Origin of the sequence: Okeania sp. SIO2B3, from assembly GCF_010672525.1 — a bacterium.
In the GTDB taxonomy this organism is placed as follows: Bacteria; Cyanobacteriota; Cyanobacteriia; order Cyanobacteriales; family Microcoleaceae; genus Okeania.
Map to the genome: position 1 here is coordinate 1 of NZ_JAAHGH010000040.1, position 57,671 is coordinate 57,671.

General features: G+C 37.3%; 50 protein-coding genes (1 of these 50 running past the window's edge). 24 read left to right on the forward strand and 26 right to left on the reverse strand.

Annotated features, from left to right (window positions below; translation table 11 throughout):
- The first annotated feature begins 1,409 nt into the window (after positions 1–1,409).
- Together F6K15_RS22125 and F6K15_RS22130 are read left to right on the forward strand one after the other, a co-directional pair.
- Positions 1,410–3,377 carry a hypothetical protein gene (locus F6K15_RS22125; RefSeq protein ID WP_293064385.1) on the forward strand — a complete coding sequence of 656 codons (1,968 nt, stop codon included), beginning with the start codon at positions 1,410–1,412 and terminating at the stop codon, positions 3,375–3,377.
- An 876-nt stretch (positions 3,378–4,253) separates the two neighbouring features.
- Positions 4,254–4,931, forward strand: coding sequence for a HEAT repeat domain-containing protein (locus F6K15_RS22130; protein ID WP_293064387.1), 678 nt, complete (start codon positions 4,254–4,256; stop codon positions 4,929–4,931).
- 69 nt (positions 4,932–5,000) lie between these two features.
- Here F6K15_RS22130 and F6K15_RS22135 read toward each other — a convergent pair whose 3' ends face one another.
- Complete coding sequence (locus F6K15_RS22135) at positions 5,001–5,285, reverse strand: hypothetical protein (RefSeq protein ID WP_293064390.1); 285 nt, start codon at positions 5,283–5,285, stop codon at positions 5,001–5,003.
- 280 nt (positions 5,286–5,565) lie between these two features.
- Positions 5,566–8,232, reverse strand: a complete 2,667-nt coding sequence (locus tag F6K15_RS22140; RefSeq protein WP_293064393.1) for an arylsulfatase — start codon at positions 8,230–8,232, stop codon at positions 5,566–5,568.
- Between the two features lie 572 nt (positions 8,233–8,804).
- Here F6K15_RS22140 and F6K15_RS22145 point away from each other — a divergent pair.
- The gene (locus F6K15_RS22145; protein ID WP_293064396.1) at positions 8,805–9,818 is read left to right on the forward strand and encodes a helix-turn-helix domain-containing protein; all 1,014 of its coding nucleotides are present in this window, start codon (positions 8,805–8,807) and stop codon (positions 9,816–9,818) included.
- A gap of 227 nt (positions 9,819–10,045) precedes the next feature.
- On the opposite strand, the gene F6K15_RS22150 is transcribed toward F6K15_RS22145, so the two are convergent.
- From F6K15_RS22150 to F6K15_RS22160, 3 genes are all read right to left on the reverse strand, one after another.
- Positions 10,046–11,047 carry a formylglycine-generating enzyme family protein gene (locus F6K15_RS22150; RefSeq protein WP_293064399.1) on the reverse strand — a complete coding sequence of 334 codons (1,002 nt, stop codon included), beginning with the start codon at positions 11,045–11,047 and terminating at the stop codon, positions 10,046–10,048.
- A gap of 191 nt (positions 11,048–11,238) precedes the next feature.
- Positions 11,239–12,255 (reverse strand): HAD family phosphatase, encoded by a 1,017-nt coding sequence (locus tag F6K15_RS22155; protein ID WP_293064402.1) that lies wholly within the window; start codon positions 12,253–12,255, stop codon positions 11,239–11,241.
- Positions 12,256–12,437: 182 nt separating this feature from the next.
- The gene (locus F6K15_RS22160) at positions 12,438–14,252 is read right to left on the reverse strand and encodes an arylsulfatase (protein WP_293064405.1); all 1,815 of its coding nucleotides are present in this window, start codon (positions 14,250–14,252) and stop codon (positions 12,438–12,440) included.
- A 323-nt stretch (positions 14,253–14,575) separates the two neighbouring features.
- Here F6K15_RS22160 and F6K15_RS22165 point away from each other — a divergent pair, with 323 nt between their 5' ends.
- From F6K15_RS22165 to larB, 3 genes are all read left to right on the forward strand, one after another.
- Positions 14,576–15,457, forward strand: coding sequence for a helix-turn-helix domain-containing protein (locus F6K15_RS22165; RefSeq protein ID WP_293064407.1), 882 nt, complete (start codon positions 14,576–14,578; stop codon positions 15,455–15,457).
- Between the two features lie 296 nt (positions 15,458–15,753).
- A complete protein-coding gene (locus F6K15_RS22170) occupies positions 15,754–17,529 on the forward strand; it encodes an ABC transporter substrate-binding protein (RefSeq protein WP_293064410.1) in 1,776 nt (591 codons plus the stop codon).
- A 627-nt stretch (positions 17,530–18,156) separates the two neighbouring features.
- Positions 18,157–18,978 carry a nickel pincer cofactor biosynthesis protein LarB gene (gene larB / locus F6K15_RS22175; protein ID WP_293064413.1) on the forward strand — a complete coding sequence of 274 codons (822 nt, stop codon included), beginning with the start codon at positions 18,157–18,159 and terminating at the stop codon, positions 18,976–18,978.
- Between the two features lie 511 nt (positions 18,979–19,489).
- On the opposite strand, the gene F6K15_RS22180 is transcribed toward larB, so the two are convergent.
- The gene (locus F6K15_RS22180; RefSeq protein ID WP_293064415.1) at positions 19,490–20,188 is read right to left on the reverse strand and encodes a pirin family protein; all 699 of its coding nucleotides are present in this window, start codon (positions 20,186–20,188) and stop codon (positions 19,490–19,492) included.
- A 1,160-nt stretch (positions 20,189–21,348) separates the two neighbouring features.
- Between F6K15_RS22180 and F6K15_RS22185 the strand changes: the two genes are divergently transcribed.
- Together F6K15_RS22185 and F6K15_RS22190 are read left to right on the forward strand one after the other, a co-directional pair.
- The gene (locus F6K15_RS22185) at positions 21,349–21,702 is read left to right on the forward strand and encodes a helix-turn-helix domain-containing protein (protein WP_293064418.1); all 354 of its coding nucleotides are present in this window, start codon (positions 21,349–21,351) and stop codon (positions 21,700–21,702) included.
- 635 nt (positions 21,703–22,337) lie between these two features.
- Entirely contained in the window at positions 22,338–22,523 is a 186-nt protein-coding gene (locus F6K15_RS22190; protein WP_293064421.1) for a hypothetical protein, read from the forward strand.
- On the opposite strand, the gene F6K15_RS22195 is transcribed toward F6K15_RS22190, so the two are convergent.
- Together F6K15_RS22195 and F6K15_RS22200 are read right to left on the reverse strand one after the other, a co-directional pair.
- Positions 22,509–24,425 (reverse strand): ATP-binding protein, encoded by a 1,917-nt coding sequence (locus F6K15_RS22195; protein WP_293064423.1) that lies wholly within the window; start codon positions 24,423–24,425, stop codon positions 22,509–22,511. The two genes, F6K15_RS22190 and F6K15_RS22195, sit on opposite strands and share 15 nt — an antisense overlap.
- Before the next feature lie 59 nt (positions 24,426–24,484).
- Positions 24,485–25,417, reverse strand: a complete 933-nt coding sequence (locus F6K15_RS22200; RefSeq protein ID WP_293064426.1) for a phosphate/phosphite/phosphonate ABC transporter substrate-binding protein — start codon at positions 25,415–25,417, stop codon at positions 24,485–24,487.
- A gap of 1,169 nt (positions 25,418–26,586) precedes the next feature.
- Here F6K15_RS22200 and F6K15_RS22205 point away from each other — a divergent pair.
- Complete coding sequence (locus tag F6K15_RS22205) at positions 26,587–28,299, forward strand: choice-of-anchor I family protein (RefSeq protein ID WP_293064427.1); 1,713 nt, start codon at positions 26,587–26,589, stop codon at positions 28,297–28,299.
- Positions 28,300–28,770: 471 nt separating this feature from the next.
- On the opposite strand, the gene F6K15_RS22210 is transcribed toward F6K15_RS22205, so the two are convergent.
- Both F6K15_RS22210 and F6K15_RS22215 read right to left on the reverse strand, forming a co-directional pair.
- Entirely contained in the window at positions 28,771–29,676 is a 906-nt protein-coding gene (locus tag F6K15_RS22210) for a vitamin K epoxide reductase family protein (protein WP_293064430.1), read from the reverse strand.
- A gap of 232 nt (positions 29,677–29,908) precedes the next feature.
- Positions 29,909–30,046, reverse strand: a complete 138-nt coding sequence (locus F6K15_RS22215; RefSeq protein WP_293064432.1) for a hypothetical protein — start codon at positions 30,044–30,046, stop codon at positions 29,909–29,911.
- A gap of 569 nt (positions 30,047–30,615) precedes the next feature.
- Here F6K15_RS22215 and F6K15_RS22220 point away from each other — a divergent pair.
- The 6 genes from F6K15_RS22220 to F6K15_RS22245 all read left to right on the forward strand — a co-directional run bounded on the left by F6K15_RS22220 (position 30,616) and on the right by F6K15_RS22245 (position 36,073).
- Positions 30,616–30,879 carry a hypothetical protein gene (locus F6K15_RS22220; RefSeq protein ID WP_293064434.1) on the forward strand — a complete coding sequence of 88 codons (264 nt, stop codon included), beginning with the start codon at positions 30,616–30,618 and terminating at the stop codon, positions 30,877–30,879.
- Between the two features lie 114 nt (positions 30,880–30,993).
- Positions 30,994–31,116, forward strand: a complete 123-nt coding sequence (locus F6K15_RS22225; RefSeq protein WP_293064436.1) for a hypothetical protein — start codon at positions 30,994–30,996, stop codon at positions 31,114–31,116.
- 514 nt (positions 31,117–31,630) lie between these two features.
- Positions 31,631–32,635, forward strand: coding sequence for a phosphorylase (locus F6K15_RS22230; RefSeq protein WP_293064438.1), 1,005 nt, complete (start codon positions 31,631–31,633; stop codon positions 32,633–32,635).
- Between the two features lie 104 nt (positions 32,636–32,739).
- Entirely contained in the window at positions 32,740–33,864 is a 1,125-nt protein-coding gene (locus tag F6K15_RS22235) for a hypothetical protein (RefSeq protein ID WP_293064440.1), read from the forward strand.
- Positions 33,865–34,414: 550 nt separating this feature from the next.
- The gene (locus F6K15_RS22240) at positions 34,415–35,305 is read left to right on the forward strand and encodes an ABC transporter permease (RefSeq protein WP_293064442.1); all 891 of its coding nucleotides are present in this window, start codon (positions 34,415–34,417) and stop codon (positions 35,303–35,305) included.
- A gap of 396 nt (positions 35,306–35,701) precedes the next feature.
- Positions 35,702–36,073 (forward strand): hypothetical protein, encoded by a 372-nt coding sequence (locus tag F6K15_RS22245; RefSeq protein WP_293064444.1) that lies wholly within the window; start codon positions 35,702–35,704, stop codon positions 36,071–36,073.
- A gap of 507 nt (positions 36,074–36,580) precedes the next feature.
- On the opposite strand, the gene F6K15_RS22250 is transcribed toward F6K15_RS22245, so the two are convergent.
- Positions 36,581–36,766: a DUF5837 family cyanobactin class RiPP gene (locus F6K15_RS22250; protein ID WP_293064446.1), complete on the reverse strand. Its 186-nt coding sequence runs from the start codon at positions 36,764–36,766 to the stop codon at positions 36,581–36,583.
- Positions 36,767–36,869: 103 nt separating this feature from the next.
- On the opposite strand from F6K15_RS22250, the gene F6K15_RS22255 reads away from it, so the two are divergent.
- The gene (locus F6K15_RS22255; RefSeq protein WP_293064448.1) at positions 36,870–37,022 is read left to right on the forward strand and encodes a hypothetical protein; all 153 of its coding nucleotides are present in this window, start codon (positions 36,870–36,872) and stop codon (positions 37,020–37,022) included.
- A gap of 189 nt (positions 37,023–37,211) precedes the next feature.
- On the opposite strand, the gene F6K15_RS22260 is transcribed toward F6K15_RS22255, so the two are convergent.
- The 8 genes from F6K15_RS22260 to F6K15_RS22295 form a co-directional block, all read right to left on the reverse strand.
- Positions 37,212–39,530: a TOMM precursor leader peptide-binding protein gene (locus tag F6K15_RS22260; protein WP_293064450.1), complete on the reverse strand. Its 2,319-nt coding sequence runs from the start codon at positions 39,528–39,530 to the stop codon at positions 37,212–37,214.
- 503 nt (positions 39,531–40,033) lie between these two features.
- Positions 40,034–40,360 (reverse strand): hypothetical protein, encoded by a 327-nt coding sequence (locus F6K15_RS22265; protein ID WP_293064453.1) that lies wholly within the window; start codon positions 40,358–40,360, stop codon positions 40,034–40,036.
- Entirely contained in the window at positions 40,318–40,599 is a 282-nt protein-coding gene (locus F6K15_RS22270; RefSeq protein WP_293064455.1) for a hypothetical protein, read from the reverse strand. Before F6K15_RS22270 ends, F6K15_RS22265 begins: the two co-directional genes overlap by 43 nt.
- Position 40,600: 1 nt before the next feature.
- Positions 40,601–41,041 (reverse strand): hypothetical protein, encoded by a 441-nt coding sequence (locus F6K15_RS22275; RefSeq protein ID WP_293064458.1) that lies wholly within the window; start codon positions 41,039–41,041, stop codon positions 40,601–40,603.
- Complete coding sequence (locus tag F6K15_RS22280) at positions 40,993–41,634, reverse strand: hypothetical protein (protein WP_293064461.1); 642 nt, start codon at positions 41,632–41,634, stop codon at positions 40,993–40,995. Before F6K15_RS22280 ends, F6K15_RS22275 begins: the two co-directional genes overlap by 49 nt.
- Position 41,635: 1 nt before the next feature.
- Positions 41,636–41,767, reverse strand: a complete 132-nt coding sequence (locus tag F6K15_RS22285; protein WP_293064464.1) for a hypothetical protein — start codon at positions 41,765–41,767, stop codon at positions 41,636–41,638.
- A 694-nt stretch (positions 41,768–42,461) separates the two neighbouring features.
- The gene (locus F6K15_RS22290; protein WP_293064466.1) at positions 42,462–42,866 is read right to left on the reverse strand and encodes a hypothetical protein; all 405 of its coding nucleotides are present in this window, start codon (positions 42,864–42,866) and stop codon (positions 42,462–42,464) included.
- Positions 42,867–43,895 (reverse strand): ATP-binding protein, encoded by a 1,029-nt coding sequence (locus F6K15_RS22295; RefSeq protein WP_293064468.1) that lies wholly within the window; start codon positions 43,893–43,895, stop codon positions 42,867–42,869. It abuts the gene before it with no gap.
- A gap of 242 nt (positions 43,896–44,137) precedes the next feature.
- Between F6K15_RS22295 and F6K15_RS22300 the strand changes: the two genes are divergently transcribed.
- Together F6K15_RS22300 and F6K15_RS22305 are read left to right on the forward strand one after the other, a co-directional pair.
- Entirely contained in the window at positions 44,138–44,560 is a 423-nt protein-coding gene (locus F6K15_RS22300) for a hypothetical protein (RefSeq protein ID WP_293064470.1), read from the forward strand.
- Positions 44,561–44,641: 81 nt separating this feature from the next.
- Entirely contained in the window at positions 44,642–45,058 is a 417-nt protein-coding gene (locus F6K15_RS22305; RefSeq protein WP_293064472.1) for a hypothetical protein, read from the forward strand.
- 385 nt (positions 45,059–45,443) lie between these two features.
- Here F6K15_RS22305 and F6K15_RS22310 read toward each other — a convergent pair whose 3' ends face one another.
- The 3 genes from F6K15_RS22310 to F6K15_RS22320 all read right to left on the reverse strand — a co-directional run bounded on the left by F6K15_RS22310 (position 45,444) and on the right by F6K15_RS22320 (position 48,217).
- Positions 45,444–45,872 (reverse strand): hypothetical protein, encoded by a 429-nt coding sequence (locus F6K15_RS22310; RefSeq protein WP_363268486.1) that lies wholly within the window; start codon positions 45,870–45,872, stop codon positions 45,444–45,446.
- 208 nt (positions 45,873–46,080) lie between these two features.
- Entirely contained in the window at positions 46,081–47,307 is a 1,227-nt protein-coding gene (locus F6K15_RS22315; RefSeq protein WP_293064474.1) for an SGNH/GDSL hydrolase family protein, read from the reverse strand.
- A gap of 328 nt (positions 47,308–47,635) precedes the next feature.
- Entirely contained in the window at positions 47,636–48,217 is a 582-nt protein-coding gene (locus F6K15_RS22320; protein WP_293064476.1) for a hypothetical protein, read from the reverse strand.
- Positions 48,218–49,315: 1,098 nt separating this feature from the next.
- Between F6K15_RS22320 and yhdJ the strand changes: the two genes are divergently transcribed.
- Positions 49,316–50,134 (forward strand): adenine-specific DNA-methyltransferase, encoded by an 819-nt coding sequence (gene yhdJ, locus F6K15_RS22325; protein ID WP_293064478.1) that lies wholly within the window; start codon positions 49,316–49,318, stop codon positions 50,132–50,134.
- A gap of 128 nt (positions 50,135–50,262) precedes the next feature.
- On the opposite strand, the gene F6K15_RS22330 is transcribed toward yhdJ, so the two are convergent.
- Together F6K15_RS22330 and F6K15_RS22335 are read right to left on the reverse strand one after the other, a co-directional pair.
- Positions 50,263–51,054, reverse strand: a complete 792-nt coding sequence (locus F6K15_RS22330) for a hypothetical protein (protein ID WP_293064480.1) — start codon at positions 51,052–51,054, stop codon at positions 50,263–50,265.
- A 337-nt stretch (positions 51,055–51,391) separates the two neighbouring features.
- On the reverse strand, positions 51,392–52,612 hold the full coding sequence (locus tag F6K15_RS22335) for a DUF790 family protein (protein ID WP_293064482.1): 1,221 nt from the start codon (positions 52,610–52,612) through the stop codon (positions 51,392–51,394).
- A 660-nt stretch (positions 52,613–53,272) separates the two neighbouring features.
- Between F6K15_RS22335 and F6K15_RS22340 the strand changes: the two genes are divergently transcribed.
- Complete coding sequence (locus F6K15_RS22340; protein WP_293064484.1) at positions 53,273–53,437, forward strand: hypothetical protein; 165 nt, start codon at positions 53,273–53,275, stop codon at positions 53,435–53,437.
- Positions 53,438–53,690: 253 nt separating this feature from the next.
- Here F6K15_RS22340 and F6K15_RS22345 read toward each other — a convergent pair whose 3' ends face one another.
- Positions 53,691–54,164: a DMT family transporter gene (locus tag F6K15_RS22345; protein WP_293064486.1), complete on the reverse strand. Its 474-nt coding sequence runs from the start codon at positions 54,162–54,164 to the stop codon at positions 53,691–53,693.
- A gap of 85 nt (positions 54,165–54,249) precedes the next feature.
- Entirely contained in the window at positions 54,250–55,872 is a 1,623-nt protein-coding gene (locus F6K15_RS22350) for a DEAD/DEAH box helicase (protein ID WP_293064489.1), read from the reverse strand.
- 157 nt (positions 55,873–56,029) lie between these two features.
- On the opposite strand from F6K15_RS22350, the gene F6K15_RS22355 reads away from it, so the two are divergent.
- From F6K15_RS22355 to F6K15_RS22370, 4 genes are all read left to right on the forward strand, one after another.
- On the forward strand, positions 56,030–56,152 hold the full coding sequence (locus F6K15_RS22355; protein ID WP_293064492.1) for a hypothetical protein: 123 nt from the start codon (positions 56,030–56,032) through the stop codon (positions 56,150–56,152).
- A 248-nt stretch (positions 56,153–56,400) separates the two neighbouring features.
- The gene (locus F6K15_RS22360) at positions 56,401–56,517 is read left to right on the forward strand and encodes an element excision factor XisI family protein (RefSeq protein WP_293064495.1); all 117 of its coding nucleotides are present in this window, start codon (positions 56,401–56,403) and stop codon (positions 56,515–56,517) included.
- Entirely contained in the window at positions 56,504–56,683 is a 180-nt protein-coding gene (locus F6K15_RS22365) for a hypothetical protein (protein ID WP_293064498.1), read from the forward strand. The genes F6K15_RS22360 and F6K15_RS22365 overlap by 14 nt, the downstream gene beginning before the upstream one ends.
- A gap of 22 nt (positions 56,684–56,705) precedes the next feature.
- On the forward strand, positions 56,706–57,671 hold the 5' portion of the coding sequence (locus F6K15_RS22370) for a Clp protease N-terminal domain-containing protein (RefSeq protein ID WP_293064501.1). The gene runs 534 nt beyond the window's last position; the window shows 966 of its 1,500 coding nt (coding positions 1–966); it begins with the start codon at positions 56,706–56,708; its stop codon lies beyond the right edge, outside the window.

The following is a 57,671-nucleotide window of genomic DNA, read 5'->3' on the forward strand; positions in this document are numbered from 1 at the left end:
GCTCCTACCTCCTCTACATTCCCATTTCTCCTGTCTTCCCCTCCTGGGAGGGGTTAGGGGTGGGTTGTCTCCAGTATAGCTGTCTCCTACAAAGAGCAAAAAGACTTTTGAGCGCAAACCCTAATTACCTCTGGTTAAAAACGTTACGGAATTGAATATAAGGAAATATTATTTCTTCTCTTGGTCGATGGTCGGCCAGCGAGGAGACCCGCTCTGATCAGAGCCGCTCCGAAGATCGCCATCCTTCGACCGCTTTTTTTCCCTTAAAAGGGGAGGTTTCAAGGCGCGAATTATTTAATTATTAATTATTCGGTAACATTATTTAATCATGTTTGCTTTTATAGCAACTCCCATACTTCAATGCTTAACTTAGTTCATTAATGGATAATGGATAATTGATAATTACCTCGGGTTTTAACCGTTACGGAATTGGATATCAGGAGATATTATTTCTTTTCTTGGTCTCATGGATATGGCGCAGGTTTCGGAGCCATCCGGAGACCGCTTTTTTTCCCCTTAAAAGGGTCGGCTTCAAGGCGCGAATTATTTAATTATTAATAATTAATAGAGTTGTCGCTAAATAGAGGGAAAAAATCGCTCCAACCTAGACAGAGCAATAATTCCAAGGCTTTTTAGCTGCCAATAGCTACAATCCTTATAGAAAAAGGTTTTTGGGGATTTTTGAAGTTATAAAGCGACAAGTCTAATAATTAATAATTCGGTAACACTTCAGTTATTAAGTAATTAAAAAGAACCGAAGATTTTTTTGCTAATTTGAGCAAAGTTAATGTTAATTATTCTTATGTTTACTTCCCCTCCTGGGAGGTAAGCATTCAGCCGTCAGCCATCAGCTAATAGCTGAATGTTTACCCTGGGAGAGGTTAGAGGTAAGCCCCCTGCAATGCGAAAATGTAGAAAAATTTTTGAGAAATGGTATTACTTCTTTTGGAGGAGATGTCTATTTATTTATCAGGTAAGCATTTCCTGCGGAATGCTCCGCAAACAGCTATTAGCATTTCCTATGGAATGCTCCGCAAACAGCATTTCCTGCGGAATGCTCCGCAAACATATGCATGAATGTAATAACTTACTAAAGTTAGCTGATGACTTTTTTCTTAATAATTTTTAATTCTCCTTGGAGACTAATTCTTCCTTCCAAAATAATGAGTGAATAGCTGATAGCTGATAGCTGACTGCTGAATGCTTACTTTATAAGTATTCAACCGAAGATAATCTTAACAAATAGTTAAGTACCCGTGTTGATTTTTATTGCTTAGTTGCAGAACTTCCTATTTTTTTTAACATAACATACATTCATTCATTGTATAATCATCCATGAATGAATAAATTTTTGTTGATCCATATTCAACCACAGGCAAAATAGTTATATTAATTTGAAGAAAAAATCTATGTCTGCTCAAAGTAAATTTTCCTGGCAAGAACGCTTTCAATATAAATTTGACAACTTTATGTCAAGAGGTGGATTTTCTGTATTTCTAGCATTGGTATCTGCTTTTTTTGGTGCCTTTTTATTAATGACTGTTCTACGTTATATTTCTGAGTGGCTATTCCCAAATACAGATTTAGAAAGCGATTTACTTTGGGATGTATTTGTTCAACTGATAGGTCTCAGAGACACCGGAGATGAAGCAAATTTCTCCACTAAAACTGTAGGGGTATTAACTATTTTTGTAGGTTTGGTACTCTTTTCTAGTTTAGTAGCTTTTATTACTCAAGAATTTGAATCGCGACTAACTTTACTGAAAAAAGGTAAAAGTTTAGTAGTAGAAAAAAACCATACTTTAATTTTAGGTTTTAATGACAGAATTGTAGATATTATTAGTGAATTAGTAATAGCAAATGAATCTGAATATGATGCAGTAATTGTGATTTTATCAGCACAAGATAAAGAAAAAATGGATGATTTTCTCCGCGATAAATTAGGAGATTTAAAAACTACTAGAGTAGTTACTCGTAGTGGAACAGTAACAAATATAAATAATCTGAATAAAGTAGGAGTCAAAGTTGCTAGATCGGTAGTTATTTTAAATGATGCTAAAGGTTCAGATTCAAAAGAGTTGAAAAAATTATCTGATTCCAGAGTTGTCAAAACAATTTTAGCCACTGTAGCAGCTAATGAAGAACAGAAATCATCTTTACCACCAATAGTAGCTGAAATTCACTCAGAACAATATAGAATTTTAGCTCAAAGCATTGCTCCTGAAGCTGTAACAACTTTGAATGAAGCTGATATTTTAGGTAGAATTTTAGTCCAAACTTCACGCTCTGTAGGGCTAGCAACAGTATACTTAAATGTAGTAGGTTTTGCTGGAAATGAAATTTATTTTTATCGTCCTGAATCTGATTGGCAAAACTTCCACTTTAGTGAATTACAATTTCACTTTTATCAAAGTATTCCTTTAGGTGTACAAGATAAAAATGGCAATGTAATTATCAAACCAGATAACAATTACAACTTAATAGATGCTGAATCAATAATTATTTTGGCTGAAGATGACTCTCAAATTAAATTTTATCAGGAACCTTCAGTGAAACCTCAAGTTTTAGGTTATGTTGACTTCCGAAAAACTCTTGGAAGAGAAACAGAAAAACATTTAATTATTGGTTGGAACTCAAAAACTCCAATCTGTCTCCAAGAATATGCTAAATATGTACTTGAAGGTTCAGAAATTAATCTAGTTACTCACCAATTAACATCAGAAATTGAAGCTAAGTTTGACGAAATTCGCGACGCTTATCCTGAAGTTTTAATGCAAATTTGGCAAATAGATGTAGATGTTGTTGAGGAACTTAAAACACTCCTACCATATCAATATGACAGCATCTCAATTTTAGCTAGTAAAGGTAAAAACTCTGAAGAAGTAGATGCTAAAACTCTGACAATATTATTAGAAATTAGGCAAATATTTTTGCAATATACAGAGCAAACTGGAAACCCAGTTACAACTGAATTAGTAGTAGAATTAGCTGACTCTGAAGAAACCGATCTGGTAATTAAAGCTGGAGTTCAAGACTTCCTACTGTCTAATCAATTTGTGTCGAAAATTTTAGCCCAGGTATCTCAAGAACCAGGGGTAATGTTAGTCTATCGTTATTTATTTTCGGCAGAAGGTAGCGAAATGTATATTAAACCTATAGAGCTTTTCTTCCCTCCTGAAAAACTTGGTAAATTATCTTTTGCTGACTGTGTATTTGCTGCTCAATCTCGTAATGAAATTTGTATTGGAGTGAAAATAACTTCTCAATCTCAAGATAAAGAAAAGAATTTTGGTATCTATATAGCACCAAGTTTGAAAACTGAATTTGACTTAACTATTGAAGATGAACTAATTACAATTGCTGAAGATGAAATTTGAAAAGGGGAGATGGGGAAATGGGGGGATGGGGAGATGGGGAGATGGAGAAATATTTGGTAATGGTTGAAGATGGAATATTTTTTTATACCGAATTAAACCGATTTGAGATAATTTCTATCCACTAAAAATATTGGTAGTCCTGCATAGTAACTATATAAAGAAAAAAAGAATGCTATGAATAATTTATCAAAATAATTAGGTCGCGCAACCCCGACTTTTAAGGCGAAATATTTTTGGAGCAAAGCTCAAATTCCCTACTTCCCCTCCCCTCCTGGGAGGGGGAGGGGCGAGGGGTGGGTTAACTTCTGACTTCTGACTTCGTTAACTAATGTGGCGTGTCGAAGACTATACATAAGTAGGAGTTGCTGAAAAAGTCTTTTAGTAGGGGTAGGAGACAACCCACCCGCGGGCCCCTCTCAGGAGGGGAATACAGGAGACAGGAGACAGGAGGAACGGGGAATTTAGAGTAGGTAGGAGTAACAATTGTAAGAGTGATTTTTCTGCCCAACTATGCGCCTAAAATAGGCTCCTTTTTGAGCATGAAGAGCTGAAAACCAGGCACTTTTTAAAGGCCATAAAAAGGCTAAAGCCTTTATGTGTCAATGCTTTTAGAATTAATCAGCAAACCCTAAGTAATTATATCATGTTCCCCTTCCAGGGGAGCTGCGCTAACGGATAATCAGTTATCAAAAACTCTCTGTCTTCTAACCTTGCTCTTTCCCTTCTGCCTTCTGCCCTCAGCTCCCGCTGCCTTCTGTCCACAGATATTATAAGTATTCAACCGAACATGATATTAGACCTTCTGCCTTCTTCCCTCTTGCTTCTTCCCTGTTAACTATAATAACAAATGTAAAGTTTTACAAATAAAGGCCAAATATGCAAAATATGAGTTTAGAGCAAATATCTGTCCAACTAGATAGTGAAAATTCTCGCGATCGCCTCCTTGCCCTGGCCCATCTAAGAGAAGTATCTGCTACTAAGGCAGTACCTTTGATTAAAAAAGTATTGAATGACCCAAATTTACCAGTACGCTCCATGGCAGTATTTGCCCTGGGTGTAAAACATACAGAAGAATCCTACCCAATTTTAGTAGAATTGTTAGAAAAAGATGCAGATTATGGCATTCGCGCTGATGCTGCGGGGGCGTTAGGTTATCTAGAGGATATTAGAGCTTTTGAACCCTTAGCAAAAGCATTTTATGAAGATACAAGTTGGTTAGTACGCTTCAGTGCTGCAGTTTCTCTGGGAAACCTAAAAGATCCACGCGCCCATAATTTATTGATAGAAGCTTTAGATAATCAGGAGATGGTGATACAACAAGCAGCGATCGCCGCTTTAGGAGAAATTGGAGACTTAGAAGCAGTGGAGCATATTCTCAAATTTGCCCTTTCAGAAGATTGGTTAATTCGCCAACGTTTAGCAGAAGCTTTAGGAAATATGCCTACTCCTAAGAGTATATCTGCCTTGAAATATTTAGAAAAAGATAGCCATTCTCAAGTATCTCAAGCAGCAAGCATATCTCTGCAACGTTTATCTACAACAGAGAACAGTTAGCAGATAGTAGACAACAGTGAGAAAAACATTTCTGGCGTTGGTGAAGCGCGTGTATGATATTAATCTTAATTACTGAGGTTTTTCAGACCATAGAGTTCCATCGTTATCGAAGACAGCAATGCGATCTTTTGGTTCAACATAGTCACTGCCTTCAGTGGTGACTTTTTCCACAAAATCTACGATCGCTTGTTTGTTGTCAGTCTGATTCCAGGAATTTAAGTAATTTTCACCAGCAGCATGAGCAGGAAGACAACCTAAAGTACCGCCTAAACAAAAAATTGAGAACAAAACCGAAAGAAAAAATGTGATAGTTTTTCTGTTGATGTTGGGAAAATTAATAATTGATTTACACACTTTTAAAGTAGCTCTTAAAGTAGATCAAATTATTGTTGAGAGAAAGAAGAGGATTTATTTTCAACAATCTTCTTGGAAACAGTCCTCTCAAATTATGCTGGCGCATACACTGTAGTGTCGTCGCGATCGCTAATCAATATAGTCTTGGGATAGGCTATGGAGTGTCAATATCTCAACACCCCACAGCTTTGCATAAAGGGAAAAAAGGAAAGTTAGCGTGCAATATAGAATCAAGGATGTGCTTCATTCTATCTTAGATTTGCATCATCTAGTCCTAGAATTATTTTTCCAGCCTTTCAACGATCTCCTGAATAATGCGATCGGTTAGCTCTCCATGACTCAGCTTATCCTCAGATTTTGTTTGCTCTGAAGACGTAAATTCCTCCTCATATGGAGCGATCTCCAATCCACCACAGTATTGAGCGGACGCGAGTGCATATTCGTATTTAGATGGATCGATATTAATCGTCACATTTTTAATCTCACCGCCTGTAAACTCGAACGGTGGTTCATAGTGCTTGCTCACCGGAAACCGCATATCCATTCCTACATCTTGGCTATCCATCATAAAGTTACCGTCAAGGATTGCGGGAATATCACCGGAAGCCACCTGCTTACCATTGACACAGAGATCGCCACTACCAGTAGGCTTGAGGTTTATTTTGGATTGAATGGGTCCCTCATCGTCGAACTTAAAGGAAAATGAAACCTGATTCAGACCATTCTTTAGTTTTTCTTTGGAACGGATCTTGGTTCGCTTCCTATTGAGATACTTGTACTCGAAGACCAACTTCTGGTTTTTGTTAACATAGAGGCTATAGCCTCCAGTATCTCCTCCTCCACTGGCTAAGATAACCCCTTTAACCTGGCGCGGTTCAGTAATATTCAGGTCTGCAGTAATGATATAGCCATTGTTTTCGGCAATGTTGGGAGCAATATCTCCAGGCAGAAAGACTGCCCCAGGATAAAACGTGAATTTGGTACGATCTTCCCAAACAGTCGGGCGATCGAGATTGACGCGTCCGCCAAAGCGATCGTCAATAGGATACACATCGTATTTTTCAGCTTCGCGATCAAACAGCGCCTTCATTTCCTGTAATTTTTCTGGGAAGGCTGCCGCTAAATTATTATTCTGACTAAAGTCTTTATCCAGATTGAACAGTTCCCACTCATCCTCTAGCTCTGGATTTTCTTTCAGGGTACTCTTTGCAAAAATATCCCAGGGTAGCTGCCCATGGAACGACGATGCCATCCAACCATCGTGGTAAATGCCGCGATTGGCAAACATCTCGAAATACTGAGTATCCCGAAGTGGGATTGCATCTGCTCCATCAGAACCGAAGGTGTTGACAAAGCTAGCCCCTTCTATTGGCTTTTGCTCAATGCCATTGACATACTCGGGAGGCTCAATACCAACTATATCCAAAATTGTTGGGGCAACATCAATAACATGGAGAAACTGATCCCGTAGATTCGCTATCCGAGCTTCCTTAACCGAGCGATCGTCTTTGGAGTTGGACATCTGGACTTTAATATGCTTAGGCCAAGAAACCACCATTGGATTCCGAGTGCCACCAAAGTAAGAGGCTATCTGTTTGGTCCAGCGGAAGGGAGCATCTAGAGCCCAAGCCCAACCCACTGCATAGTGAGGAGTTGTTCCGGGATTACCCCATTCATCTTTACAGGCCAGGTTCTCGTCCGTGGTGAAGTCAAGGCCAACATAGGTCGCGCTCATATTACAGCCACCGATTAAGCCACCTTCGGCACTGGCTCCATTATCACCAACAATGTAGATAACTAGGGTATTCTCTTTTTCACCCAAGTCATCTATGGCCTCAAGCACTCGGCCAACTTGTTCATCTGTGTATTCCAGAAAGCCTGCATAGGTTTGCATTTGCTTGGTCATCAATTCCCTATATTCATGGTTAACTCGGATTCCTTGATGGAGTGCATGAAGTGGATGATCTGGATCATCGGTAAATTTAGGGCTTCTCCAGGCTGGAATCTCCTCGGGTCGAGCCGTACATTCGGTATCTTCAGGGATGATTCCCATATCTTTCTGATTCGTACAAATTTCATCATGTAGCTTGTCCCAGCCTTCTGCAAACATCCCTCTGTGCTTTACTCCTGCTGCAATAGCATGTTCTCCCCCGGCTTCGTACTTCTGGGTATAAGAAGGAGGGGGCTGGTGGGGAGCATGGGTAGCTCCTGGAGCAAAATAGAGAAAGAAAGGGGTTTCTGGAGACAAGGAGTGGTTATAGTTCACCCAGTTAATGGCCTTATCCGCTAGATCGCGGGTGAGGTTGTAGCTATTGTCAAGGTCATTTTTGTCAGGGTAGGAAGGCTGATTTATGGGATTGCGGTTTTCATAAAGAGCGGGATACCATTGGTCAGTCTCCCCACCGCCACCGAGGAAGCCGTAGAAGTAGTCAAAGCCAAGGTCATTAGGCCAGCGGGTGAATGGACCCGCGTTACTGCTTTGCTCGGCAGGTAAGTTGTGGTTTTTGCCTAACCAAGCTGTATTATAGCCGTGGTCTTGCAAAATTTTAGCAACAGTAGCAGTGCTCTGGGGGATGAGTCCGGTATAACCGGGGAACCCAGTTGACACATCTGTAATAGCCCCAGTAGCAGCAGAGTGATGGTTGCGACCCGTTAACAAGCCGGCGCGGGTAGGAGAACACAAGGCCGTGGTATGGAAGCGGTTGTAGCTTAAGCCATGTTCTGCCAGCTCGTTGAGGGTGGGGGTATGGACTGGGCCACCAAAGGTTTCCGAGGCACCAAAACCCACGTCATCCAACATTATCAGCACAACGTTAGGTGCACCTATAGGGAGGGCAGTAGGCGAGCTGAGAATTTCTGGATCTGGCTCTGAGTTGACGTAGGTTTTGTTAATTTTGTCGATGTAGCCTTGAAAATCAGGTTCTTCAAGGGGCAGGTCTTGGGCCATCCCAGGGGGGACAGCCGTACCTAGCAGGAGAGAGAGTGCGATGGTAAACACCACAACCAACCTCCCAATACGGATCAAAGTATGGTTGAAAAACATTAATTTACTTAAAAAAAGGGTTAACAGAACTCAGACCACATTCCAAAGCGGAATTGGGGTGAGTTATGAGTACATCATTTGGATTTGAGCAAAAATCAGGCCCACTATAACGGCGTAGTTAGTAAAGCAAATTACCCTGATTCATTCAATCCCAATGAAGAAAATAGGTTGTCCGGCGTAAGTCCTAAAAAAGTTAAATTTTAGCTGGAATCTTTGGGACACAACGCCAATATAAACGATACAATTCTTCAAACCGATCTAAAAAACGCAAGTTTTTTTTCTTAACAAAAGTTAACCTTGATGGTAGCTTAAGCCTATGATTTTCTAAGTTAGTTTGAATGTCGCAATATGTTTGAGTTTGAACAAAAATCAGAGTTGTTTTTAGAACAAAAAAACTTAACTTTTAGACATACTCATTTTCTGGATTTATCAGAATTTAGAAGTATAGTTTTCTAAGTTAGTTTGAATATCGCAATATGTTTGAATTTGAACAAAAATCAGAGTTGCTTTTAGAACAAAAAAACCTAACTTTTAGACATACTCATTTTCTGGATTTATCAGAACTTAGAAGTTTTGAGAAAACCTTTACTGGTGAAATATTCCACTTAGGAGATCGAAGTTTTGAGTGCTATGTATCGGAGGTTTTAACTGATAATATAAAATTAGGTTTATTCCAGCAAAATTCTCAGTTTTTATATAGGGGAGTTTGCCTAAATCGCTTTACTTTTGCTTTTTCTGCTTTTCATTACGGTAATTTATTCTCCCATAAATACAAGACAGATAGAAACATGATTACCATTGTTTATCCAGAACAAAAAATAGCTGATTTACGACAGAAATTCCACGGTAATTATTTCCTCTTTTTTCAGGATAAATTTTTCAATAATATCTGTGAAACATTAGAATTATTTGAATTTCAAAAACAACTGAATCAACAAAGTATTCCCCCAGTCATCAAAGCTGATCGCCAAAAGATTAACTATATACGGCGATTGTGTTATCAACTTTATCAATTATTATTTCAAATCAATGCTCAACCCTATTCTTCTGTTAACCCCTTATTCATTAACCATTACCTTAAACAAAAATTAGAAGAAGAAATAGCTCAGACTCTGATAGTTGCGGTCGCAGAAGCAACAGAAATTAGACTGAAAAAACCACAAATAAACCGAAGTCGTATTTTAAAAAAAGCGGAAGACTTTTACCTTAGTAATCTCAAATCATATATTACAACTCAGGATATATGTGAGGAATTAAAAATTAGTCAAAGAACCTTAGAATATATCTTTAAAGACTATTATCAAATGTCACCCCAAAAATATTTTAAACATCTACGTCTTCATGCTCTGCATGAAGAACTTCAACAAAAAGATAAACAGGATAATCTCAGAGAAATTACTCAGGAATTTGGCTTTTATCATCGAGGACAATTAGCAAAGGATTATTATAAGCTATTTGGTGAGGTTCCTTCAAAAACCTTCAGAAAATAACTATAGCTCTTTGCTGTGCATTACCTACCCTACTGGCGTGACACACCTTAAATGGTGCATTAGATGGGGGGATGGGGATATCAAGACACCTAGAAACAAAAATCTATTGCACAGTTTTAGCTGTGTCAGTCCACTACGGATTAAAATTTAGAACAGACTAGAAGCAATGATAGCACAGATTAGCGCCCTCTAATGCACCCTAAGAGACTACGGTTTGTATCTGTTAGCTATGAGAAAGACTTAATTAAGCGAAACCCAATGTGTGTTGTTCCGGTATCAGGAGCTTGAGACTCTCTGGCAGCAGGTCGATAGCGACTACAATAATTTTTAGCACAGAGGTAAGAACCACCTTTGATAACGTGCAAAGCTCCTTCCTGGGGTTTGACGGGATCGAAACTGGCGATTTCGTCAGGTCCGACGGGGTTGAAACTATGGTCTTTGCCAGGATGTCCTACTTGATACCAGTCTGAGGTTAATTCCCAAACATTTCCTGTCATGTCATAAAGTCCATAGTCATTGGGAGGAAAAGATTCTACTGGAGCTGTACCTAAATAATTATCGTCTTTAGTATTGAAAAATGGAAACATCCCTTGCCAGGTGTTCGCTTTCTTTGCAGAATATTGATTTCCCCAAGTGAATTCTTGCTCTTGAAGACCTCCCCGCGCTGCATATTCCCATTGAGCTTCTGTGGGAAGAGATTTACCCACCCAATTAGCATAAGCAACCGCATCCTCATAAGCGATGTGAACCACAGGATAATTATCTTTCCCTCTGATGTTGCTCTTTTGACCGTAGGGATGTTGCCAATTAGCACCCACTGTCCAATGCCACCAACTTAAGTAAGCAACTTGTTGAATACCTTCTGAGGGAGGTTGAAAGACGAGGGAACCGGGTTGTCGTTGGTCGTCGGTTAGATTGGGAAATAGTGATTTCGGTAGGGGGCGTTCGGCAATGGTTTTATAGCCTGTTGCCTTGACAAATTTGCGAAATTCGGCGTTGGTGATTTCGTGGCGATCGATGCAAAAACTATCTACTGTGACGTCTTCAGCAGAAATTTCTGATGGATAATGATTATCCGATCCCATTGTAAAAGTTCCTCCAGGAATAAATACCATTCCCTCTAGACAACTATTATCTGTAGAGGATGCTTGTGCTGGTGTGGAGAAAGGGAAAATCAGGGATATTGTTAGGAAACAGATAATAAGTGATTTATGCCAAAAAGTTTTCATAAAATGGTTGATATTTCGATAGTACAAAGTCTTACAGTGCTTTTCAGATTGATGAACCAGATGGTAACAAACAAAATTCTCTAGGGACGTTCTATGGAACGTCCCTATTTTGGTTTACCGAAATGAAAACCGCTGTGATTTAATTTGGTATCAGGTGAGCATTGCTCACCCTACCGACTACTGATTAAAATTTAGTTACACACTGGTGCAGGTGTTCTTGATAGATCTGACTCAAAAATAGTATTGAAATCGTTTTTCATACTGACTACGATCCAATTTTCACGATTTTGGGCTTCATCAAGAGATTCATTATCAGGTACTAATTTGTACTCGTACTCATTTGGTTGACATTCTGGATGTGTGCTTCCAGGTACGTCATTGTATTTATATTCTCTCTCACAATCATCGTGATTAATGAGCACGATCAAGGATTTATCAACCCCAGCATCAGTGTATTGAAACATTTCAAAATCACCACCAGAGTTACCCACTGCAATAATAGGTCGTTTGCCAATATGATTTTGAATCCCTACTGGTTTACCCTCTTGATCGTTATAGTGAGCTAGCTCCTGATGACCCTGTATTGCTTCTAAAAAAGCGGTATCACGTTTGACGTTTCCTCCAAACTCTAGATCGAAGCTTGTTTTGACGGCAGTACCAATCACTTGTTCAGGGGGAATACCATAAACTTTATCAGAAAAGGAACGAACAAAATCAATATCACCTCCAGAACAAATATAGACTTTGAAGCCATTAGCTTTGAGGTACTTAACTAAGCCAATTACAGGTTTATAGACAAGTTCTCTATATGGAACACCAAAATTTACCTGATTTTCTTTATAGACAAATTGACGAGCTTTCTCTATATACTCGTCTGTTGTTAAGCCAACAAAACCATCATTTTCCAGTTCAAACTGAATTGGGAAATACACAGGCTTTTCAGACCACAAAGTTCCATCGTTATCGAATACAGCAATGCGATCTTTTCGTTTAACATAATAGTCATTGCCCTTAGTAGTTACTCTTTCCACAAAGTCTATGATATCTTGTATTTTGCCATTCTCATCCCAAGAATTTAAGTGATATTCACCAGCAGCATGAGCAGGAAGACAACCTAAAGTACCACCTAAACAAAAGATTGAGAGCAGAACCGAAAGAAAAAATGAGATAGTTTTTCTGTTGGGAAACTTCATAATTGATTTACACACCTTTAAATAAAGTAGGTCGAATTGTTGTTAGGAAAAATAGGAGGATCTATCTTCAACAATAGTCTTTAAAAGATCCTCCTAAATTCTACTTTTGTGTACACCGTAGTGTAGTCATGGAATTAATATCGCAGTCAATTTTAATTGCCTGGAAAATCACTGATGGGCAAAATTCCCACAACAGACTAATCAATAGCAATCTGATTGAACCGAGTATCGGCTGCTCCTTCCTCTTTAGGGATGTTATCGATTATTTCTTCAACAATTATGTTGGGATTAGCCTTGAAAGGAGCCTGACTGGGGGGATAGTCTTTAAAAGTACCCAGGAATTTCTCTACCACTCCGCCCGCAGGTGCGAGTAAGTAGCTGCGCTGAACCCACCATCGGTTATAGTTGTTTGAATCCGTATCTCCCCGCTCGTAGGGGTCTCGACGTAGGTTAAACAGCTTTGGAATCCGCAGGGGTATAAACTCTTCCCGCCAAACATCGAAATAGTGGGCTCGTTGCTCCATATAGACCACTTTCCAGTCACCAAGCCGAACCCCCGGCAATTGACCCTCATCATTGAAGTAGATGAACTCCGAACGCGCCCCCTTAGCATCTTCTTTATCTGCCTTTTCCAGATAGGGAAGTTGATTATATCCATCCAGGTGGGTACCGCAGAATTTCGTACAGTCATTCTCAAGGCAATCCCGAAGGAGGATTTTCTTGATATCGTCTTTACCTACAGCTGCCATCAGCGTCGGCACCCAATCCAAGTGGGAGAAAATCTCGTGGGAAACCACCCCTGCTGGAATATGACCAGGCCAGCGCACCAAAGCTGGAACGCGGTAGCCGCCTTCCCAGTTGGTGTTCTTCTCACCCCGGAACGGGCTTAGAGCACCATCGGGCCATTCATTGTAATGGGGGCCGTTGTCGGTGGTATAGATCACAATCGTGTTGTCAGCGATCGGAACGCCGTTTTCATCTTTCAGGGTATCGAGCAGAGTCAGCAGTTTGCCCACATGACTATCGTGCTCTAACATACCATCACCGTAGAAATCCTGACCACTTTTGCCTTCCCAATCCTCGCCGATGTGGGTGTAGAAGTGCATACGGGTAGAGTTGAACCAGGTGAAGAAAGGCTGCTTGTTGTTGACAGCGTTGGTGATGAACTCTGTGGAGCGATCGAGGAATTCGCTATCCACGTCTTTCATACGCTCGATATTAAGCGGGCCTGTGTCTTCGCAGTATTGATAGCCCAATTTACCGAAGCGATCGAGATTTATGTCCTTGAGTGTTTTTTCGTCATAAGCCGGATTTCCATCTTTGTCGAAAATCGGCTCTTTATAAATGACTGTTGTGTCATCAATCGGATTTCCATCTGTGTCGAAAATCGGCTCTTCATAGTAAACATCCGATGCTTTGCAATTTAGCACGCCACGAGGGCCGAATTTTTTGGCGAACTTGCCATCGGGACCCCCCGGATAGTCCACATTCTCTGGTTCTTCTTCCGCATTCAAGTGGTAGAGGTTACCAAAAAATTCATCAAAGCCATGAACCGTAGGTAGAAACTGGTTTTGATCGCCTAGGTGGTTTTTGCCAAACTGGCCAGTCGCGTAGCCCAAGGGCTTCAGTATTTCCGCCAGGGTGGGGTCTTCGTCTTGGATGCCGTAGGGTGCACCAGGGAAACCCACTTTCAGCAGGCCGGTACGCAGGCCACTTTGCCCGGTGATAAATGCTGCTCGACCAGCGGTACAGCTTTGCTCGGCGTAGTAGTCGGTGAACAGCACGCCTTCGTTGGCAATACGGTCGATATGAGGGGTGTCGTAACCCACAATACCTTTTCCGTAGGCGCTGACATTTGTCAAACCAATATCATCTCCCATAATCACCAAAATGTTAGGAAGCTGAGTTGTTTCGGCAAATGCAGCAGATGTAGGGAGCCAAGGTAGCATCCCTGACACCCAAAGTATTAAGGACATCGCTATAGCGATCGCCATTTTTATGGCTCGTTGCATGAAAATAAACTCCTTAACTTTCAGATAAATTCAAAAACTAATTTTCATAAGCAAAAATCAAATTTGTGACTTTGGTATTCAACTCTAGTAGTCATCTGATTCTTCAAACATTCAAAAATTCCAACTTTTTGAGTTATAATTTTGAAAAAACTAATTCGAGTCAAACATGAATTTTATTTATCAAAACTTTTGTTCAGGTGATGAGTGTAAAAAAGAATAAAATTAACCAGGATAAATCTGGGACAGATAATCAGCAGATTATTTCCCTTTCCTTTACTGATGTGGATCATTTCACTGAGTTTTTCTCCTATAGCAGAATGCAAATGATACAACTCACTGCTGAGTTTTTCCAAAGTGAATTTTTGTCGATCCAGATTGGTAACTTATATTTCATACGCCATCATGGAAATCAAGGAATTCAAGTTTGCGGTGAGAACTTGAATAAATACCGAAATTTTGTGATTATCTGCTCTGAGAATGAAGAAGAATTTTACTCCCACCGTCGCCCTATCGATCCTCAAAGGACTATTTTTGGTTTCCACAGAGGAGAAGTAGACTTTATAGTTCCTCAAGGTGGGACGATCGCAAACATTTTAATCCCTGTGGAAATTTTTCATGCTTATGCAGACCAATTACAACGCCACGATCTCGACGATAATTTCCTGAATAAAAATCATGTGAATTTATTACCTACTGGAATGAGGGAAATTAAAGATTACTTGCAGGAAATATTTTGGTTAGCAGAACATAAACCAAGTTGGTTACAACAAGATCATGTTGTGGATATTGTTAATAATGATTTTCTGCCTTTGTTAATTAGTAAGATTCCTACTAAGTGGAATTCTCAGGGTTCCCTCAAACCTTCCCGACGAGCTAAATTGATTGTCCAAGCAGAGCAGGAAATGTTAGCCAGGTTTGAAGAACCTCTCACCTTAAAACAACTAGCTCAAAAATTAGAGTCTAGTAGTTCCGCTTTATCCTATGGTTTTAAGGAGTTATTTTGCATGAGTCCAATGCGCTATCTCAAGGTGCGAAGACTCAATGCATTGCGACAACGCCTGAAGGCAAGCGATCCGGAGAACTCTACTATAACTAAGCTTGCGAGTCAATTTGGGTTCTGGAGTGCAGGTCATTTTGCTAGAGATTACAAAGCCATGTTTGGAGAGTTGCCTTCAGAGACATTGCGAAAGACTGCAAAAGTTTAGTTTGGGTGTGGATGGATAAAATATCTCTGGAAGTTATATCATGCCTAGTTAAATACTTATACAGGACTTACGCAAAATATCAAATAATACACCATCTGTAGGGGCGTTACGAAGTATGCTTGTTATGCGTAAGTCCTGACTTATAAATAAACGGGGTCTATGTATACAAACCTCTTTTCAAACCGAAGTTTTGTAGTTTTGTTATCCATCAAGAAATAAATTTCTTGGCTCACAACAGAAATATTTTTGTTGAATTTGGTATTATCTAGTTACAGATATATATCAATTACCTGAAGATGACTAACTTTAATACCCAAAAAAATAACTACCGTAAATTAGCAATTTTATTCACTGTTATTTTAATATTTTTCCTCAGTGCTTGTAGACCAGCGCCATCAAATTATCAATCTCGTATTGTTGTACCTACACCTAGTGATGCCTCTACTTTTAACTATCCATTAAATCAGTCAGCATATAATGTTTTTGGCTATCTATATGAGGGTTTAATTATTGAAAATGGTATTACAGGAGAATTGGAGCCAGGGTTAGCTGAATCCTGGAAAGTTTCTGATGATGGACAAATAATAATTATTACTTTAAAAGAAGGGTTGAAGTGGTCAGATGGAGAACCTTTAACTGCTGATGATGTAGTTTTTTCTTATAATGAAATATACCTCAGCGATAAAATTCCTACTAGCTTTAAAGACATTCTCAGAATCGGTCAAAGTGGTGCTTTACCAACAGTAAAAAAAATCGATAATCTCCGTGTAGAATTTTCTACACCTGAACCTTTTGCTCCTTTTGTCAGATATGCTGGAGGATTACCTATTTTACCTGCTCATGCTTTAAAAGAATCAGTTCGTACTACTAACTCTAAAGGAGAATTAAACTATCTCACAAAATGGGGAACTGATACCCCTGTGAAAGAAATTCTGAGTAATGGTATGTATCGCCTCAAAAGTTATACACCAAATCAGCGAATTATTTTAGAAAAAAATCCATTTTACTGGCGAAAAGATGAGCAAGGAAATAATTTACCTTATATTGAAAATATTGCCTGGCAAGTCATCGAAAATACAGATAATCAACTCTTAAATTTTCGTTCTGGCGAACTAGATACAATTAAGGTAGAACCAGAAATGTTTCCTCTATTAAAACGAGAAGAAAATCGCGGTCAATATACTATTTATAATGGTGGTCCGACATCTGCTTCTAGCTTTATTTCTTTTAATTTGAATGAGGCAAAGAATGCTCAAGGTCAACCATTTGTCAAACCCTTTAAATCTCGATGGTTTAATAATAAAACTTTTCGGCAAGCGATCGCCTATGCAATTAATAGGGAAGCAATGACTAATAATATATACCGTGGATTAGGTGCGCCCCAATATTCACCAATTCCGGTCACCAGTCCTTTTTATTTCTCTCCTGAAGAAGGCTTAAAAGTTTACAATTATAACCCAGAAAAAGCCAAAGAACTGTTACTGAGTGCTGGCTTTAAATATAATCAAAATGGTGAATTATTAGACAGTGAAGGTAATCGAGTAGAATTTAATTTATTATCAAGTGCGGGTCGGAAAGTTAGAGAACAAATGGCAACACAAATTAATCAAGATTTAGACAAAATAGGTATTAAGGTAAATATGCAGTTTCTCAGTTTTAATACTTATGTAGAAAGACTATCTTTATCCAGAGATTGGGAAGCTTATCTAGGAGGTTTTCTCGGAGGAGGTATTGAACCTCATGGTGGTTATAATATTTGGTCTGTTAATGGTAGATTACACACTTTTAATCAAGGACCTCAACCCGGAGAAGAGAAAATAGAAGGTTGGAAAATTAATGATTGGGAACAAGAAATAGACGACCTTTATATTAGAGCTTCTCAAGTGTTAGATGAAGAAAAACGAAAAGAAATTTATGGTCAAGCACAGCAAATTATTGCTGAAGAATTACCTTTTATATATATGGTTAATCCTTTAGAATTTGAAGCGATAAGAAATCGAATTAAAGGAATTCAATATACTGAACTTTCCGGAGGTTTCTGGAATTTATATGAACTCCAAATTTCTGAATAAAGAAGGAAGAAGGCATCCTCCCTTACCCCCCTTTGAAAGGGGGGAAGAAGAAGGAAAAATCTTACGTTGTCTTATTTTTAAACTTTTGATTTCTCCTAACCTTTCCTTCGACTTATAACTAAAAATAAAAAGTATACCTCTGTGAAATAGAAAGTCAAACAAATTATCTCAAGAAAAGAGGGAACAGGGATAAATAATTGACCTTTGATTTTTGATTTTTGGAGATGTCTAATATCAGGACTTACACATAACCACCTTATGTAGTAGGGGCGAATGCCATTCGCCCTTACAGATGGTGTATAATTCCATTTTTTGCGTAAGTCCTGATATATCAATTATTAATTTACAGAACTTTGCAGGCGATTAGCTACAATACTCAAAGCAATAAGTCAGTCTAGTAGTAGATTGACACAGCTAAAACTGTGCAATAGATTTTTCGGCATTGCATAATTGCGGGATAATTTTGTCAAAGAGCAGAAACCATAATCCCCGTGTCTCCGTGTCCCCGTGTCAGACGAAATCATCCCAGTATTCAGCAACGCCGATTTTTCTTTATAGGTGTCTATCTCCCCTACTCCCTACTCCCTACTCCCTACTCCCTACTCCCTACTCCCTAATTTAATTCTAATGAAATCAGAAGATTTAAAGCAGTTATTAACAGCAATTTCTACAGGAGATATAACTCCAGAGTCAGCTTTAGAAAAGCTCAAGAATTTTGATTTTGAAAATGTCGAAAATTTTGCCAAAATTGACCACCATAGAAATATCAGAACAGGTTTTCCTGAAGTTATCTGGGGACCAGGAAAAACACCAGAACAAATTGTCAAAATCATGGAGGTAATGAGGAAAAATAATCCTGTAGTAATGGCAACAAGAATTGAACCAGAAATTTATGAACAGTTGCAGGATAAAATTGCTGGTCTCTATTACTATCGAGATGCAAAAATATGTGCAATTATCTCTGATTTTCCTACTCCAAAACATCAAGGTGTAATTACAATTGTAAGTGCGGGTACTGCTGATTTAAAAGTAGGAGAAGAAGCAGCAGTTACAGCTACTCTTTGTGGTTTTTCTGTAAAGCGGCTTTGGGATGTAGGAGTAGCAGGAATACATCGTTTATTAAGCAATAAACATTTAATTGCAGAAGCTGATGTACTAATTGTAGTAGCAGGTATGGAAGGTGCTTTACCTAGTGTAGTTGCAGGTTTAGCAGATTGTCCTGTTATTGCAGTACCTACAAGTGTAGGTTATGGAGCTAATTTTGATGGTTTAGCTCCACTATTAACAATGTTAAATTCTTGTGCGCCAGGAATAGGTGTTGTGAATATTGATAATGGTTTTGGAGCAGCTATTTTAGCAGGGCAAATTATTAGGATAGGAGAGAAATTAGCTATTGAAGAAGGAAGAAGAAAGAAGGAAGAAGTGGATGGGGACTCAAACTCTAAGTGATTGTAAACACCCTGTAGAAGGCGGGGTGTTAAACCTAAAATAAAATGATCAAAAATTTAGGTAATTAGTAATTGCTGAAACGACTTAAAAATTTATCTTTTAGGAGTCCTCAGGAGTCAGGAGAGAAGAAGAAGGAGTTGGAAGGTATAAGGAGGAGAAAGTTTTTTTGTCACGCTCTTATCCGGACATGATATTACACCATTTTGAAAAAAGAATGTTACAAATAATAAGCGCCATTAAAAGACTTTATCTGAAATGTCTATTAGACATCTCCAAAAATCAAAAATAAAATCAATTATCCCACACAAATTATCAATTCTTCCCCTCCTGGGAGGGGGAGGGGCGAGGGGTGGGTTCTCTACTCCCGACTCCCGACTCCCTCTTTTCTGGAGATGTCTATTTGACAAAAAAGATAATTTACGACATCAAAACTGGCATTAAACCTATTCCTTCTGACAACTGACAACTGATAACTGATAACTGATAACTGATAACTGATAACTGAAATGAACTATGCTAAATCAAATAAAAGAATTTCTGCATCCTCCTTAGCTGTAATATAAACATCATTAATTTCGCTTAAAGCAGCACCATCACCTGCTTTTAAAGATAAATCATTAAGGTCTATTTCCCCACGAGCAACTTGAACCCATCCGTAACGTTCAGAATCAAAAGAATAAGAAAAGTGATCGCCCTCTTTCAAAACACCTGCAAATAAATCTACATCCTGATTAATTTTTAGTGCACCATTTCTACCATCTTTCGCAACTACTAAATTTAATTTGCCAGAGTTTTTTTCTATATCAAAAGAACGTTGATTATATGTTGGTTTTAAACCTCTAGAATTTGGTAGTAACCAAATTTGTAAAAAGTGAACCTCCTCAGATTTTGAGTAGTTATATTCGCTATGCATAATTCCTGTACCCGTACTCATGTGTTGTACTTCTCCAGGATAAAGTACAGCAGTATTTCCTGTACTATCTTTATGTTCTAATGCTCCTTCTAAAACATAAGTAATAATTTCCATATCTCGATGTCCATGAGTTCCGAAGCCATTACTAGGAGAAACCCTATCTTCATTAATTACTCTGAGAGAACGAAACCCCATATATTCACGGTCAAAATAGTTGGCAAAAGAAAATGTATGATAACTATCGAGCCAACCATGATTTGCGTGTCCTCTTGCTTCAGCTTTTCGTATAGAAATCATTATTACTACCTCCGATAAAATTTGATTTTTTTGTGAAAATTAAACTTTCATTACTAACATTAATTTAATCTAAAAAATTAATAACTACGTCGAGTAGCTAAAATTATTTGATGGTTCATATTTTATTACTCCCAACTAATGTTACATAATTATGATTTTATAGACATTAGTTTTTAGTCAAAATAATTGGTTCACTCATGGTCTTTTTCTCTATTGAATTAATCTCTGGATACAAAATCTATAGAAGTTAATAACTGAGATTTTGTTTTGACATTTATAATCTAGCTTAAGTTAGGTTAATATGTGTAGTATGCACTTTAAAGTTAGATAGTACCTAAAAAGATACTATGAGTGGAGGTAGTAGACAAAAAAGTAAAAATATTGCTTCTTATACAGCAGTTTCCGTGCGTTATGAAGTACAGAGATTAACAATTGAATGTTTGTAGTGCGGACATCTTCCCCGCCATGGGTATACTTCACCCTTAGTGTTCTGCTGTATCGGTCGAATGGCTGTCATAAAAACTGGTAGCTTTAATATAGAACACCCGAGTCATATCTTCATAAATATGCGCGTTTTTTTTAGCTAGTCCTCAGGAGACAGGAGACAGGAGTTCATTAATTAATAATTGATCATGGATAATTGATAATTACCTCGGGTTTTAACCATTCTTGATTGAATATAAGCAAATATCCTAGCACTTTTTTTCCCTTTAAAAGGGGAGGCTTTTTACCTGAATTATTTAATTAGGGCTTGCTGATTAAATCTAAAAGTCTTTATAGATAAAGGTAAGTGCCTTTTTAAGTATCAAAAAGTGCGAGGTTTTAAGTGGTAATGGTTCAATTTAGGAGCGGATTTTGCTCAAGATTTGGGCATAAAAATCATTCTTACAAAACGCCCGCTCCTACTTCCTCGCTCTTTCCAATTTCTCCTGTGTCCTCCCCCTACTAAAAGACTTTTGAGCGCAAACCCTAATTATTAATTATTAATTATTCGGTAAGAGGGAAGATGTGGGGAGAGATAATACAAAAAAATCAACACTCCTTATTCAAATTTTTCCTAAAAATTGATGCGCTAAAATACTTTACTACCATAATTATATAGCTATCAAATTGGCTCTATAAAACTTTAATATAAAAATTCAGCCAACCAACAATTTGAGATGAAAATTAAAAGTACAAATAAGAAGAAAAATTGTCCAGCAGAGATGGCTATCAAAGTCATTGGTGGACGTTGGAAACTTTTGATTCTCAAGGAATTATTTGATGGGGTTAAACGTTTCAATGAACTGCATCGTTCTTTACAAGGTGTGACTCATAAGATGCTTACCCAACAATTGCGGGAAATGGAAGCAGATGGTATTGTTCATCGGGAAGTTTATTTGCAGGTTCCTCCAAAAGTCGAATATTCTTTAACTTTTCTTGGAAAAAGTCTTAAACCGATGATTAATGAAATGCACGAATGGGGAATTGAACATCTGAATTCTCATAAGGAAAATGAAAATATAGATGAATAATATCATGTCCGGTTGAACAGTTATAAATAAATGATGGAGTAGTCAGGAGTCAACCCACCCCTAATATCATGTCCGGTTAAACACTGATAAATAAATAGCTACGGAGGAGTCAGTCCTCAGGAGGAAAGAGGGAAGAAAGAAGCAAGAAGAAGAGGAGGAAAAGGAGAAAGTTTTTTTATAACTAATTATCCGGACATGATATAACCCCTCCCAGGAGGGGAAAGACCGAGGACCGAGTCATATCATGTCCGGTAGCATCGGTATTGTATAGCAAAGGTAGGCAACAGGCAACAGCTCATCTGGCAACAGGCAGGAAGGCTTAAGACAAGAAAAAAACTTAAATTCCCTGTAGATATCCACACTAACTTTTACACAAACGATACCAACGGACATGATATCAGGAGGGAAGAGGGAAGAAAGAAGAAGAGGAGGAAAAGGAGAAAGTTTTTTTGATCGCTAGACATCTCCTCCATGCATAGGGAGTAGGAAACCCACCCCTCGCCCCTCCCCCGACCAGGAGGGGAAGAATTGATAATTTCTGTACGATAGTTGATTTTATTTTTTATTATTGGAGATGTCTACTAATTATCCGGATTTAGTATAATATCAAATCCGTTTAATTCGGCACGTAAAAAATGTTCCATCTTCAACCATTACCAAATATTTCCCCATCTCCCCATCTCCCCATCACCCCATCCCCCCATCACCCCATCACCCCATCACCCCATCACCCCATCACCCCATCACCCCATCACTCCATCACTCCATCACCCCATCTAATTACACCGATGCTACCGGACATAATATTACGACCGCTCTGAACTTAAAATATGGTCAGTTTTTAATGTTACAACAGTTGGTAAATTTATGCTAAAAGTAGAGCCAACACCAACAGAGCTTTCTACCGTAATTTTTCCACCCATCATTTCACAAAATTTTTGACAGATAGACAACCCCAAACCAGTCCCACCGTACTTACGAGTCGTAGAATTATCAGCTTGTACAAAAGGCTGAAACACTTTTTGAATTTGCTCTGGAGTCATACCTATACCAGTATCAGTGACACTAAAAATTATCTGATTTAATGTCTGATTATCTGAAATATTAGCTGACCCTATTTCCAATGTGCTACTACCATTTCCATTTTGCTGTATTTTGTGCTCCCGAACTACTTTTAAAGTGATGATACCTTCGTGAGTAAACTTGCTAGCATTACTCAATAGATTAATCACAACTTGCTTAATTTTTGTTCGGTCAGCAAACATAGTCCCTATTTCACTACTACAATGCATCTCAAAAGAATTACCATTTTTCAGAATCAGTGGTTGTACAATGCTCTGAACTTCTTTTACTAATGTCAAGATATCAAATTCTTCTTCATATATAGTCATCTCGCCTGATTCTACCTTAGAAATATCTAGGATATCTTGAATAATTGTGAGCAGATGTAAACCAGAGCTTTTAATTTGCTCCAAATCTGGAACAAAATCTTCATAGCCTAAATCTTCAGCATCTTCTCGCAGCAGATCGCTATACCCAATAATCGCGTTAAGAGGTGTTCTCAGCTCATGACTCATACTAGCAAGAAACATACTTTTGGCTTTGTTCGCACCTTCTGCAGCTTCTTTTGCTTGCTTCAACTCTATATTAGCTAACTTACTTTCTGTAATATCTCGAACAATAGCTAAAACTTCATTTTGACCACTTGCCAATATTCTCGCTTCAAAATGATGACGTCGCCCATGAACAAACCACTCATATTCAAATATTTTAATATCTCCTGTTTGAAGTGCCTCCTCAAAATATTGTAAATATTGTTTTGCAGCATTTTCTGGCAAAACTTCGGAAACTTTTTTACCTATTAATTCATCACTAGACCAGGGTAAATCATTTTTTCTAGAAGGTTTATAGTAGAGAAAAATCCCATTATTGCTGAATCGCAAAATTACATCTGGAATAGCATCAAGCAGCGCTCTATTTTTAGCCTCACTTTGACGTAAATCTTCTGCTCTTTGTTTTAAACTACGAATTAGCTCCTCCTTGCTATGAATTAGTTCTCTAAGTTGATAAGTCATACTATTAAAAGACTTTGCCAATACAGCTAATTCATCTCCAGTACAAATCTCCATCTTCTGAGTTAGGTCTCCAGAAGCAAAACGTTTAGTAACTACAGTCATTTCCTGTAAAGGTTCAGTAATAGAGCGACTAATTAACAATGCCAGAAAAGTTCCAGCAGTAGCAGCCATAGCTGCTACTATCAGACCTTGATTACGCACATCAGCAATCTTTTGATTTAAGGGAGTTGTAGACAAACCTACACTCACAGCTCCCAGTCTTTTCCGTCCAACAACTACTGCCTTACCAGCAAGCAATTGAGTAGACTTCCACTCAAAAATTGTTTCATCGCTCTCCAGTAAACGCTGGCCAAATTCATCGGGTTTAATATTGTAAACCAAAACATCTTCACCATAAGCATCAGCAACTATTCTTCCCTCTTTCTCGTAAATACGGCCTGCCGCTAGTACTTGATCTTCTCCAAGCTGCTCCATGATTTCTTCCATAAAATCAGCATCTAGCCTGTAGAGAGAATCTCTAACTGTTATTGATATAGTATTGAGTAAAATTTCCGCCTGTTTTTCCAATTCAGTACGAAAATTTTGTTGCTGACGGTGAACAGATAGCCAAGTGACACCAGCCACTACCACGACAACCAAACCTGTCATAGCTAGCGTTAACTTGGTGGCTAGTGACCCTTGTCCAATCCTGAATAAGCCCATCTAACTCACCTGTTTTCAACAAGTTCATACAATTCTCGCATTCTTTCTATACTTGACTCTGGGGGAAAATCATCGAATTTGGCTGTCTTTTCAAACTTCTCCAATACTTCTCGTCCCTCTGCCGTTTGATCCATTTTAATTAAAATAGCTTTGATGGCCTCAAGCATTTCCGGTTTCATATCAGGTCTAACTAAAACTACATGACGAGCTACTTTTTCACTTTTTGCTAAAACTTTCATGGCTTGTCGATTTACTTCCGGAATTTCCATAAAAGTACCGATGTCAACTGCACCAGCAGCAACTTTTCCACTAATTACCCATTGGATAGTATTTTCATCATCATCAGTAAAAACATATCCTACTTCATTAGCGGATACTGTGGAACTAGCAGATTTTTTCTCTTGAGGATTTAAACCACTTTCTATTAGCAAAGAAGTAGGCAACATATAGCCTGAGGTAGAGCTAATTTCATCAAAACCAACTATCTTACCTTTTAAATTTTCTAAGGATTGAATCCCACGATCCTTCATGGTAAAAATGACAGTATAATAATCTGGTACACCACCTTTCCAGCGACGTAGAATTGGTTTAGCACCAGACTCATCGCCAATAATCATTGCTGGGTAGGGACTATCAAAGTAAATATCTACTTCTCCTGATTTGAGTGAATTGGCCATTTCTTGCAAATCAGAAGCTATTTCGACATCCCCTACTTTTACTCCAAATTGGCCTAGTCTTTCTGCCAAGTAGTCTGCTAAGGGCTGGTAGCGTTTAATCTTTTTTGAAGGATTATTAGAAATATCAGCAATAACTACTGTACTTGGGTCTTGAGTGCTAGCTAACAGCTTTGAGTTTAATGCTGATGATTTTAAACTAGAGCTGACCAAGGCGATGACCATGCCAAAGAGTGCTAGTTTCACAAAAAGCTTGCGTAACATTTTTTACACTTCTCCATTCTTGATAGTTTTAACTTTAAGGATATTACTGATATGACTCAAATAAATTCACGAACAAAAGCTTTAATCAGGTAATTTTTCCACAAGTCTATGGCTATTTGGCCAGCGATGTCTACATTCGGCATGGTATTTAGCTCTATAATTGCCAATATATAGTCTAGTTACTAAACTTGAACACTTGACTGATTTTGTTTAGTATTTGGCCATCGATCTTAGTTCGGTATTTTTATGGTCACTTTTTTGACAGCACCACAGATATTTATACTATCCTAACAAGATTCTTGGAGGGCTGTAGGCAAGATATAGTCGCTCATTATATTGACCTAATGCAACTATTCTTTGTAAATAGCCACTCAGGATGACTACTTTAATGAATCAATAATATATGAAGATTTGATGAAGTTGGCTCATAGCTATTGCATATTTATAACTAATAATGCAATTATTTATTAAAGTCTTAATCAGAATTGTTTTTTGTATTCATACCAAATTCATAATGAAGTTGCATAGAATAATACTTTAATCAGAGTTGACTGTAGATTAAGACAGACGAGTTAATAAATTTCATCATTCTGTGCAGCCTCACATAAAATTTGTATAAAACATAAAACCTAATTCTGTGCAACATCGCATAAAACTTGTATCACAATATGGGTAACTCAGTGAAAATGTTCAGAGAGATTATTCTATCATTGCAATTCCATATTATAGTTTAACTGTTTTGACCTGGTAGTAAGCTTGTTTAGCATTTAAATTGAGTATCTGAATATTAACTTATTAAGTAGGGTTGATAGTTGAAAAGCTTCTCCCTACTAAGTATTGTCTTTGACAGCTTTCTCTCGTATTACTAAAATACATCTTAAGCTGATTAGACTTGAGTAATATTGAGAAAATTGCTAGTAATTTAAGACAGGAAAATGTATATATCAGGACTTACGCAATGACACTAAATCAAGTGAGGGCGAATGCCATTCGCCCCTACATATTGCGTTTTAAAGGGAGTTGTATGTGTAAGTCCTGTATATAAAATTTTTACACATTTTCTTTGCTCTAAAAATACTACCCGAATCCATAGCATGATTGAAAAAAATTTATCTAGAATAAATCTGAAATAATTGCAAAAATCTATTGAGTTAGGAGATACATAATTCATGAGAAACTATCAGGATAAAAGTAAATATACTAATACTAATGTACTAGGAAAAATCATTAGAGTAACTTTACAATCAAGTATGGCGATCGCCTTGATGGCAGCACCAAGTAAAGCTATTGGTTTGAGTTTCACACCAGTGGGTACTTATGCTACAGGCGTATTTGATGAGAGTGCGGCCAGAATCACAGCCTTCGATCCAAACAGTGACAGGCTTTTTGTTGTTAACGACGACTCACTGGCAATAGATGTTTTGGATATCAGTAACCCCAGCGCTCCAAACCGGGATTTTAGTATAGATTTAAGTCAATTTGGAAATTTTGGTGGTGTCAATAGTGTTGCCTATAGTAATGGTATTTTTGCAGTTGCTGTTGAAAGTGCAATAATCACAGATCCAGGAGAAGTTTTATTCTTTAATTCTAGTGGCAATAAATTAAATCAAATAACAGTGGGTGCTTTACCCGATATGCTGACTTTTACACAAGATGGCACTAAACTACTGGTGGCCAATGAAGCTGAACCAGATGGTTATCTTGCAGGAGATATAGATCCAGAAGGCTCTGTTAGTATCATCGATATGTCTAATGGCGTAGGAAATCTTACTCAGGATGATGTAACTGTTGCAGGTTTTCAGGCTTTTAACGATCAAGTAGCTCAACTACTAGCAGAAGATGTGAGAATATTTGGCCCTGGTTCAACAGTAGCCCAAGATTTGGAGCCAGAGGCGATCGCTATTTCTGAAGATGGAACAACAGCTTGGGTAACATTACAGGAAAATAATGCTATAGGTATACTCGATATAGAAACAGCTACATTTACAGATATTGTTGCTCTTGGTTTTAAAGATCATAGCCTACTTGGTAATGGAATAGATGGTAGCGATCAAGACGGTGAAATTAATATTGATAATTATCCTGTATTTGGGATGTACCAGCCAGATGAAATTGCTAGCTATACAGTGGGGGGAAAAACTTACTTGGTGACAGCCAATGAGGGTGATAGCCGTGACTATGATGGGTTTAATGAAGAAACAGAAGTGGCAGATGAGGTACTAGACCCACAGGCTTTCCCAAATGCTGCCATACTCCAGCAAGATGAAACTATAGGGCGTTTGGAAATTACAAATACCCTTGGTGATACAGATGGTGATGGTGATTTTGATGAACTATATGCTTTCGGCGGTCGTTCCTTCTCTATTTTGGATGAAAAGGGAGCTTTAGTTTTTGACAGTGAAGATGATTTTGAACAAATAACTGCTGAGTTATTTCCTGAATTCTTCAACTCCAATAATGATGAGAATGATTCCTTTGATAATCGGAGCGATAATAAAGGTCCTGAACCTGAAGGTGTAGCTATTGGTATGGTAGGCAATAGCACCTTAGCCTTTATTGGTTTAGAAAGGATTGGTGGTTTTATGACCTACGATGTTAGTAATCCATTAGCTCCTAAGTTTATTAGTTACACAAATAATCGTGATTTCTTTGGAGATCCTGAAGCTGGTACTGCTGGCGATCTAGGGCCAGAAGGGTTAACATTTATTAGTGCAGAAGATAGTCCCAATGGTATAGCTTTGTTAGTAGTGGCTAATGAAGTTAGTGGTACAACTACTATTTATGAAATTAATTCTGTACCTGAACCTGGTACAATTTTTGGTTTGTTGGTATTCGGAGCAGCAGGAAAGTTATTGTTGAAGGGTAAGAGTAAGACTACTTAAGAAAATTCGGCTTTATTTTGATATTTGGATAATCAATAGACATCTCCTCCATGCATAGGGAGTAGGGAGTAGCGGTGCGACCCGGCGATGACGACAGTCGCAAGCTGTCAGATCCCACGTCGGCGTCAGACGCAAGGGAACGCGTACCAAGCAGGTAGAAAAATGCTTCCATCTCCCCCACTCCCCCACAGCTTATATTATATCATGTGCCCCCGGAGGGGGAGCTACGAATTGCGGACGGGTCAGTTATAAATAAAATTTAAGGACTCTGGGTACCGACAGTACCAAAGAAATACTGAAATTATCAATACCCCATCTCCAATATTTCATAAGCATTCCTCCTTTGTTCCCTCCTGACTCGGTCGTTCCCCTCCCAGGAGGGGCCTGCGGGTGGGTTGGGAGGAGTCCGCGGGTGGGTTGACTCCTGACTCCTCACAACAGTTATTTATAAGTAGTCAACCGAACATGATATTAGAGATTGTTAAAATCAGCTGGACCTTTATAACCGGAATATTTTGCTAAATCCTCCAAAGAAACTGTACCTTCGTAAGACTGACCATTAATTTTCCAAGTTGGATATGCGGTAATGTTGGCTGCGATACATGAGCTTTGTTGAGGGTCTTTGCCTTTAGGATCGCACTCAATATAATTAAGTTTACTAACAGCTTCTTGACCAAACAACTGCTTTTGGTCTTTACAGTGACCGCACCAATAAGCACCATACATTTTTGCTCCCACTTCTGTCAGATGTTCTGCTAAAGCAATTTTTGCTGGAGTCGAAGTAGTTGTAACTCCATAAATATCTGGTGTCTCAGCAATAGGACTATGAATTGGAGCATAAACCGCAAATGTTCCTACAAGAGTAACCATCCCAACAATAATAGCGGTAAAGATTAATTGCCCAATATCTTCCCAGTCACGACCGATTAATGCTAAAACAAATAAAGCTACAGAACAAATAGCCGAACCGATGCAATAAATACACAGAGATTTAATCTCAAATGCCATGATGTACATCAAATAGCTACTGAAGATAGTCATGGATACGCCACCCACAAACATTAATAACCAACTCCAGTTTTCTAGTTTTGAGCGTAACTCCTTCTGAGAATCTGGGTTAATTACCCAAGGACCGATCGCCATTGTTCCCATGCCAGCATAAGCTATAAAGCCAAATAGAGCTAGAGGTAAGCCAAAAATCATAGCATAAGGACTTTCAAGTACGTTATCACAACCACCTACAGGACAAGTCACAGCTCCTCCCATGAATTTTTCTATAGCGAGATATGCTGTAATTACTGCTCCTACTGTGGAAATACCAGCAATAATAAAACGTGAGTTATTATGAATCCAGGGTTTAGAGCGTTTACTACGCATTTATGCCTCCTTGTTTATTACAGTTTCTTTTCATATTACAGGACTTACGCAGAGACTCTACTTATGGTGAGGGTGAATGGTATTCGCCTCTACAAATGGTGCCTTAAAAGTCAATTTGCGTAAGTCCTGTTCATATTATTGACTTTCCGAACAACTAGACAGTCAAATATAAAGTTTCATAGTAAATAATTTTATCTGACTTTTCAAAATGTGCTTATGGCCAGAAGAAAGTTCAGAATTCACCAACGCCAGAATTTGTTGTAGCTACTTGTCTCGTGATGGCGATCGCATTCCATACATAACCTTTGCCTGAAAAGTTTTTATCAATTGCTGTGAAGATTCTTGTGTTTGGCAAAGATTGAAAAACCACATATTCAATTATACCCGATAGACTTAATTTTGTAAATTTTTGCTGGCAGCACTTTTGATTTTTGCTTTTTCTCGTTTTTAAAATTACCGCTAAAAGCTCATATCAAGTCATATAGTAATAGTTTTCCTCCATTTATTCCTTTGTTGAAACATAATTAATATTTATTTACTTTCGTCCCCAATAGCAATTTAAATGTTTGTTGACTGTGCATATTTGCAGATATAATTTTTTGGGAGAATAATCATATTATTACCTTGACAATTTTAGTAGATAACTGTAAAATTTTACTCACATAATCGCTCCAATAAACCAAGAGTAATTTTATCATAAAGATTGATTTTTTTTATTAATTTTTATTGAGATTAAAACAGTAAAAACTAATATTAATTATGTCGATATTTGGATTGAGAATTTATACTTAAAAAATCATTAATCGCTCATAAAATGAGAAAAAAGATAGTAAAAAGTATAGTAGTTAACAATAAATGATCTAAACTTAGAGATATAAAAAGAATATAGATAGTAATTCACTATCCAAAAAGTAAACCGATTACAGGAGATTATTTATAATGAAAAGGTACTTAATCCTATCTGCACTAGCTTCTCTCGGTATTTTCTTACAAGCAGGATCGGCAAACGATCAGTATAGATGTAATTTCAGATATAAAGTTGGCGCAAATGATTGGGTTAATGAAAGTGCCAGTGCAACAACTCGTTCTCTTGCTAAAGGTTCAGTTGCCAGCATCCTAGAAAGTAAAGAAGCTAAAGCAAATAGAGAAGGTCAAAGTTTTGATTCAAATAACTTATTTTGTAGGGAAGTACTTGGGGATTAATATGAGGGATAAAGTTCGTGAATTTCCCAACAGAAACGAACGTTTTAGTGAAATCAAGCTCTAAGAGTAGTTGCTATTTATAGGGGTTCCCTGTTTCTAGAGGGGACTTTTTTTTTGACTAATAGCAGAAGGAAGAAGAAGGAAGAAGGAAGAAGGAAGAAGGAAGAAGGAAGAAGGAAGAAGGCGGAAGGAAGAAGGAAGAAGGCGGAAGGCAGAAGGCAGAAGGTTTTATACTAATTACCTTACAGCGGTTTTCATTTCAGTAGACTACAGTAGGGGCGAATGGCCATTTGTTAACGCAAAGCTCCGAATGGCGCCCTTACAGGGTTTTGGTTATAACTAATGTGGTTCATCAATCAGCAAAAGCACTGTAACTATAGGTAGTACTTCAATTATTAACTTGAGGACTTACGCGTCAACAGTATTGGTAGCTATTGGTAGCATTAGATTATCAAAATAATTGGGTCGCGCAACCCCGCCTTTTAAGGCCAAATATTTTTGGAGCGAAGCTCAAATCCACTACTTCCCCTCCCCTCCTGGGAGGGGCGAGGGGTGGGTTAACTTCTGACTTCTGACTTCGTTAATGGGGCGGGGGCGGGTTGATCCAGTCGTGGGTTACACCATTAACTTAACGCGGAACCCGCCCCTACTACCCATTTTTTTGGGTCTCAAATTTTGAAATATCGATCGCCTCCTCATATCAATATCGGTAGTATGATAATCGATGACTACTGACTCTAATATCCAAACTATGTCCCAAAATCAATTGTTATTTACACCTGGCACTCTCTGGGAAAGGCTGAAACAACAAACAGAATATGCTCTAGAATGTGGCGCACTTCAACCTATACCTACTGAATACGAGTTTGTGCAACAGGATAATATTCGCTTCCTAGTACGCATTTTGTCTAATTTATCCCGGAAAGATGATGCCAAAAAACAGCAGAAAAAAAAGAAAACTGAGACTGGCAAAGATTTTAACCCTTTTCTGCCTTATGAGCAGGATCTATTTGTTGCTGATATCTCTAAAACTCATTTGTGTTTGTTGAATAAGTATAACGTTGTAGATAATCATCTACTCATTGTGACTAGAGAGTTTGAGGAACAAGAAAATTTGCTGAACTTGCAAGACTTTCAGGCTTTGGGTTGCTGTATGGGAGAATTTGATGGTTTGGCATTTTACAACGCTGGGAAAGTGGCAGGTGCCAGTCAACGTCATAAACATTTACAAATGATACCTCTGCCAATGGCTTTGGACGGAGAGAGAATACCTATAGAAAGAGCGATCGCTACTGCTACCTTTGATAATGGTATAGGTGTTACGTCTGAGTTTTCTTTTCGACACGCTTTGGTTAAATTAGATTCTGGTTGGATAAATTCTCCTGTTGACTGTGCTGGTGAGATTTTGGCATCTTATTTTGCTTTACTCAAAGCTGTGGGGATAGAAGATAGTGATGAGAAGACTGGGAAACAGTCTGGTAATTATACAGGACTTACGGATATCCACCTTAAAAACAACATATGTAGGGGCGAATGGCATTCGCCCTCACTGGAAGTGTCCGTGCCTAAGTCCTGTTATAATCTTTTGGTGACGCGAGAATGGATGTTAGTTGTGTCGCGATCGCATGAGAGTTTTCAGTCTATTTCTGTTAATAGTTTAGGTTTTGCGGGTGCTTTGTTGGTAAAAAATCAGGAACAGATGAAAATTATTAAGGAGCATAAACCTTTAAATATTCTTCGTGATGTGGGTAATTAGAAGGAGTTAGGAGTCAGTCCTCAGGAGTCAGGAGAGAAGAAGAAGGAAGGCTTGAGTTATCTAGGAGAGAAGGAAGAGGGAAGAAGGAGGAAGAAGGCTTGGTGGTGGTGCATTTTTATTGGTCGTGCATTGTCTGGCAATGTGTGTTACGAGAACAGTGGGAGCATCTTGCTCCCGACTTTTTTGGGGAAACCCCCGACTTGCTCAACCTGCAACAACAGCAGTACAACGTTATGGCAGCAGCATACGAGCAGATTAATTTTGATTCTTTTCCCCTAACAGACTTTGCCAAAACAGCATATCAAATGCGCCTCAATGATGAAATTAATATTCCGTCGGAGTGGAAAAAAGAGCTAAATTGCATGGAAAACTACAAAATGGTTTTGCGCCGTCAACGCCATGTAGAAGGTAATTCAGGTTCCCAATGGTATTTCCGCCATGATAAAATTCAAGAATATTTTATCGTCCAGACATTTCTTGGTGAGGAAAATCAAAAATTAGAACAACATATTAATGACCCCAGATTTCGAGGAGTTTATCTATTATTAGCAACTTTGTTACCCTATAACGAAGCACTGTTATTACGAGAAAAATTATTAATAAATGCAGCCGAAACCAAAGACCATGTTGTCAGCGACCAATTTATTCAACGATTAAATTCTCGGTCAGAATTATCCAAAGATGGTGAGAATTTGAATCTAGTGGAAATTATTAAATTGCTGATTGTTGAAAAAAATAATAATATAAATATTGAAGTTAATCCTAATATTGAAACTAAGCCTAATACTGAATTTAACCCTAATATAAGGAGTAAAGAAATGACTGATTCTTACAGAACAAAATATGACCAGAGACACGCTGAACGTAATAATATAGTCGATCAAGAACAAAATGGGAGTACTGATGGTAATATGTCTGGAAATGCCGAAAGTAGCAATCAGGTTATAGGAAGCGGAACACAAAATAACTATGGTTCCCAAGAAAAGCAAACCCTCGCCGAAGCTGCTGAGGAAATTCAAAAATTATTGAAACAGTTGGAATCAAATAATCCCGATGCCACCGATGCAGAAAAACAAGCATTTGTCACCGCCTCCATTGCGCCAAGTAACCGTCAACGTTTTGTAGGAGCATTGCAAGCGGGAGGCAAAGAAGCACTCAAAAAATTATTAGATAATCCTTATGTTAATGTGGGAGTTGCTATTGTTGAAGGGTGGCAAAACCCACAGTAGGGGCGAATGGCATTCGCCCTCAAATGGCATTCGCCCTCAAATAGCATTCGCCCTCAAATAGCATTCGCCCTCAAATAGCATTCGCCCTCAAATAGCATTCGCCCTCAAATAGCATTCGCCCTCACTCAATTTACTGTCCGTGCGTAAGTACTGATATATGTGTAGGTTGGGTATCGGTAGGTTGAGTTGAGTCAGGTAAACACAAGAAGCATTTTGGGTTTGTTGGGTTACGCTAGCGCTTAACCCAACCTACATTATTTTTTAATAGTCAGGACTTACCCAGAGACTCTACAATATAGCGAGGGCGAATGCCATTCGCCCCTACATCTGGTGGTTTAAAGGTCAATTTACACAAGTCCTGATAATTCTCACTACTTTTCCCCTATTCTGCCATTTCTAAATAGCAGTGTTAAAATTACGAGTGTATTGGGCAAAAGCCATTGGGATACGGTGGAAAAATATTAATAATAAGTTAAAAATCTTTAACTTCCACATTACCGTATTATCTTTTGTCCATACATTCTGCACTAAATAATATCTAAAATCTAACATGAGTAGTACTATTACTCCCTCCCAACCAAATATAAGTCAGTTGTCTGACACTAAAACGACACCTTTAACCTCTGGTTCTGTAGTAGGAGATTTCTTCCAAGAAACTCTAGCATTAACCCGTCGGTTATTTATCCAACTAAAACGACGCCCTTCCACATTAATAGCTGGAATTATCCAACCCCTGATGTGGTTAATCCTATTTGGGGCACTTTTCCAAAATGTACCTCAAGGTTTATTTGGTGAAAGTCAAAACTATGGACAATTTCTCGGTGCTGGTATTATTGTCTTCACCGCTTTTGCTGGTGCCCTTAATGCTGGTTTGCCAGTCATGTTTGACCGAGAATTTGGCTTTCTCAACCGCCTACTGGTAGCTCCATTAACATCCCGTTTTTCTATTGTCATAGCTTCAGCTACTTTTATTGTCACCCTGAGTTTTATTCAGTCAGCAATAATTATCGGTGCTGGTGCATTTTTGGGCGCTGGATTACCTGGTACATTAGGATTAGCTACCATCGCCCTGATTGTCCTAATGTTGGTTGTGGGCGTAACTGGTTTAAGTTTGGGTCTGGCCTTTGCTTTACCTGGTCACATTGAACTTTTGGCAGTTATTTTTGTAACTAACTTACCTTTATTGTTTGCTAGTACTGCTCTAGCACCTCTATCTTTTATGCCTAATTGGTTACAGGTAGTGGCAAGTTTAAATCCTTTGACTTACGCGATCGAGCCGATTCGCTATTTGTATCTACATAGTGACTGGTCTATTGGTAGTATAATCATGGAAACACCTTTTGCTGATATTTCCTTTGGTACAGCATTGTTGGTACTGTTAGTCTTTGATGTAGTGACGTTAGTAGCAATTCAACCTTTATTACGTCGTCGGTTTGCCTAAATTGATTTAATTGGGTGGTTAATTAATTGATAATTGATCATGGATAATTGATAATTACCTCCGGTTAAAACCGTTCTGACGCTAAAAATGTAGTAGGGTTAGACACCTAAAATGTGGCAATAGTAGGGGCGGGTTCCGCCTTCGGCGCGCTTTTCAAATTGATTAACCACATCGCCATAACCACGCGCCCTGTAGGGACGCCCTTATGCAACGTCCCTACTGTGGTCTACTGAAATGAAAAGCGCTGTAAGTTAATGGTGTTACAAATTATTCAGATAAACTCGCCCCCTCCCCAATAATCTAATGCTACCGTAAAATTAGCTCTCTTCTTCAAACAGACCAAAAAAGTTGTATGCTATATATCTAAAGTTTCCTAAAAAAACTACAATACGACTTATGTCTGCCCAACTTTTGACAAAAATATTTTTCAGCACCTTAACCACAGGAATAATAACTATATTCCTACCTCAACCATCTTTTGCTGAATCTTATGAAACTAATACAGTTAATCCTCTAAAGGATTTGCAAACCGTAGATAACCCCGATCCTTTCAGTGGTTCCGGTGGGTTGAATATGTTCGACATTATTCATAACTCTAGACTGGGAAATAACCGGAATATGAAAGAGTATATGCTCGAACAACGTGACAGTCTTAATGATGCAGCGACACAGTTTCGCAATAAACAGCAGCAACTTATACAACCATCACAAAATGCTATTGGTGATACTCCTGCTTCTACCGTAGGTGAGAGTGAAATTAATCCTTAATCAACATAGTTATTTATTCGAGCGATCGCTCTGTTGCTCAAAGTAGCAACATGAGAGTTTTGTTTTTTTTCAAAGGGAACAGGGAACGGGAACTATATAGGAGTAACTTCTTTGGCCTTTGATATCAAGTTGCACTGATTAATCACAACATAATAAAGATGGCATACTCCTCAAGAGTCATCTTAAGATGACTTATAGCGGTTTTCAAATTGATGAACCACATCGCCATAACCACGCGCCCTGTAGGGACGCCCTTATGCAACGTCCCTACTGTGGTCTACTGAAATGAAAACCGCTGTAAACTATTAGCCAAGGATTTCAATCCTTGGCTTTGATATAGCAACTTTTATTGTGATGAAGCAGAGTTATCAAAATAACATGGGTCTAAAACCCCGCCTTTTAAGGCGCAATATTTTTGGAGAGTTGCTCAAATCCCCTACTTCCCCTCCCGGGAGGGGTTAGGGGTGGGTTAACTTCTGACTTCTGACTTGGGGACTTCTGACTTCGTTAATCTGCGTCACCATCATAGGAACATCTGTAAGGCCGGTTCCTCCTGGCACCTTGTGGGGCTATTCCCTCTCTGGAGGCGAAACCAGTAGTCAGGTTTTCTTCTTCAAGTCCCTCTATAGGTTTTTCAACGTTCAAGCGAATCACAGGCTCTTTCTGTTGTGGCATCAGATTTTTCTTGGCCATCGGATTATTCCTCTGTGTATTTTGAGCTTAATTTGCTTGAATTTTAGGCTTCTAAGTCACTACTGTCAAGCTTGGCTTGGCGAGCCATCAGGTATAAAGTTGTGTGGCTTTGTCATCCGCCAAGAAATTTATTTCTTGGCTCACAGCAGAAGTCATATCATGTCCGGTAGCATCGGTCTTGTATAGAGAAGGTAAGGAAGACCGAAGTTGGAAGAAGGAAGAAGCTTTAAGAAAAGGAAAAATTTTACTTATATAGCGGCAGATATTTCCCCAACTTTTACACGGGACTATACCAACGGAGATGATATCATCTTTAGATGGCTAAAGATAGCTGATTTATTATGGCTAATTAATGAGACTTGATATTATACCTTAAAACTCCCTCTTCTTCCCTCCTGACTCCTGAGGACTGACTCCTGACTCCTCTATTATTTCGGACATGATATTAAAATACCATCGGCATTGAATTCATCTGTTTTTCCTGCAATGCTTCAGACAACCAACCCATTTTCACAGGTACATCATACAATCTACCCCTCCCAAACCGCGGCCAAAAATGGCGTAACCCAGGCACAATAACTTTCACCACATTTAATTCAATATCTGGGCGAGTCTGCTCCAAAACTAAAGTTTCCATTCCTGCTGCTTGAGCAATTTTCACACAAGTCAAAACATCTTCATAAATGTCATCACTCCAAACCAGAGGATAATCTCCATAAACTTTGGCTGGTATTTCTGGGTGGGGAGCTAAATAAGGTTGATTTTCTAAAGTTGCTGTGGTGATCCATTCCTGCATCCCTTCTTCCATTTGACTAACATCTTCTTCATCTATTCCCAAACCAATCTGATTAAGTTCTGTCACCGCTCGCAGCATGGCAATTTTGGGGTCAAAATGCGCTCCAAAACCTGTAATAATTCGTTCATACTCCCGATCAATTCGACGGGAAACTGCGCTAAAAGCTGGTATCCCCAAATCTGTTGTTAAATCTAACACCCACAACTCGCGATGATTTTGTTGATAAAATTCTTGCACTGCCAATAAATAGGAGTCGTCAAAACTGGCTAAATCTACTGATGGACGCTTCAGGCGATTGTACCACCAAATTGCTACACTATCGCGCTCTACTAATTCCATAAATCCTTGCAAAATTGCTTCTTCTATGGTATTGCCCGCAGCGTTGCCATTAGAATCAGCTATACAGAAATTATGGTTTGTGGGCAAGTTATAAGCATAATAACACCAAGCTGTAGGCAAGTATTTACGAGTATCTTCTGTGAGGGACCATACTGGAGTCCAATCAATTTTTTTGCTGGCATTAAAAGGTTGGGGAATCCAATCGCAGTCTACTTTACTTTTGGCATTCAACTTTTTGCGGTTTGCATACTGAGTAGGGCTGAAGTGCAAAAATTTTTCTGGGTGAATAGCTTTTTCTCCCAATTCAGCTAAAGTTAATTTTTTTCTGGGTTCGTCTCCTTGGAATATTCCTGAATAACGTTCGATCGCTTCACAAAAACCACTAGCTTTAGCTTGGCGATCGCTTTTGCCTTTTCCTCCACTTTTATGACTAAGGGAACGACGTAAAGCACTGAGAGTTTTGGCACTACCGAAACTATGAATAGCATTGTAGGTATGAATTAAAGGATTATTTGGGTCGGAGGTTGGTACTAAAGCACTGACAACTCCAGTAATGGGACTTATCAGTTGTTCGTAGCGTTTTGTTGTTTGGTCGGGAGTGAATGCGCGATGACCGCCATCAGAGGTAAAATGTTTTTGGCGACTGGTGAGAGTCAGGGGATAAAATGCCATGTCTTTGAGTAATTTAGGATCGCCACAAGCTTGACATTGAGGTCTTTTACTCAAAATATGAGTTTCTGTGGTCAGGTTGGTCTGGTTAAAGGTAATTACTTTTCCCGCGAGGGTAGTAAAGTTAGGCATTTCCACCCCACATCTTTGTACTATCCATTTGGCAACTTCAGTGGTTATTAGATTGATAGCAGTTGCCATAGTTGAGGGTAGGAAACCAAAAGAAGTAGGTAGACATCCAGAAATTTCTCTTTTACTCGCACTAGATTTTTTGGTGGAAGGAGATTTCTGTTTTTGTCGCAAAACAGCAGCTTCAACTTCCCGATGACCGCGCAAACGTTGAGCTAAACATTCCCAACATCCGGTATCTTCTGGTTCAAATATTGGACCTAACCACAGTAACCCTCCCACAGGTTTTGCCAGCAACCAAGGTTGATGAGCGCAGACTGCGGTTTCATTGATTTTCGCAAGTTGTGGTTGTAGGTAGTCATCGGTGAGAACAACTAATAGTGCGTTGCGGTCTGATGTTAGTGGGTAATTTTCCCAAAGCTTGGTTTTAATACCTATTGCTGTCAAATTTTCGATTAATAAATCTGTGGTTGTTTCTCCTACTGAGGCGACATAAACTGAGATTTTCTGGAGATATTCGGAGGCGAGTTGTGGTTCTACATTGAGTAATGACCAAAATGCAGCGACTGGTTGGGGGAGTTGGGGAGTTGCTTTGGTTAAATAACCTTTGTTGTGGAGGCGATCGAGAACATATTCGATTTGTTCTGAGTCTGCTATTTCTGATAGGGTTTGGCAAATTTCTTCAAAGGTATGTTGACCGTCTAATAGGGGAATTAGGTGACAATAAAATTCTCCTGTTAGGGCGTGAGTTGAATTTTCTCCTAAGAGGTAAACGTGCTTTGGTTCGATAATTTCGATGCGAAAATGTGGTTTAATTTGTGGATTTTGCATAATTATTTTAAAGTTGGGATAAGTGATTAGTTTTATAGCAGAAAATAGGGAATAATAGGAAAAATATTTTCCATTCCAGATATTTTGCCATTCTAAATATTTTCCGATTCTAGATATTTTGTCATTCCAGATATTTTTCGTTCCAGATATTTTATCATTCCAGATATTTTATCATTCCAGATATTTTTCGTTCCAGATATTTTGCCATTCCAAATATTTTCCGATTCTAGATATTTTCCAAATATTTTCCGATTCCAGATATTTTCACATTCTAAATATTTTCCAATTCCAGGTATTTTATTATTCCAGGTATTTTATTATTCCAGATATTTTCCGATTCCAGATATTTTCCGATTCCAGATATTTTATCATTCCAGATATTTTTCGTTCCAGATATTTTGCCATTCCAAATATTTTCCGATTCTAGATATTTTCCGATTCTAGATATTTTGCCATTCCAGATATTTTATCATTCCAGATATTTTGTCATTCCAGATATTTTGTCATTCCAGATATTTTGTCATTCCAGATATTTTCCGTTCCAGATATTTTGCCATTTCATATATTTCCCGTTCCAGATATTTTCCGTTGCATATATTTCCTGTTCCAGATATTTTCCGTTGCAGATATTTTGCCATTTCATATATTTCCCGTTCCAGATATTTTCCGTTGCAGATATTTTGCCATTTCAGATATTTTCCCGTTCCAAATATTTCCGATTCCAGATATTTCCCGTTGCAGATATCTCCCGTTGCAGATATTTTCCCGTTGCAGATATTTTGCCATTTCAGATATTTTCCCGTTCCAGATATTTTCTTTTCCGATTCCAAATATTTTCCAATTCCAGATATTTTCCCGTTCCAGATATTTCCGATTCCAGATATTTTCCGTTGCAGATATCTCCCGTTGCAGATATTTTCCGTTGCAGATATTTCCGATTCCAGATATTTCCGATTCCAGATATTTCCGATTCCAGATATTTCCGATTCCAGATATTTTCCCGTTCCAAATATTTCCGATTCCAGATATTTCCCGTTGCAGATATTTTCCGTTCCAGATATTTTGCCATTTCATATATTTCCCGTTCCAGATATTTTCCGTTGCAGATATTTTGCCATTCCAGATATTTCCGATTCCAGATATTTCCCGTTCCAGATATTTTCCCGTTCCAAATATTTCCCATTCCAGATATTTTGCCATTCCAGATATTTTCTTTTCCGATTCCAAATATTTTCCAATTCCAGATATTTTCCCGTTCCAAATATTTCCGATTCCAGATATTTCCCGTTGCAGATATTTTCCCGTTCCAAATATTTTCCCGTTGCAGATATTTTCCCGTTCCAAATATTTTCCCGTTGCAGATATTTTGCCATTTCAGATATTTCCCGTTGCAGATATTTTCCCGTTCCAAATATTTCCCATTCCAGATATTTTCCCATTCCAGATATTTTCTTTTCCGATTTCAAATATTTTCCCATTCCAGATATTTCCCATTCCAGATATTTTGCCATTCCAGATATTTTGCCATTCCAGATATTTTCCCGTTCCAAATATTTTCCCGTTGCAGATATTTTGCCATTTCAGATATTTCCCGTTGCAGATATTTTCCCGTTCCAAATATTTCCCATTCCAGATATTTTGCCATTCCAGATATTTTCTTTTCCGATTCCAAATATTTTCCCATTCCAGATATTTTCCCGTTCCAAATATTTCCCATTCCAGATATTTCCCGTTGCAGATATTTTGCCATTTCAGATATTTTCCGTTGCAGATATTTTCCCGTTCCAAATATTTTCCCGTTGCAGATATTTTCCCGTTCCAAATATTTCCGATTCCAGATATTTCCCGTTGCAGATATTTTCCCGTTCCAAATATTTCCGATTCCAGATATTTTCCCATTCCAGATATTTTCTTTTCCGATTCCAAATATTTTGCCATTCCAGATATTTTCCCATTCCAGATATTTCCCGTTGCAGATATTTTCCCGTTGCAGATATTTTCCCGTTCCAAATATTTCCCATTCCAGATATTTTCCCATTCCAGATATTTCCCGTTCCAGATATTTTGCCATTTCAGATATTTCCCGTTCCAGATATTTTGTCATTTCAGATATTTTCCCGTTCCAGATATTTTCCCGTTCCAGATATTTCCCATTTCAGATATTTTGCCATTTCAGATATTTTCCGTTCCAGATCTTTTGCCATTCCAAATATTTCCAGTTCCAGATATTTTGTCATTTCAGATATTTTCCGTTCCAAATATTTCCAGTTCCAGATATTTTGTCATTTCAGATATTTTCCATTCCAAGTATTTCCCATTCCAGATATTTCCGATTCCAGATATTTTGTCATTTCAGATATTTCCCGATTCCAGATATTTCCCATTCCAAATATTTTCCCATTCCAAATATTTTCACCGCAGGCAGAATAACAACCTTATATTCATCCCGCCCCTCAGCAATGCCATTGATTACTACACTTAATATTATATCCGGTTCAATAATTAGTAGTCCTAGATAGTAATTGCAGGTGGAGACAAGCAAAACTTAGAACGGGAGCAAGATACTCCCACTGCCTATAGGCAAAATAATTAATAATTAATAATTAACAATTACCGAAGAATTAATAATTAAATAATTAAATAATTCAGGTTTAAAGCCTCCCCTTTCAAGGGGAATAAAATAAATTTTTTCCTTTTAGTTAATCCTCTTCCTTTTAGGGAGAGGTAATTATCCATTATCCATTATCCATGGATGAACTCTCCTTGAAAAGAAGAAGATTGACTCAAAATTCTTTAATACTGAATAACACCAATGCTACTGGATTTGATATAACTGTATAAATATCAATTTGGGAAATAAATTCTATATTTAGCCATTCCATCACAACTGATAACTGAAATGACCCTATTCCCCTGTCAGTGTGTAAATTGCTATAAAATATTAGGTCTGTTGGTTATAGCTGTATAATTTTTTATATAATGCTTAAATATAGCTTTAACTGTAAATAAAATATCTTTTTCTGCTGTAATTTTATCTATCAAATCTCGTCTTTCTAAAGATAGTAATGTCTGAAATAATTCTGGTGATGATAATTGGGATTTTTCTAATAACTGGCAAAGTGAAACAGATTTTGGTTGTTCGCTCAGTAGAGAAATAACTTGTTTTTCTAATTCAGACAAACGTTGAATATGCTGCTGGAAAATATTGGTTAATTCACTGCACAAAAATAATGGTTGATAACTCAAATATTGAGCGACACTCCCACCAAATAAATTTTTAATTGTCTGTCCTACTAATTTTAACCATTGGGGATTACTTTGATAGAAATTTATCAATTATTGCCATTTTTCCTCATCCGATAATCCTTGATTTTTCAGCATCTCACGCGCCACCTTTTCCGTTAAACCAGTTAACTGAAATAAACATACTGCTGAGTCATTATCTGTAAAATTGAAAATTTCTAAAGGCGGCTCCCAACTGTTAAGAATAAAACAACTATTGTGAGGAAGTTCGCCGATAATTTTAAATAGGTTGCCATAGTTTTCATACCCTGATTTATAGTTACCAATAAGTTCCCCACTACTGAATATTTGCTGTAAGTCATCTAGAATAATTAGACAACGCATATCCCGTAATTTTTCAATGAGCAATGACAGTTGAGCATCGGTGTTATTGGAGAGGTTTATTTCTGTTACGTTGGAGATAATTTCAATTAAACTTTTGAGAGTTACGTTTAGAGGTGGAGATGTGCGGAGGGTGCGCCAGATGATGTGGTGGAAATTAGATTCTATTTCGGGGATGAGGTGACGAATAATAGTGCTTTTACCGATACCGCTTATTCCTGAGACGGTGATGAGACGACAGCGATGTTTGACTATCCAGGTTTTGAGAGTGGTGAGTTCGGTGGAGCGATCGTAGAATGTTTTTTTGATATCTGGTGCGTCTCTGAGGTCGAGTTTTGGCAGTGGGGTATTATTTTCGTTTGTTGTTTGTGTAGTAGGTAATTTTTGTTTGGTTTCTGGAGAATGAGTGTTGTCTGTACAGAGATTAATATTACCTTTTAGACAATTATTTCCTCCTAAATTAAATACATTTGAAAAGTTAGAAACTTGATATCTTTCCATCGCAGCGCGGAAATTTGACTTATGAATTTTTTCATTTAATTCCTTAGAAATAAGTTGCCATAAATTTGAAGCGACATTGCCAACATGAAATTTAGTGCAGTGGTATTGTTGAGCAACCTTTGAGTATTTTTCCCCTTGCCAAGTAGCGCGTAAAATAGCTTCTTGCAGACTATCAAGGTGTTTGCCAGTTTTGTCAAAAACCACATCATCGACAAACCTTAAAACTTCATTAAGAGTCATTAGTCAAATTTAGTTAGGAATTTCTTCCTATTATACATGATGTTTTCTGATATTTCGGAAAAAAAATCTGATATTTTCTGATAATTATGCTTAGTTGTACATTATTTTTTGTGAGGTTTTATAAGTAGTAGCTCTGATTATTACTTGTAGTAAATTATTAAGTATGAGATTACTTGGCGAAAATATAAAAATTTTTTTCGCTAGAGAATATCTAATCTATGAAAGCCACAAAAGTTACATCTATGTTTTTCAATAGAAAAAAACGCAAAAAACAAGAAGAACTTAAGAAGGTAATTAAATTACTTTCTCAACTAAATAACAAAACATCAACAGTTAGAAAAAATCAACACAATCCATCATTTAAAATACCGAAAGCCCTTTGGGTAGCTGTTAGGTTAGCTCTAATTTTTGGACCAATAATTGGATGGGCAGAACCAGCAATAGCAGACGTTTTTGAGGATATTGATTGGGATGGAGATGACATAGACATTAATGAAATTGATCCGACAGTTCTAGATAGTTTTACTGATATATTAGATAGTTTAAACGAGCTAGATTTTGATGAATTATATCTTAAAGTTGAATATATTGATGTTAGCGATTTAACCTTAGATGAGTTACAGTCTGCTAGGTGTAACATTGAATTGGTATTAAGAAACTTATGAAAAATTCAAAATTGATTAGGCATTAAGACATATTTTACTGGCTGTTTATGAACACAAATTATTTACTAATAAAGGATAAATATGAAAAATCAATATTTAAAATTAATGGTTGTTTTGTTAACTATCTTTCCTTCATTATTGGGATGTAGAGTAGCAAAACAGCTTATTAAAATTGGGCCTGAAGTAGTTGACGGAACATCAGGTGCTGCGAAACAAGCAGCAAGAATGTCAAAAACCCTAGATCCAAACCAAATTTCCCTGTTAAAAAAGTCTATTAAAGAAGCAGCATCTTTTAATATCACACAAGAAGCAATTAATAATGGGAATAAAATTTCAAGACAGAAGGTAGAAAGACATATTGCCGACGAGATTGAACGAGAAATGAAAAGAATGAAGCGAACCTTGAATAGAACGCAAAAACAACAAATAGAAGAAGAGGTAGAACAAGAAGTAGAACAAGACCTCGAAGAAAACGGAATAACTGTAACTGCTGATTGAAATTTGAATTATTTGACAATATTCAATCTATTAATTTGGCATAAAGTATATTTTTAATGGAAATAAATATTGCTAGTAAAAATTTCACTTTGCCTGAAGCTAGATATACCGAATTTAGTATTAGTTATGGTGGGCAAATGTTGACCAACCTATATCAACAGTAAAATTTATAATATTTGCCTACCCTACTTATTACTTTAATACCTAATTACAAAGACTTAACCGATCTAACCATTTCCACCAAAATTCCTATTATTTTCCTCGAATCTTTAATATAGTAATTCTCCACATCAATAAACACTACATTCTTTTCCAATTTCAAAAATTTCCAGACATGACCTGTCGTCACCGCACCATAAATAAAAGGAACATCTTTACCATCTTGTTAATTATATATTTCAGCCCCAACCATTTCTGCAATACATTCTCCTAAACCACCAACTATCCTTTCATTTTTAGCCTCTACAAGAACAACTACAGGAGTATCCAAATATAATTGTTCCGAAGATTGACTAATAATAAAATCACAAAATCCATTCAATCCCTTATCTCGATCCACTGAGAAATCTATACCCGAAAAAAAACTGATTTGAAGTTGCCTTTTAATCTCCAGCAAAATATTAATAATTATTAGCTCAGAACTTGCCTTTTCTGTCGCGATCGCTAAAGCAATAGGAACATTTTGCTTTAACATTTCAGCTAATAAATTACTAATCTCTACAGGTTCAACTTGAGAAAATAAATCTTCTGTTTCTATAATTTTCAAATTAAACTCAGCTTTTACTTTTTTTAAATCAAAGTCACTATATGACATTTTACCGAATAATTAATAATTAATAATTAATAATTAAATAATTCTGGTTTAAAGCCTCCCCTTTTAAGGGAAAAAAAAAGAAAATATTCCTTATATTCAATTCCGTAGCGGTTTTAACCAGAGGTAATTATCAATTATCCATTATCCATTATCCATTAATGAATTATTCCTTATTTTTTTTAATAAAATCTCAATTATTCTGATTAAGTCAATGCTCCAAAATACTAACCAATTCTGAAATCTCTGTAATAGATTTTATTGCTGTATCTGCCACAAAATTATGGGCATTGGTAGTAGGATGTATGTCATCAAAGAATAAAAAATCATCGGGGTTAATTGCTCCAGAAGCTAAGAAATTATCCGTGACATTCGTAAAGCCAAAATCAGTAGGGTTAGCAATAACATCGTCAAAGATAGTCCTAAAATCAGGGCTAATAATATTAATATTCGGGTCTTGCTCTAATATTTGGGAAGCTGCTGCTAACCCACTATTGTGACCGTCACTTAATAAGCTTAATCCCTGTTGTTGTTCCGGGGGTAAACTCTGTCCGAATGGAGTCAAACCTAGATCTGGTAAATTTGGCAACATAAAATTTCTGGCTCCAATGCTTGCTAGCTTATTTACTGCCACTGACAAATTACCCACACTTGACTGCACATCTTGGGTGCTACCCCCTAAATAATCATTTGCACCGGCCCACACTACATACAAAGCATCAGGGTCAGTTTCTGGAGTCTCTGCTATAAAATTGTCAATTTGTGTCTGCAGTCCAATTAACAGTGGGGGAGTACCCTCTGGCAATAGATTATTGGTACTATTCACAAATCCTGTAGTGGCTCCATTTACTGCAAAATTGAGACTGGGGTTAGATGTTAACTCTAATTGTGGTGCAAGAGTTTCTATCCATAGAGGACCGTTGCTAATGCGACCTTCAAAATAGGGAGGACTGGGTGGCAACAGACCGCCAGTAGCTGCAAAAGCATTGCCTGTATCAGACAAACTATCGCCAAACACATAGATATCGCTGAATAACAAACGTGGCAACCGTCCTTCAAATTGACCAGTATTGAGAAAGTGTTCTGTTGCTGTGAGTGAGGTATTTGCTAGTGCTTCACCAACATCTGGGTAACGGTCTAGATAAAAACTGGTGTCTAATAAAGTACTGGGGTCGCGTTGTTCAAATTGACCAAAATTGATGAAGTGTTCTGTAGGTGTCAAAACATTTTGTTCTACAGCAGCAGCTACTCCAGGGTTAGTATCAAGATAGAAATTAGTATTGAAAATAGCGTTGGGGTCGCGACTTTCAAATTGACCAAACCTAATAAAGTGGAAAAAGCCATCACTGACTGTACCATTGGCGACTGCTTCAGCTACTTCTGGGTAGGTTTCTAAATAGAATTGTTCATCAAATAGTTCGTTGATAGTTAATGCCATTTCAGTTATCAGTTATCAGTTATCAGTACCTTTGCTTAAAATGGGAGGCTTTAGACCACTATTTTTCGGTAATAAACTCTGAATTTCATAATATTAATAGAATAAATCTGCCACAAGTTAAAAATAGTCAAATACTTTGGAAAATATACCAGCGCTCATTGCTATAATTAGTCAGTTTTTTAGTATTTATGAGTACGCTTGAGAAAGTTTATCCCAAATTATTTTCTGAAATATTGTTAATAAGAATATGGATTATCACATTAGATAACCCATTCTAAATACCATAAACAAACTTATTTATGTACTTACTTTCTTCTTCCTGCAATTACTAATGAGAGGTCAAAAGTACAAAATCAGTTACTTTATCTCCATTGTAAGTCCGCCAATGTTCTGATACTTGGAAAAACTGTTCATTATTTGGAGTTTGATTCACAATTCTGAAAATTTCTGAAGGAGAATTTTCTTCTTGGCAAGGTTGATTTTTTCTGAAGCTAGCAACTAAGTTTTCCATAAATTTATACCCATCACAAAAGGCATTTGGTGGATAACCCATTTCTCCTTCACTATAAGCTTTTCCAGCAATAGAAATTATATTGTGATAAAAAGAATGTGAGTCCATCTTATCTATATGTCTGTGTAATTTCAAAGGTGATGGTGCGATTAAGTAAACATCTTCACAGTCAGGTTCACAATACATCAATTCATCCCAACTTCTATAAGATTGTAGAGTTTCTCCTGACTCTAATTCATAACCTAAAGCAAACTGCATTTCATCTAATAATTCTGCTTCCCAATCTTTTTGAGATATTCGTTCAAGCCAATGATGAATAATATTATATAGTTCCATTTCTGATAGGGAAAGCAAAGCTTTTTTGACTGCTTCGGTGTGTAGTTGAGTTTTGATTTTCATGACGTTACCTCCTGTTTTATATAGTGAATAGACTTTGATGGAATTTATTTTAGTTAGCTTTTATGAAGGAGATATCCTTCAGGATTAACTATAAATATTTGGCAGTATTCTACTTGTATAGGAAGTAGAAGATGATAATTTTAATTCCCTCTATTAACAGAGTTATCTTTTGAAGATTACTCCTGTAATACTGAGGAATATCATTTTCTTTCGGCTTGTTATTTCTGTTACTTTCTAGTTATCACAGAATAACTATTGATTTTGTCGATCCCAATCGGTAAATCCATACACTTAGGTAGGAATTTCTTGTGGGTAAGAAAATTAAATAAGCAATTATACTGTGAGCATACTTTTTAATACTTCTCCGCTTGGAAGGCCCTTTACGACTTTGCGTCGTCATATCGGCCTTGAGTGGAGAATATTTATCTGCCAAAACTCTTAGTGTAGTATATAAACAAATTTTTGTCAATCAAAATTTGGGTAGTATATATTTATTTTTAATTTTATTTTTTAACCTTAGGTGAGTATGGATGATATAGCACTACGGATTTAGGTTAGGACACTACTAAACCTTGTTTGCGGAGCATTAACCTAGGAAAAACGAGCGTCAGAGATTACTTTTGTAGGGGTGAACGGCCGTTTGCTTCGCATAACTATCGTTAACGCTCCTACTGAATGTTGACTTCTAATACCAAGCGTGAAAAAAGAATGCTACAAAAAGGTAGACCTTGATCGGATATGCTTAAAAATAGCTAGTCTAGTTCATTTTAGATAGTTATTTATATCGTTTTTCCATTTTTTTAAATATTTATCCCTTCTTCCTTCTTCCCTCTTCCTTCTTTCGTACGGACGCCCTTATGCAACGTCCGTACCATGTTGTAACAAACATTTATTAAATTGGTATAACTTGCGCGTAGCGCTATATTAGGTTTGAATTCTAAGGTGTTATAGCAGTTTTCACAAAGGTAGACTACAGTAAAAATTATAGATATACATAAAGTTTAATAAGCTACAGAAATAGTTGTATTCTATGTTAATGAAAACTGCTATAAGAAGCTACAGTATACTTTATCGGTCAATAAATTCTAAAATCGTCAAATGAAAGTATGGCAAATTGAGGAAAATCAAATTATCTGGGGAGAAGCGATCGCTGCTTTGGACAGCTATGTAAAAGATAGTAGTATCGATTTAATATTTGCCGATCCTCCTTATAATATTGGCAAGAAATTTAATGGTAGACAAAACAAATGGGATTCTAATAATGAATATATAAAATGGTGTTATCAGTGGATAGATTTATGTTTGAGGAAATTGAAAAAGACGGGTAGTATTTACATTATGGCAGCAACACAATATATGCCATATCTAGATATATATTTAAGGGATAAAATCGCTATTCTTTCTCGAATTATTTGGTATTATGATAGTTCAGGAGTTCAGGCAAAGAAATACTTTGGTTCGTTATATGAGCCTATTTTATTTGGTGTAAAAGACCGCAAGAACTATACATTCAACTATGAAGAAATAATGGTTGAAGCTAAAACAGGTGCAGTGCGTAAATTGATTGATTATCGCAAAGCAAAACCAGCACCTTATAATACTCAAAAAGTGCCTGGAAATGTTTGGTATATTCCCAGAGTTAGATATAGAATGCCTGAGTATAGAAATCATCCGACTCAGAAACCAGAAGCTTTATTGGAAAGAATTATTAAAGCTAGTAGTAATCCTGGTAATTTAATTTTAGATTTATTTGCCGGAACATTCACAACATCTGTAGTGGCTCAAAGATTGGGTAGAAAATTTATTAGTATAGAAATAGAAGAAGAGTATGTAAAATTAGGATTAGAACGATTAAATTTGGTTTCAGAAACTCAAAATAATCAGAATTTTTTCAAGAATCAAGCTATTCAATATTAAAGCAACTGAAAATACAGACAAATTGTTACAAAAAATTAGAAATAAGGCTAAACAGCAATACTCTGTCAATTTAATAACTGACAGATCAAAAGCTTAAAACTCAGACAAAACAAGACTTTCCTTCTTCCTTATTTAATGGAACCAAAACTGGTAAAACTATCTTTACCTCCAGGAATAGGAGTATTTATATCGGCGATCGCGAACAGAGAGTCATTAAAGTGAGTGTATATACCCTGTTGGTTATTGTCACCATAACCCAAAAATAACACTTTCTCATTGTCAATAGCTGCACAGGAGCCAAAACCTGTAAAAGTGCCTTTACCTCCAGGGATAGGGGTAGTGCGGTCTACTATCGTTGACAACAACCCTCCCTGATAAATATATATTCCCTGCTGGTTATTGTTGCCATTCGCGATGAATACCACAGTTTCATTGTCGATAGCTAGACAAGAACCAAACTCGGTAAACGTTCCCTTACCATTAGGAATGCTAGTTTTTCTATTTGTCACTTTTGAGAGAAAACCATCTATAGAAATATATATTCCCTGCTGATCTTCACTCCCTTGAGCAATAAACACTACGTTATCTTTATCAAATGCAGGGCAAATTCCAAACTGAGTAAATTTTCCTGTACCTTCTGGCATGGGAGTATTTTGGTTAGCTATAGTTTTTAGATAACCATTCATATAAAGGTAAATTCCTTGCTGATTATTATTTCCTTCTCCTCGAAAAACAACATTACCATTCTCAATGGTGGCACAAATTTTTGCATCGGTTAAGGTTTTTCTAGATTGAGAAATACATTGACTATTCCCATCATAAATTTGACTTAAAGCTAGAGCTTTTCCCATCAGAAGTAGGCTAAAAATTAATCCCACTAAAGTTATGATTACTAATCTAATAATCTGACTTATTTTCATCTTTTTAATAGTTAGAGTAATTTTTTGAATAAGGTAATTATCTGAGATTTTTCATAGTAGATTTTATGTTCAATAATATCATGTTCGGATAATTACTTATAATAAAGTTTTTGTTTGTAGTTGCGCTTGAGCCTCTGAAATGCTTATTATTAGGACTAAAGTCCAACTACGAGCCTAATTATAACTGTTCTACCAAACATGATCTAAGTCATTTTTTTTACCAAATAATGAGGTTTAATGCCTCCCCCTTTTAAGGGAAAAAATATTCAATTCAGTATTTTAAAGCCTCCAACTTTAGTGGTCGGTCCTGATAACTGATAACTGAAATGACCGAACATTAAATAGAGTCCAAAACTTCCAATACTGATTTAGGTAACAACTTATCCTTAAACCAGACAATAGGTACTGGTACATCTTTCACTTTTACACCAGCTTTTTCCAAATTTAGTCGTTCGGAAACTGCCAAAATTAAATTATCACACTCGGCACTTTGCACCTGATAAAATTTCTTTTTTAAATATTCTGGTCGCCAATATCCAACTATTTCTAATAAATATGATTGTCCATTGGGATGTACCAGTCTAAAGTCAGGAATCATTACACTACCAGGAATTGGAATTAAATCAACTTCTCTTTCTAACTTCCACTCGGTTTTTGACTTAGCCCAACGTTCTACAAATGATGCTTCTAACATACTATCGTAGGGTTTTCCTGGTGGGTAATGACTAACTAAACCACAATCAGAATTAAGACTAAATCGACCTTTTTTCCAAGCTCCACTATAGGTATCACGACTTTGTAAAGTTGCGTGTAAACTCCATTTTGTAACGTGTAGTAATGCGGGTAACATTTTTGCTAGTGCTAAACCGTAACGAGTACTAGGTTTAAATAAACTATAAGGCCCATCAATTGTGAGGGTAAAACCATGGTCAGCATCTCCTTCAATATAAGTCATTAATTGAAAGAGTTTTACATACCTAAATAAGAGTTTGTATTCTCCTGGATCATTGCGATGAGCATTTAATTCAATATGACTAGCTTTGTAAAAAATACCTTGTACTTGAGATAGATTATATCTATGTAATAAAGCCTCTGATGTAGGAGCATCAAATTGAGTCAAAATTCTATTTTCTTGTAAGTCAGCATAGAGACCTTTTTTAATTTCATCAGGCAGAACTTCTCGGTTTAATTCTTGACTAATTTGTGCGGCTAATTTTTCTAGAGTTAATTCTGTTGATTGGATACTAGGAACAACTTCTGCTGCTGTAGAAAAAACACGTTTTCTTAATTCTATTGGTTCCAGAGGACTGATAATTTCAAAAGTAGAAAAACTGCCTCTCAGCATATGTGCTAATCCTCTTTTGAAACGATAGTTGGGGTCATCTCCTTCAATTTCTTGTAAACGTTTATCAAGTTCTCCTTGAGTTTTGCCTACTGTTTCTTGAAAAGAGTTAATCATCTCTGTGGCAATGGCTAAATTTTTAGCATCAATTTTAAGTTTTTGAGGAATAATTGTTTCTCCTGTTTGCCGATGAGAAAGTAAGTCAGTTGGTAACATAATTTATGATATTTAATCTAGACTTATAACTGCTATTATGGTGTTTTTATCGTAAGCGGTCAGCTATCAGCTTTATAAAATTAAAAGTATGAGTCAAAGAAAAGCCTATTACTTAACCTTAGCAATAAGTGTGAGCCACATCTACATTTCCCTCCATAGAGTTGAAAATGTAGTAGAAGTTAAACGAGTACTTGCTTCATTCATTTTTATTGCTGAGAGCTGACTGTTAATAGCTGAATGCTTACTTTTTATCAAAAAAATACTTTATTGTATCATAATTGTGATTATAATGACTAGATTATTGGCATATAAAACCCATTTGAAAACTATTTAAAAAGAGATGGGGAGGTGGGGAGTATTTTTCAATCTTTTTACCGAATAATTAAGGTTTAAAGACTCTTCTTTAAAGGATAAGCAAGAAAAAATTTTCCTTTGAGTCAATCCTCTCTTTTCAAGGAGAGGTAATTATTAATTATTAATTATTAATTATTGAACTTATGCCTTCCCTCGATCTCCTAACTCCTGGCAAGAACTTAATCACTGACAAAGATTCCAAATGGGTTCTATAGAGAAGCCAAGGGATGGTTAGGTTTAAAAGAATATCAAATCAAAAACAAAATAAGTATAATTCGTCATACTTTCATTATTTATCAACAATTAATGGGAGAGCTAAAAAAACGTTATGCTCACAAACTTTTGACAAATTTTACGGAAACATTGGAAGCATTTCTCATCGGTGTATCTTACAAATTTTTTTGTTGGTTGCAAGAGCATCAAGAAGTTTTTATTGAGCATAAAACTACTCTAAGATTTCTCTGGGGATAGACTTAAGTATTTCTATTTACATAGAATGTAGCTAACTATATTTAGCTTTTTTCCAAAAGTCCAGTTACTGATAAATTTTCGTTCGATGCAACAGATATTTTTTTGATATAGCAGTCCTAAATGATTTGTGAAAATTTCTATAAAATTTCTATAATAGTTAAGATTGACGAAAAACTTTGAAAATTCTGACTCCCGACTCCTGACTCCTAACTACCACAGAAATATTACAATTGAAATAGGATTGCTATATAATTCACCCTAATAGCTTCGATGGTTGTTTGTTAGCCGCCTGCCATCTTACGAAGAGTTGACCGAACAGCAGCCATCCCCCCAGCACTGGAAATAGGGGAGTCAAGGACTCAATTACCGCAAAGTTAGAAATTCTCGTTTGGCTTACCGACCATGCAAATAAAAGAACTAGACAGGTTCCAACGATTCCCATTACTACCAATAGTAACCATATCCGACGGTTGTAAGGTTTTTGCTCGTGAAATTGGCGATCGCGGCGGATAACTGAAACTCCTCCTAAAGCTCCCAAAAAAATTAATGCCACGGCTTCCCGCCAAAACCCACTAGCGTTAGGACCTATTTCGTTGCTGCTTAATCTGAGCAAGATGGGAGTAAAAGACATGATAATTCTAGCAGTAAATAAAGCTATTATTGCTAGGAGGCTATCCCTTGAAAATACTGCCTTTATTTTTGATTCATCTTTTACTAGGTTTGGCATTAAAATCCCGCTCCTCTATTTTTTTAAAAGACAACGATGTGATAAACTTTATTTGTAGAACTTTAAAGAGACATGATATTAAAAATCAGAAAAACTCATCAATATTAATATCATCATCAGAATTTTCTACAGATTTTTTATCCTCTTTTATTTCTGATTTATTTTCCAAATCATTTTCATCATTTTTTTCATCGCTTCCCCATTTTGCACCTGGTTCAGCAGCACGTTTAGCAACAAAATTATTAACTCCATAAATCGGTTCTGGCTTCACAATTTCTAACGGCTTAACTTCCGGTTTAGCCTCTTTTTGTTCTTGATATTTAGGAGATTTTTTAGGTCTAATTTTACCTCTACGTCTACGAGAAGTTTGTTCTTCACTGGTATTTTCTGTCACAACTTCATACAAAATTGCTAACTTATTTTTATCGCTACCTCGACGTAAAACTCGACCCAATCTTTGAATATATTCTCGTTCACTTCCAGTACCAGATAAAATAATTGCCACCCTCGCATCTGGCACATCAACACCTTCATTTAAAACATGAGAAGCCACAAGAGTTTTATATTCTCCAGTTCTAAATTTACTTAAAACTTCATGCCTTTCTTTCACAGGAGTTTGGTGAGTAATTGCCGGAATTAAAAACTCATGGGAAATCCGATAAACTGTTGTATTATCAGCCGTAAAAATTAAAGTCCGTTCGGGAAAATGTTGAGCCAATAAATTAGCAAGAGTTCGTAATTTTCCATCTGTACCAAGAGCAATTTCCTTAGCTTGACGATGAGCTAACATTGCTCGACGTCCAGCCTTAGAACGGGCACTTGCTATAACAAAATTTTTCCAACCATTTAACCCACCTAACTTAATATTTGCCTGCTTTAAAAAGTCATTTCTAACTGTCATTAACTTGTTATATTCTTCCCGCTCCTGTGCAGAAAGTTTAACCATTATTTGCACAATTTTATGGTCAGCTAAAGCAGCACCTGCCAATTCTTCAGGAGTCTTGCTAAAAACAGTAGGTCCAATTAAATAATCTAGGTCAGAATGGCGACCATCAGAACGGTTAGGAGTTGCTGTCAGACCCAGACGATAAGGAGCGATCGCGTATTCAGCAATTACCCGATAAAAATCAGTAGGTAAGTGGTGACATTCATCAAAAACTAATAGAGCATATTTATTGCCGATCGCCTCAGCATGAATAGTGGCACTATCGTAAGTCGCCACTAAAATTGGTGTTTTGTCGCGAGACCCCCCACCAAGTAACCCCACCTCCACATCTGGAAAAGCTGCATTCAAATGCGCATACCACTGGTGCATCAAATCTAGGGTAGGCACTACTACCAGGGTACTACGGGGAGTTGCCTGCATTGCCAGTTGGGCCAAATATGTTTTACCCGAAGCAGTAGGGAGAATCACAACTCCATTTCTGCCTGACTGTTTCCAAGCTTTCAATGCTGCCTCTTGGTGGGGATAGGGAGGCATTTCCAAACTAGGGATGAGTTCGAGAGGTTCAAATTCTTTAGCTTTGTCAGTAAAGTCAATTTTTGCTGCTTTTAATGATTCCACTAAAGGGCGATAGTCTATTGCTCGAACCCGAAATTTTTCCACCCGGTCATCCCAGGTTGCATAGTCTACCCATGCTTTACCTTGAGGTGGAGGATGGAGGATAAGAGTGCCGCGATCGAATTTGATAGTTGGTGTTCGGTACATTATTTCATTTCACTGATTTAAAAATAACCTTTGTGGTTTTTGGGTTATTGCTTTTATTCTGATAAATTTTCTTGTGCTTCGTGTATTTCCCAATTCAATTTTTATCTCCTATATTGATAATTGAATGTTGTTTATTTTAACATGAGGTAATTGTACAATGGATACCTTAGAATCTTATGGCAATATTATTCAGTCTTTATTGACAGTTTATGCCGCCATCCCCATAGCAAATGGTCAGATAGATTGTTATATCATGTCCGGTAGCATCGGTCTTGTATAGTAAATAGGCAACAGCTCATCTGGCAACAGCTCATCTGGCAACAGGCAAGAAAAAAACTTAAATTTCCTGCAAATATCCACGCCAACTTTTACACAAACGATACCAACGGACATGATATTACACGGTTTTTGATACAAAACAAGACCATTATATGGTTATGAATGTAGGATGGGATAGTTATCGGCGAGCTTATGGTTGTGTTTTACATTTGGATATTATAAGGAGAAAAGATTTGGATAGAGCAAAATATGACCGAAATCAGAATTGCTCAAGAACTTGTGGAGCGAGGAGTACCAAAAGAAGATATTGTTCTGGGATTTCAAGCTCCTGAAATGCGCGAATATACTGACTATGGAGTTGTTTAATTTAGGAAAAGAAAAGCTAGACAGAGATTCGGGCACGGATAAACAGATTAATTATTTGTCATCATCCGTGCATTCGTGGCAAAATCATTGTCTAGCTCTGTTCAGGCGATCGCTCTCTTTTTTTGTCTTTTGTCAGGTAAAGAAGCAAACAGAAAATTATGATTAGTCTTTGAACTGGAAAAATAACTATGTATAATAGGTTTACACAAGAAGACGATAACGTCCCCAATGAAGCGACAAATAGGTATAATTCTCTAGCTCCTTGGCATTTTTTTACACAACAAGTCCATAACGTCCTTGAGCTAGCCTTCGATGAAGCCAAACACTTGTGTCATAGAGAAATAGGGCCAGTACAACTTCTTTTGGGTTTAATCAGGCAGGAACAAGGTTTAGCGTCGCAGGTACTTAGAGATGCTGGTGTTAAGTTAGAAAATGCCCGCTTAGAGGTTGAAAAAATACAGAGACGAGGGGTAGGGTCTTACGAAAACATTCCCTACAATCAAAATACCATAGAAGTCTTTGAGCTTTCTCAAGTTGAGGCAGAGAAGTTAAAAGACTATAAAATTGACACCGAACATTTTTTACTAGCTTTACTGAGCCAGTCAGAAGAAAGGGCAATAAAAGTTTTGCAGAATTTAGGAGTTAGCCCCACTCAATTGCGGAATCAAGTTTTCGGTAGTTTCAAACAAGCTGATCTGACTGCATCCCAGCCAATTTCTACTTCTGCTAATTCTAGTGGAACAAACCCAAATAATGCCCAGCTAGGTATGATTGATAAAATACTTGAGCATCCAGAAGGTTCGGAGGCAGAAGTTGTTAAAAATAACCCAGGCATAATCGATCCTAAGTTAATAGGAAGTATGGCTGCAATATTAGAACAAGAAGGTAATACTAAAGGTGCTAAAGTTTTAAGAGGACTCATTGCTCCTAGAACGGAGGAAGCTACTGATCGCTCAGAAATTCCTGTTGTTAATGTACCTAAATTTGTTCAAAAGTCTACTCTACCAAAGGAGCAAGCTACTAAACCTGACTTGATGAAACTCCCCCCTTCTCCTGAAGACTTTGAACCAGTATCTACTCTACTAGAAGTGCAAGCTATTGAACCTGAGTTGATGGAATTTTTCCCTCCCTCAAATCAAGATATGGAGAAATTC

Excerpts from the sequence above, each read along its gene's own strand:
- F6K15_RS22310 (WP_363268486.1), bottom strand. The coding sequence starts at position 45,872 with ATGTCATATAGTGACTTTGATTTAAAAAAAGTAAAAGCTGAGTTTAAT.
- F6K15_RS22320 (WP_293064476.1), bottom strand. The coding sequence starts at position 48,217 with ATGAAAATCAAAACTCAACTACACACCGAAGCAGTCAAAAAAGCTTTG.
- F6K15_RS22230 (WP_293064438.1), top strand. The coding sequence starts at position 31,631 with ATGTCCCAAAATCAATTGTTATTTACACCTGGCACTCTCTGGGAAAGG.
- F6K15_RS22245 (WP_293064444.1), top strand. The coding sequence starts at position 35,702 with ATGTCTGCCCAACTTTTGACAAAAATATTTTTCAGCACCTTAACCACA.
- F6K15_RS22165 (WP_293064407.1), top strand. The coding sequence starts at position 14,576 with ATGATACAACTCACTGCTGAGTTTTTCCAAAGTGAATTTTTGTCGATC.
- F6K15_RS22220 (WP_293064434.1), top strand. The coding sequence starts at position 30,616 with ATGAAAAGGTACTTAATCCTATCTGCACTAGCTTCTCTCGGTATTTTC.
- F6K15_RS22275 (WP_293064458.1), bottom strand. The coding sequence starts at position 41,041 with ATGGCAAAATATCTGGAATGGGAAATATCTGGAATGGGAAAATATTTG.
- larB (WP_293064413.1), top strand. The coding sequence starts at position 18,157 with ATGAAATCAGAAGATTTAAAGCAGTTATTAACAGCAATTTCTACAGGA.
- F6K15_RS22145 (WP_293064396.1), top strand. The coding sequence starts at position 8,805 with ATGTTTGAATTTGAACAAAAATCAGAGTTGCTTTTAGAACAAAAAAAC.
- F6K15_RS22200 (WP_293064426.1), bottom strand. The coding sequence starts at position 25,417 with ATGTTACGCAAGCTTTTTGTGAAACTAGCACTCTTTGGCATGGTCATC.
- F6K15_RS22205 (WP_293064427.1), top strand. The coding sequence starts at position 26,587 with ATGAGAAACTATCAGGATAAAAGTAAATATACTAATACTAATGTACTA.
- F6K15_RS22315 (WP_293064474.1), bottom strand. The coding sequence starts at position 47,307 with ATGGCATTAACTATCAACGAACTATTTGATGAACAATTCTATTTAGAA.
- F6K15_RS22280 (WP_293064461.1), bottom strand. The coding sequence starts at position 41,634 with ATGACAAAATATCTGGAACGGGAAATATCTGAAATGGCAAAATATCTG.
- F6K15_RS22250 (WP_293064446.1), bottom strand. The coding sequence starts at position 36,766 with ATGGCCAAGAAAAATCTGATGCCACAACAGAAAGAGCCTGTGATTCGC.
- F6K15_RS22240 (WP_293064442.1), top strand. The coding sequence starts at position 34,415 with ATGAGTAGTACTATTACTCCCTCCCAACCAAATATAAGTCAGTTGTCT.
- F6K15_RS22360 (WP_293064495.1), top strand. The coding sequence starts at position 56,401 with ATGACCGAAATCAGAATTGCTCAAGAACTTGTGGAGCGAGGAGTACCA.
- F6K15_RS22295 (WP_293064468.1), bottom strand. The coding sequence starts at position 43,895 with ATGACTCTTAATGAAGTTTTAAGGTTTGTCGATGATGTGGTTTTTGAC.
- F6K15_RS22140 (WP_293064393.1), bottom strand. The coding sequence starts at position 8,232 with ATGGCCCAAGACCTGCCCCTTGAAGAACCTGATTTTCAAGGCTACATC.
- F6K15_RS22340 (WP_293064484.1), top strand. The coding sequence starts at position 53,273 with ATGGGAGAGCTAAAAAAACGTTATGCTCACAAACTTTTGACAAATTTT.
- F6K15_RS22130 (WP_293064387.1), top strand. The coding sequence starts at position 4,254 with ATGCAAAATATGAGTTTAGAGCAAATATCTGTCCAACTAGATAGTGAA.
- F6K15_RS22180 (WP_293064415.1), bottom strand. The coding sequence starts at position 20,188 with ATGATTTCTATACGAAAAGCTGAAGCAAGAGGACACGCAAATCATGGT.
- F6K15_RS22330 (WP_293064480.1), bottom strand. The coding sequence starts at position 51,054 with ATGAAAATAAGTCAGATTATTAGATTAGTAATCATAACTTTAGTGGGA.
- F6K15_RS22150 (WP_293064399.1), bottom strand. The coding sequence starts at position 11,047 with ATGAAAACTTTTTGGCATAAATCACTTATTATCTGTTTCCTAACAATA.
- F6K15_RS22190 (WP_293064421.1), top strand. The coding sequence starts at position 22,338 with ATGTTCCATCTTCAACCATTACCAAATATTTCCCCATCTCCCCATCTC.
- F6K15_RS22365 (WP_293064498.1), top strand. The coding sequence starts at position 56,504 with ATGGAGTTGTTTAATTTAGGAAAAGAAAAGCTAGACAGAGATTCGGGC.
- F6K15_RS22160 (WP_293064405.1), bottom strand. The coding sequence starts at position 14,252 with ATGCAACGAGCCATAAAAATGGCGATCGCTATAGCGATGTCCTTAATA.
- F6K15_RS22345 (WP_293064486.1), bottom strand. The coding sequence starts at position 54,164 with ATGCCAAACCTAGTAAAAGATGAATCAAAAATAAAGGCAGTATTTTCA.
- F6K15_RS22350 (WP_293064489.1), bottom strand. The coding sequence starts at position 55,872 with ATGTACCGAACACCAACTATCAAATTCGATCGCGGCACTCTTATCCTC.
- F6K15_RS22305 (WP_293064472.1), top strand. The coding sequence starts at position 44,642 with ATGAAAAATCAATATTTAAAATTAATGGTTGTTTTGTTAACTATCTTT.
- F6K15_RS22270 (WP_293064455.1), bottom strand. The coding sequence starts at position 40,599 with ATGGCAAAATATCTGGAACGGAAAATATCTGCAACGGGAAATATCTGG.
- F6K15_RS22170 (WP_293064410.1), top strand. The coding sequence starts at position 15,754 with ATGACTAACTTTAATACCCAAAAAAATAACTACCGTAAATTAGCAATT.
- F6K15_RS22185 (WP_293064418.1), top strand. The coding sequence starts at position 21,349 with ATGAAAATTAAAAGTACAAATAAGAAGAAAAATTGTCCAGCAGAGATG.
- F6K15_RS22300 (WP_293064470.1), top strand. The coding sequence starts at position 44,138 with ATGTTTTTCAATAGAAAAAAACGCAAAAAACAAGAAGAACTTAAGAAG.
- F6K15_RS22210 (WP_293064430.1), bottom strand. The coding sequence starts at position 29,676 with ATGCGTAGTAAACGCTCTAAACCCTGGATTCATAATAACTCACGTTTT.
- F6K15_RS22335 (WP_293064482.1), bottom strand. The coding sequence starts at position 52,612 with ATGTTACCAACTGACTTACTTTCTCATCGGCAAACAGGAGAAACAATT.
- F6K15_RS22125 (WP_293064385.1), top strand. The coding sequence starts at position 1,410 with ATGTCTGCTCAAAGTAAATTTTCCTGGCAAGAACGCTTTCAATATAAA.
- F6K15_RS22260 (WP_293064450.1), bottom strand. The coding sequence starts at position 39,530 with ATGCAAAATCCACAAATTAAACCACATTTTCGCATCGAAATTATCGAA.
- yhdJ (WP_293064478.1), top strand. The coding sequence starts at position 49,316 with ATGAAAGTATGGCAAATTGAGGAAAATCAAATTATCTGGGGAGAAGCG.
- F6K15_RS22285 (WP_293064464.1), bottom strand. The coding sequence starts at position 41,767 with ATGACAAAATATCTGGAACTGGAAATATTTGGAATGGCAAAAGATCTG.
- F6K15_RS22195 (WP_293064423.1), bottom strand. The coding sequence starts at position 24,425 with ATGACAGGTTTGGTTGTCGTGGTAGTGGCTGGTGTCACTTGGCTATCT.
- F6K15_RS22355 (WP_293064492.1), top strand. The coding sequence starts at position 56,030 with ATGGATACCTTAGAATCTTATGGCAATATTATTCAGTCTTTATTGACA.